This window comes from Megasphaera sp. SC8-1 (assembly GCF_024436295.1).
In the GTDB taxonomy this organism is placed as follows: Bacteria; Bacillota; Negativicutes; order Veillonellales; family Megasphaeraceae; genus Megasphaera; species Megasphaera elsdenii.
The window spans coordinates 1-57,671 of sequence record NZ_JANFQH010000032.1 but is presented as its reverse complement, the minus strand read 5'-3'; the positions used below and the strand labels follow the sequence as shown (position 1 = coordinate 57,671).

Genomic DNA, 57,671 nt, shown 5'->3' with positions numbered 1-57,671 from the left:
TTCTGGAGCTGTTCCTGTTCGCCGTTGAGGCTGCGGTGCGTAGCCTGGTATTCGCTGAGGTAGGTCTCGATGAGGCTGAAGTGGCGCCGCGGATATGGGGCCAGGCTGTGCAGTTCCAGCGGGAAAATGACTTCCTTGCCCTTGACCGTATAGACGTAGGCCCCGGACATGCCTTCCAGGCGCTTGCCAAAGGCTTCGACCGTGCGGCACCAGGCGAAACGGTCTGCCGGTGACAGTTCCCCAACGGGACGCGCCGCGTCGATGCCCGAATCATAAGACAGTTCGTTGAGGACAATCGTGCTCATGCCATTGAAGCGCTTGAGCATCCACGTCTTGAGCGGTTCGTCTGTCCCCGTTTCCATCATATCCGTCAGTTCCTGCGCTGAAAAAGCAAAGGGATCCATGCGCATGAAGTTCGGCGGGAAGGCATAAGGTTCCTTGGGCGCGATGGTCCGCAAGGCCTGTTTATTCTTGCCCGTCTTGATGAGGGCTTCGATGATGGTACCGTCTTCGGTGAAGATGACGTTGCTGTATTTCCCCATGAGTTCCACGTGGATTTTGCGCGTCACCAGGCGGCCCGACATGTCGAGGACGTCGACGGCGATTTCGATGAGCCGGTCCAGATGCAGCTGGGCAATGGAGGCGATGCGGCCATTTTCATAGTATTTGCGCAGGAACATGCAAAGCCCTGTCGGAATGTCCGGCGTCGGCGGCATCGTATCGGCAACATACAAGCGCGGCGAATCGTCCAGGGTGATGACCAGGTGGTGGATACCCGTATTGTTGAAGACGCGGAAGTAAAGAGACCGGGCATCGAGCTGATAAATCTTAGAAATCTGGCCGCCCTTGAGGATGTCAGCCAGTTCGTTGGTAATGCAATGTAATGTGATACCATCCAGATTCATGATGATACCTCCTTATCGTAATTCTCACTGAAACAAACAATCTTTTTAATGATACCATGTTTTGCCGCATCCTGTGAAGAGGGGCGTCTTTCAACTGCAAACTTAATACTCAAAAAGGGCTTGTCGTCATGCGACAAGCCCTTTTTCACTGCTTCAAATACCAGCTCAAGGGCTGGGCTTTGGCAGCGGGGTTATTGTTTTGCGAGTCCTTAGCGGCGGCGAAGATGAGAGAATCACGATACATCTTGGCTACGGTCTCTAAGGTTTCCAGGCGGTAAAAGGCCTGGGTCAGATTTTGGCCGACGGTGGCAGCGCCGTGACGTTCCATGAGGAAGACATCCGCCCCTTCTGCGGCTTCGGCACAGGCCAGGGCCAGGGCTTCCGATCCCGGCGACGCATAGGGTACGGTCGGCACCGGTCCCAGGACCAGGGTTCCTTCGGTGACGATGTCTGGCCGGAAGGGGATGCCGGCTACGGTCAGGGCCGTTGCCGTGATGGGATGGGCGTGGATGATGGCCTTTACGTCATCTCGCTTCCGATAAATTTCCAAATGGAGGGCCGATTCGGACGACGCCTTCCCCGTCCCTTCCAGGACATGGCCGTCGAGGTCGACGACGAGCAGGTGCTTGGGCTTCAGCTCTCCTTTCGGCACGCCTGACGGCGTAATGACGATGGCCCCGTCGCTGCGGCGGAAACTGATATTGCCATCGCAGGCCGTGACCAGGCCGGCTTCTTTCATCTGGGCGCCGATGCGGCACAGTGTTTTCTTGGTATCCACTCTCCCTGCCCCCTTTTAGCGCATGGACGGCATATTGCGGCCGTTATAGATTTCCAACATTTCCTGGTGTACTTGACGGCGTATCTGCTGCTGCTGGCGCGGCGTCAAGTCGTCCTTGGTGATGTTGAACAAATAATTATCCAAATCGAAATCGTGGAGGACCATCTTGGTATGGAAGATGTTTTCCTGGTAGACGTTGACATCGATCATATCGTAACGGTTGCGCGTCGCCGGGGCGATGTAATTCTGGATGGAATTGATGCGGTGATCGATGAACAGCTTCTTGCCGTTCATATCGCGCGTAAAGCCGCGGACGCGGTAATCGAGGGTGACGATGTCCGAATCGAAACTGTCCAGGAGGTAATTCAAAGCATTGAGCGGCGAAATGCGGCCGCACGTCGAGACGTCGATATCAGCCCGGAAAGTCATGATGCCCTTTTGGGGATGGCTTTCGGGATAGGTATGGACCGTCAAGTGGCTCTTGTCGAGATGACAGACGACGTCGGCATCGTTCACTTCTTCTTCGGAAATGAGGATGGTGACGCTGGCCCCTTGCGGGTCGTAATCCTGACTGGCCACATTGAGGATGTGCGCGCCGATGATATCCGACACGTTGCGCAGGATCTGGGTCAGCCGTTCGGCATTATACTGTTCATCGATGTATTCGATGTACTGGCGGCGTGACTCGTCACTGACAGCATAGCAAATGTCATACATGTTGAAGCTCAGGGTCTTGGTCAGGTTGTTGAACCCGTAGAGCTTGAGTTTATTATTTTTCATGAATTTCCCCCACCCATTCCTGCAAGAGTTACCGTTTGATTCGTTCGATCTCGCGAAAAGCGACATCTTTAATAGCCCCGTCTTCGATGGACACGATGGCATACGTCCCCTGCCGGTTGTCCCGGGGCAGGCCGATGCTGCCGGGATTGACGACCCATAAATCGCCTTCGGTCTTGATGAAGCGGCGGTGCGTATGGCCAAAAGCGACGAGATCCGCCTGATGCTGGCGGCCCAGCTCGACGAGCTTCTGCCAGCGCCGTTCGCCATACCACTGACAGCCGTGGATGGCGACGATGCGGATGCCGCCGACGGTAATGCAGCGACATTCGGGATCGTTCGTACGGGTCATATAGTCGTTATTGCCCAGGACGGCGTAGACCGGGACGCCCGTATAGATGGCCAGGTCTTCGCCGTCATCGCAGTAGTCGCCGCAATGGATCCAGGCAGCGACGTCCGGTGCCGTATCGGCCATGCGCGACAGACATTCAAAGCGGCCGTGGCTGTCACTGACCAGGCCGACGCGGACCGTACTCATGACAAGGCCTCGACGAGCTTTTTCAAGGCTTTGCCGCGATGGCTGATTTCATTCTTTTCGGCCATGGACAGCTCTGCCATGGTCTTGCCCTTGTCGGGTACGTAAAACAGCGGATCATAGCCGAAGCCGTTCTGGCCGGCATAGAAGTCGCGCAGGATGCCGTCACAGCTCCCTTCAGCCGTCACCGTCTGGCCGTCCGGCCAGATGAGGACGAGGGAACAGATGTAGTGGACCGTCCGCTGTTCCGGCGGAAAGGCGGCCAAGTCGGCGATGAGCTTCTGGTTATTGGCTTCATCGTCGCAGTCCGGGCCGGCATAGCGCGCCGAGTAGACACCGGGCCGGCCGCCGAGGGCGTCGGCGGCAATGCCCGAATCGTCCGCCAGGCAGGGCAGGCCGGTAGCCTTCATGTAATACGTCGCTTTGAGCAGGGCATTTTCGGCAAAGGTCGTCCCCGTCTCTTCCGGTTCGGTGATGTCGGCGATGACGTCGTGGACGGAGACGGCTTCGTAGCCCAAAGGTTCCAGGATGCTCTTGAACTCCCGGATTTTTCCGGCATTATGCGTTGCCAGTACGATTTTTTCTGCCACAGGCCTTTCTCCTTAGTCCTTATTCCGGTTCTTGACGAACTGGGCGTAATTCTTGATGACGACGATCGGCGTCTTCTGGGATGCATTGCCGAAGGGGTTGTCGATGAGGATCTTGGCGATTTCCTTCGGGTTCAGGCCTTTGCTGTGGCCGAGGACAGCCGAACGCTTGAGGTCGTTGACGTCAGCGACGACGGCGCCGTAGCAGCCCATGCGCTGTTTGATCTTTTCAGCCACTTTATCCGGTTCAGCCGGGCCGTAGACGATGCATTTATCAAAAGGCGGCATCGTGCCGGTGACATCATCTGTCAGCGAGGCCTGGCGGCATTTGGCATACCATACGCCATTCTTGCCGACGAGTTTGGCCAGGAAGCCGACGAAGAACCAGAACATCATCTTCCATTCGCCTTCCAGGTTCATGGCTGCCTGCATGCCATAGAGGCTGGCCATGCTGCCTTCGCCGGGGACGAAGCGGCGCATGAGGCGGGCCTGCCACGACGGCGTCAGTTCTTCCGGGCGGGTGTAGCGGCGCTGGGTAATGGCGACGACACTTTCGGCCGAGCAGACCAGATCATCCGGGCCGACGATGTCTTTCGCATATTCTTCAATGACATCGACAATATCATCTTTATCCGTAAGGATTCTCGTTTTTACAGGTACTAATTCTAATTCTGCCATCTCGTTAAAACCTCCTAGTTCTGTTCCAATGCGTGCTGTACTTCCGAAGCCTTCAAGGTGATGCGGGCTTTATGGATGTACCATTCGCTGCGGGAAACGACCTGATATACCAAATCGATGGGCATGTCAGGGAAGGTCTTCAAGTCTTCGCGGATATTGCCGTCTTTGCTGACCAGGGCGATGGTGACGCGGATCATGCCTTTGTCGCCAGGGTTGAAGATGACCGATTCCCAATAATTATCATCGCGTTCAGCGGCTTTATTGGCCAGCTGGGAATGGACGATGACTTTGTCATACTGTTCGCGGGGCAGCAGGGTCCGGGGATAGAAGTCCATGATGGTGCCGAGCTGACGGCCGGCATTGTGGATGGGCACTTCCGTTTCAAAGACAGCCGTATCCTGAGTCATCTGCTTCAGTTCGAACGGTTTACGGCGGCGGGCTTCAATGACGAAGCGGGCATCGCCCTGCCGCCAGGCAAAGAGGCGGAATAAAAGGTACAAGACAGCGACAATGCCGATGACGGCAATGACAACATTGAGTAAGACATAGAAAAACACGACGCAAGACTCCTTTTGTATAATATTTTAATAACCATTAAGTGAGGGAAATTTCTTCAGCCGTAAATTCATTGGCCGGGATGAGATGCTGGGCCAGGCGGGACCCGCGGCCACTCTCTGCCGTAAAGCACAGGCGGAGGTTCCCCGGTTCCGGCTGCTTATTGAGGAGGCCGTCCTTTTTCAGGACGTCCAGCGTTTCCAGGGCCATTTCGTGAGCGGGATCGACGAAGGCGATGGAATCACCGCAGAGCTCTTCGAACAAGGGCTGGACAAAGGGAAAATGGGTGCAGCCGAAGATGGCCGTATCGGCGCCGGAATGAAGGACCGGTTCCGTATAGCGCTTCAAGGGCTCGCGGATTTCCGGGCCGTCGAGGACGCCCCGTTCGATGAGATTGGCCAGGGCCGGGCAGGACTGTTCGACGATTTCGATGTCCGGATCCATGGCAGCCGCCACTTTGCGATGACTGTGATTGGCGATGGTGAGCGGCGTAGCAAAGACGGCTATCTTTTTGGTCGCACTGATTTCCCGGGCCGTCCGCAGTCCCCGGCTCATGCCGATGAGGGGATACGGCACTTCCCGGACGACCGTATCATAGGCGACGGCGGTCACGGTGTTGCAGCCGATGGCGACGAGCTTGACGCCCTGGGCCGTCATGAAACGGAGGATGTCCCGCGTATAGGCCAGGATTTCCTCCGGCGTCCGCGTCCCGTAAGGGTTGCGCTTGGTATCGCCGACATAGATGATATTTTCATGAGGCAGCAGCATCCGCAGCTTGGCGACGACCGTCAGGCCGCCGACGCCGGAATCAAAGACGCCAATAGGCTGTGCATTACGTTCCATGGACCCCTCCCCCGGCCTGGGCAGCCGCTTTGTCTTCGGCATACATGGCCTGTAACTTCTTATAATCGGCCTCATCGAGGCGGGCGACTTTGCCGCTGTCCTTGTGGGCAAAGACATTCTGCGTCGTCCCCGTCGCCAGCAGGCGGTGGTCATCGTGATGGACGATGCGGTACGAAAAGACCATCTGCGCCCGGCTCAGCTTGACCAGCCGCGTCTCGATATCGATGGTATCGGCATAGTTGATGGGGCTGATGTACTCGCAGGACACGCTCTTGATGGGATAGGAAATGCCCTGGTCCAGCAAGGCGAACAAATCGATGCCGGCAGCTGCCAGGTATTCACAGCGGCCGCACTCGAACCAGCGGATATGATTGGAATGATGGGCAATGCCCATCATGTCGGTCTCATAGAACCGCACTTTTTCAACAACAGTAATCATAAGTTCTTAACTCCTAACTTTATGCATCTTTCATTATGCACACGCATACTATTTTACGATGAGGAAGTATGTTTGTCAAAGGAAAAAGAGCTGTCCACGACAGCTCTTTTTTCCCAGCCTTCACACATGGACGCGGAAGAACGGGAACATATGACGTACTTTTTCACGGTGTTCCGGTTTGACATAAGTCCCGGCCAGGCGCAGGGCCGCGGCGACGACGGCCGCATCATCGAGCCAGCCGAGCCCGGCAAAGACATCGGGCACGAAATCAAAGGGCAGGATGACATACCCCAAGGCCCCCATCAGGGCCAGTTTGATGAACTTCGGCGTGTCTTCATCCTGCATGCAGTAAAAAATCGTCAGGAGCTTCGGCAAAAAGTGGACCTTTCTCCCTGTCTTGCGGATAAAAGTGACAAACTTGCCAGGCGTATAAAAACGTGCAAAAAAGCGCAGTATCTTCCACATGGGCCTTCACCTTACTTTTTATCTTCCAAAGGGATCTTGGCATCTTCTACGGCGGCTTTGACCTTGTCTTCGACGGACAGGCCTTCACTGTCGGCAGGAGCTGCCGTTTCAGCCTTGGCGTCCGTGCCGGCTGCCGTAGCTGCTTCTGCAGCTGCTGTTTCCGCTTTGCCGGCTTCTCCGTCTTTGGTTTCTTCTGCTTTTTCTTCGACGATTTCGTCGACCAGGTCATCGTGATGGCGGACGGTGTGATAGAGTTCTTCCCCTTTTTCCTTGACGTCCTGGAAGCGTTCTTTGGCGACGCCGCCCCATTTCTTCATGAAATCGATGGTTTCATCGCCGAGGGGGACGTTCTTCAAGGGATTTTCCTTGAGCTTATCGACCTGTTCCCGGGCTTTATCCTTCCATTCGCCCATCATGTCGATGTAGGGACCCATGTCGGTAGGCATGCCGTCTTTCAGCCAGCGCTGGGTAACGCGGCCCAGGCTGTACGTGATGCCGACGGCAACCGGGACCTGGATGGCGCTGAAAGGAATGATCGTCGTCAGCAGGCTGCCGGCGACACGGCTGCCGACGGCGCCAAGGAAGGCGATGAGGGCCCGTTCACTCAATTTGACGTCATAGACTCTGGCAATGCGGCTGACCAGATAGACTTCGTTGGCCATGAGGGCCACCGTCCCGACGAGGGGCGCGATGACGATGGCGCCGGCGCGGGCAGCAGCCCAGCGGCACAGCATTTCGACTTTCACGTCTTTGTCTTCCGTCGATTGTTCCATGGCCTTGACGACACTGGCAGCGGCTTCTTCCGTCGACTGGGACTGCGCCTTCACATCGGCCAGTTCCTGTTTCAGGGCTGCAATTTCAGCCTGCAGTTCTTCCACTGTCTTTGCTTCTTCTTTGTATACTTCTTCTGCCATAACAAACACCCCAATCTTTAACGTATTAAAATTTATACTTTATATTTTCCCATGTTTCTACCAGCTTGTCAAACCCCCATCGACAGGAAGTGCGGCCGCCGTAATGAATGACGCGTCCTCGCTGAGGAGGAAGGCAATGGCCTTGGCCACTTCGTCGGCCCGGGCCAGGCGGTACAAGGGGTACTGCTCTTTCATGGTATCTTTCGTCGTGTCGGGATGGTCCCGGAGCTGCTGTTCCAGCAGGGGCGTCTCGACATCGCCAGGACAGACGCAGTTGACCCGTATCTGGTGCGGTGCCGCTTCCAGGGCCAGGGATTTGGTAAAGGCCACGACGGCACCTTTCGTCGCCCCATAGAGGGAACAGGCCACGTTGCCCTGAAGGCCGGCATCACTGCTGACGGTGACGATGCTTCCGGGCTTGTGCCGCAAGTACGGCAGGGCATGGCGGCAGAGATACATCGTCCCGAAGACGTTGATGGAAAACAGGCGCTGCATATCGTCAGGCGTGACATTTTCCAAGAGATTCTCTTCATAGACGCCGGCCGACGTGACCAGGCCGTCGAGGCCGCCGAACTGGCGGACCGTCTCTTCGACCATCCGGCGGCAGTCGTCGTCGCTTACTACGTCGCCTTGAATATAAAAGGTCCGGCCGGGCCGAGCCAGGAAAGCCAGGGCAGCCTCCCCCTTTTCTTGATGACGGCCGCTGATGGCGACGTTCCAGCCCCGGTCCAATAACACAGCCGCCGTCGCCAGGCCGATGCCCGACGTGCCGCCGCTGATAAGTACCGTATCCATATCGTCCCTCCTACATGATCCCAAAATAAGATAAGCCCAATTTGCCGATGAGGACGATCGTCACGGCCAACATGACCAGGCGGACGAAACCCGTGCCACGGCGGATGGCCAGGCGGGAGCCGAAGAAAGCGCCCGTAAAGATGCATACGGCCATGGCGATGCCGTAGACGTAGAGAATCTGGCCCCACCAGATGAGGAGAACGAAAGAGGTCACATTGCTCATGAGGTTGAGGATCTTGGCATTGCCCGCAGCCGTGACGAAGTCGAAGCCCAAAGTGGCGAAGCCGACGATGAGGAAGGTCCCCGTCCCCGGCCCGATAAAGCCGTCATAGAAGCCAATAGCCAGGGCCATGACCAGGGCGGCCAGGACATTGCCCCGGGTGTTGCCGCTGTACGTACTGACGGCGCCGAGCTGGCGCTGGGTAAAGACGAAGGCCGCTGCGGCGATGAGGGCGACGATGATGATGGGCTGGAGCCATTCGCTGGGCAGATAGAGCATGACCAGGCAGCCCAGGACGGCGCCGACGAAGGTTCCCGGCAGGATCCGCTTCAACAGGCCCATATCGACCTTGCCAGCCCGCCAGAACTGCCAGGCGCTCATGACGGCGCCAAAGGTAGCGGAGAACTTATTGGTCCCGATGGCCAGATGCGGCGGCAGGCCAGCGGCTAAGAGGACCGGCAGGGAAATGAGACCGCCACCGCCGGCAATGGAATCGACGAAACCGGCCAAAAAGCCTCCGGCCATGATGAAGAGCAGCAGCGACGCCGATAAGGTCGTATGAAAAAGTTGAAATTCCATGAAAAAATACTCCTTTTTGGAAAAAAACTCCTCTTGCTTCGCAAAGCGAAACCGAGGAGACCCTTTTCTCAATGTTCATATATCAAATCCGTCGCCGCACCGGCTGTCTGCGGCCGCAGGAGGCGGACGATTTCTTTGCCGATGATCCGCGCACCGTCGCGATGACAGTCGAGACTGGCTTCCGCCATGGCTTCCAGTTCTTCCGGATGCGTCAGGAGGCCGGCTGCGACCGATACCAGGTCTTCCTGCTTCTTGACCCAGCGGGCACAACCCTTGGACTGCATATACGTCGCATTGGCTTCTTCCTGGCCCGGGATGGGACTGTACAGGACCATCGGCACCTGGACGGCTGCCGCTTCGGTACAGGTCAGGGCACCGGGCTTCGTGACCAGCAGCGACGCCCGGCACATGAGCTGGGGAATCTGGTTGGTATAGCCCAGGATATCGACGGGATGGCGCAATTCACTGCGCATCTTGCACAGTTCGTCGTACAAGTCGGCGTTGTAGCCGGTGACGACGGTGAAGCTGTCGACGGCATCGAGGCGGTCCAGCAGGGTCAGGGACTGCTTGATGGACCCCATGCCCAGGCCGCCGCCCATGATGAGGACGTTCTTGTCAGCTTCATGAGCCGCATCCCAATGCCAGCGTTCCTGTTCGAAGGCCTTGCGCACGGGGATGCCCGATACGACGACCTTATCGGCAGCGATGCCCTGTTCGACGAGCAGGTCCTTGAGCTGGGATGCAGCCACACAGTAGACGTCGATCTGGGGATAGACCCAGAGCTGGTGGATGGCGAAATCCGTAATGACCCCTACCAGGGGGATGTCGAGGCGGTGCTGGCGCTTCAAAAGGGCCGCCGCCCCTGCCGGGAAGGGATGCGTGAAGACGAGGACATCGGGCTTCTTTTCGGCCAATACCTTGAGCATCCGCCGCTTGAGCCCCCAGGCAAAGAGCGTCTTGACGACGAGTCCCTTCTTATATCCTTGTGACGAATAGTACATCAAATCGTACAGCATGGGAAAGACGTCGAGGATTTTGATATACGTTTCCTTGACGATGTTGTCGATAGACAGGACATCGTTGGACAGGAAATCCAGGTGTTCCACTTCACATTCTTCGGGAATGGTCTTGACGTATTCTTCTATCGCCCGTGCTGCCTGTGTATGCCCCGTGCCGATAGATGCGGACAGGATCAGGACTTTCTTCTTTGTCATGCATGATACCCTCTTTTATAAACAGCATTAGTCTAGTAGCTCATACTACTATGGTACGACAATTTGCAAGAAAAGAAAAGGGCCGTTTTTCATGCGGCCCTTCGAAATCGTACCTTATTTGTTGTTGACCAAATCTTTGAGCTGTTTGCCAGCTTTGAAAGCCGGGGTCTTGGAAGCTTCGATCTGAATCGGTTCGTTGTTGCGCGGGTTGCGGCCTTCGCGGGCTTTGCGCTGACGGACTTCAAAAGTACCAAAACCGATGATCTGGACTTTGTCGCCTTTCGTAAGGCTGTCGCTGATAACGCTGAATACGGCTTTTACGGCTTTTTCAGCATCTTTTTTGGTGATTTCTGCTTCATTGGCTACTGCAGCGATTAATTCTGTTTTGTTCATGTTACTAGGTCCTCCTTTAAATCGTTACATTGCGTAACGCTAACAGTCTGTATTTTCTTTCTGCCGTTCTATCTGTTTCGCTTCCTTCCAGAATGAGTCGAGCTCATCCAGGGAAAAAGCCTCCCACGGCCGGCCCGACTGGCGGACCCGGTCCTCTACGTGAGCAAAGCGGCGTCGGAATTTACTGTTAGCCCGATGTAACGCACATTCCGGCTCTATATGATAGTGTCGGCATAAATTTGCAAAGACGAACAGCACATCCCCAGCTTCTTCTTCGGAATGGACGGGATTCCCTTCGCCAAGGGCCTGGCGGAACTCTTCCCATTCTTCGTGGAACTTATCCCAGACGCCCTGGACATCGGGCCAGTCGAAACCGGTCTTGGCCGCTTTTTCCTGAAGCTTGTCCGCAGCCAGGAGCGACGGCAGGCCGTGAACGACACCATCCAGCAAGTGAGCATGCTGCTGGCGTTGTTCGCCTTGCTTTAATCTATCCCAGTTTAACATACTCGTACCTATGTTTTCAAGGCTTTTTTGGCTAAAAACGTGGGGATGGCGCCGAATCATCTTATCGGTGACGTCTTTTACGACATCTTGGGCCGAAAAAAGACCTTTTTCCTGGGCAATGCGGGCGTGGATGGCGACCTGGTAGAGGATATCCCCCAATTCCTCGCGGATACCGTCGATATCGTGGCTGTCGATGGCATCGAGCATTTCATAGACTTCCTCGATGAGGTAGCGGCGCAAGGACCGATGAGTCTGGGACCGGTCCCAGGGGCAGCCGTCTTCGCGGCGCAGGCGCGCCGTCACGTCGACGATGGGCGTCACGTCAAAGGGCATCGCCTCGTCCCCTTCACGGCGCCGGGCTTCTTCCAGGAGCTGGCACACGGCCCGGGCCATGGCCGGTCCGCCCGGGACGGTATGGACGACGGCGTGGAGGCGGCTTTCACGCAGCAGGAAGGCGATGACCGGCGCATAAGCTTCGGCAAAGGACTGGCCGTCCCGGCCATACGAATCCAGGGGCCGGTCGTCGCAGCCTAAAGGGATGATCTTGATTTCCATAGCAGTTCCTCATTTCTCGGCAAATATGCCTATGCCTGCCATTATAACACGGAGTCCGTCATTTGTCGCGTTTTTCCGGAAAAAGGACGTCCCATAAGACCTGACGGACATAGGGACCATAAGTTCCTTTTAAAGCAGCTCCAGGACCGTGCAGGGCCGCTGTAACGATGTCCGACAGGATACGGGCCCGGGCCGGCGAAAAAGCACTCTTCCTGCCGGCCAGGCCGTGCAGATCCCGGAGCTGGAAAGCCGCCCGGTCATAATCTTCCTTGACGATGAGCCAACGCACCTGGAACAGGGCCTGTACGTCGCGGTGGAAGCGGCGCAGGCCGCCGCAATGGTCCCACCAGGCATAAAACCGTTCTTCCTGCCGCCGGCGCAGGGACAGGCGCAGCAGGGCCAGCAGCGGGCGCAGGTACTGCTGTCGGCTATAAGAGCCAGGCGGCTGCCGCTGTAGGAGCTTCCGGGCCCGGTCATAGTACTGCTCGGCCTGGTCATAGGCCCGGCCGGGCTGATCCGTTAGGGCCAGCTGGCCCGCCCGTTCCAGGAGGACCCCTAAGAGGTAGGGATATTCCGGCTGGTCCGGCTGGCGCTGCCAGGCCGCCAGGAAGTCGCGGACCAGCCGGCGGCAGCGGCAGATCCGTCCAATCCGGTTCCCCGCCGCCAGGGGCCGGCCGTAGAGCAGGGAGATTTCTTCCAACAAAGACGATCGCAGGGACAGGTAATGAAAGTCCTGCCGGAGTTCATGAGGCAGATACATGAGCAAACCTTCTTTCTCTTCCATTTTCTCCAGTCTAACAGAGAAAAATGAAAAAAACCTGAAAAGCAAGGCTTTCCAGGTTAAGATTTGCTTAGAAAATCATGGCTGGCTCAGTTTCGTCAGCAGACGGATGAGTTCGGCTTGTTCGTCTTCGCTGAGGCGGTTCATGAGCGTCGAGATGCGCAGGTAATGACCGGGCAGGACCTGGTCCATGAACTGGCGTCCCCGGGCCGTGAGGCTGACCTTCTTGCCCCGCTTGTCTTCCTGGTCGATGACGACCGTCGCCAGGCCGTCACGGACCATACGCTTGACCATGGTCGTAATCGTCGCCCGGGTCACGCCGGTCTTGGCCGCCAGCTGCGACGGCGCAATCCCTTCCGGGTTCTGGTGCAGGACGATCATGACCCGCAGCTTCCCCTGGGACAGATGATACTGTTTCGTCAGGACGTCGTTGATGGACGACCGGATGATTTCTGCAGCCTGTGAAATGCGCAGCATCGCCAAGACCGCCGATGGTTCGATTTCCGGGACGAGCCGGGCGTGTTCTTCCAATTCTTCCCTCGTCGGGAACGCTTCAAATCTCATAGTCTTCCCCTCTTTTGTTAGCTTACTAACAAAAAGTATAAAATAAAACGAGGAAAAATACAAGCTTTTTCCTCGTTTTATGAAAGTTTCTTTATAATATATGCGTCAGGGTTACATATTCTTGCTGCGCAGGTCGGCTAAGATGGCCTGGACGCGGGCGACAGCCTGGTCGATGGGAACGACTTCCTGTTCGCCAGTCCGGCGGACCTTGATTTCGACAGTCCCTTCGGCAGCACTCTTCTTGCCGACGGTGATCCGGACAGGATAGCCGATGAGGTCGGCGTCGTTGAATTTGACGCCAGCCCGTTCGTTACGGTCGTCGAGGAGGACATCGGCTTTGGCAGCCTGCAGGGCCTGATAGAGGTCGCCGGCAATGCGGACCTGGTCCTGGTCCTTGCTGCTGACCGGGACGATGGCCACTTCAAAGGGCGCAATGGCGACAGGCCACATGATACCGTGTTCATCGTGGAACTGTTCGATAGCTGCCGCAATGGTACGGGTGACGCCGATGCCGTAGCAGCCCATGACGTACGGTTTCGCCTTGCCGTTCTGGTCGAGGAAGGTCGCATGGAGGGCTTCGGAGTACTTCGTGCCCAGTTCAAAGACCTGGCCGACTTCGATGCCGCGGACGATTTCGACAGGCGCGCCGCAGTGCGGGCATTTGTCGCCTTCGACCATGTTGCGGATCGTCGTGACCGTGACGTCCTTGAAATCGCGGGACGGATTGACGTTCTGGTAGTGATAGCCGGCCTTGTTGGCCCCGGTGACGCCATTGGGGACGTTCATAGCCGACGGGTCGACGAGGACGAAGAAGGTTTCATTATCCGGTTTGTCGGCACCCATGGGGCTCATGTAGCCCGGCTGGAGGCCGTGGGCCTTCAATTCATCTTCTGTGGCCGGTTCGATGACATTGCCGCCGACGAAGTTCTGGACAGCGACGTCATTGACTTCATGGTCGCCGCGGACCATGCAGAGGACCGTCTTTTCGCCATCAATAGTAAAGGCGACGGCTTTGATCGTCTTTTCTACGGGGATGTGCAGGAACTGGGCCAGGTCTTCAATGGTCGAGCAGTTCGGCGTTTCGATGAGTTCCACATCTTTTGCGTCTTCTGCCGGCATTTCCACGGCCTGGGGGACGGCCTTTTCGATATCGGCTGCATAGTCGCATTTCGAGCACGATACGATTTCGGCTTCGCCGGCCTGGGCCAGGGCCATAAATTCGTGTGTATGGTTGCCGCCGATCTGACCGCTGTCGGCTTCGACAGGCTTGAAGTTCAAGCCGCAGCGCGTGAAGATGCGCGTGTAAGCCTCGTATTCATCCTGATAGCTCTTGTGCAGGCCTTCTTCGTCGACGTCGAAGGAATAGGCGTCTTTCATGACAAATTCGCGGCTGCGCATGAGGCCGAAACGTGGACGGATTTCGTCGCGGTATTTATTCTGCATCTGCCACAGGGTGACAGGCATCTGCTTGTACGAACGCAGTTCATTGCGGACCAGGGTCGTAATCAGTTCTTCGTGAGTCGGACCGAGGCAGAAATGATTGCCATGGCGGTCTTCCAGTTTGAACATTTCCGGACCATAAGCATTCCAGCGGCCCGATTCATGCCAGATTTCAGCGGGCTGCATGATGGGCATCATGATTTCCTGGGCGCCGATGTTTTCCATTTCTTCGCGGACAATGGCTTCGATCTTGAGTTCGACCCGGCGGCCTAAGGGCAGGAAAGAATACAAGCCGCCGCCGTTCTTGCGGATCATCCCGGCTTTCAACATATACTGATGGCTGGCGATTTCGGCGTCTGCCGGGATTTCCCGCAGCGTCGGACTATACAATTTCGATGCTAACATGAGTTAAGACTCCTTTGCAATGGTTTTTTCGATTTCTTCCACCAGGCTGGACACGAGCTGGTCTTCCGGCACCGTGCGCAGGACCTGGCCGTGGGAAAAGACGATGCCCTTCCCCTGGCCGCCGGCAATGCCGAAGTCGGCTTCCCGCGCTTCGCCCGGGCCGTTGACGACACAGCCCATGACGGCGACCTTGATGGGGACGGTCAGATGAGAAATGGCCTGTTCGACTTCCTGGGCCAGGTCGATGAGGTGGACCTGGGTCCGGCCACAGGTCGGGCAGGAAATGAGGGTCGGCCCGAAATGGCGCAGGCCGAGGGAACTGAGGATGGTCTGGCCGGCCTTGATTTCTTCGACAGGGTCACCGGTCAGGGATACGCGGATCGTATCGCCGATGCCCTCGTGAAGCAGCGTGCCGATGCCGATGGCCGACTTGATGCTGCCTTCGCGGACCAGGCCGGCTTCGGTCACGCCCAGGTGCAGGGCATAGGGGACCTTGTCGGCCAATCTTTCATAAGCTTCGATCATCAAGGGGACGTCGGAAGCCTTGAGGGAAATGACCATGTTGCGGTAATCCATGCGTTCCAGGATGCGGATATGGCGCAATGCCCCTTCGACCATCCCTTCTGCTGTCGGATGGCCGCCGCTCTGGGCCAGGATATCCTCCGGCAGGGATCCCGTATTGATGCCGATGCGGATGGGGATGCCTTTGGGACGCACTTTTTCGACGACTTTGACGACGTTTTCGTCAGCGCCGATATTGCCCGGATTGATGCGCAGGGCCTGGACGCCGCTGTCGACGGCCGCCAGGGCCAGGCGGTAATCGAAGTGGATATCGGCTACGATGGGGATATCCACGGCCTGGACGACGGCTGCCAAGCCCTTGGCCGCTTCCATATCGGGAACGGCAAAGCGCAAGATTTCAGCCCCATACGAGGCCAGGCGGCGGGCATCGACGACGGCTTCGGCCATGTGGGCCGGGTTGACCGTCGACATGGTCTGGACCGATACGGGGGCATCGCCGCCGATGATCACCGAACCAGCCCGGACGGGAAGAGATTTTCTACGTTTCATGAAAAGCCTGCCTTTCTAAAAGCGGCTGAGATCCTGAAACATGGCGAACAGGAACAGGGAACCCAAGAGGACGGCCCCTGTGACCTGAATATAATACAACGCCCGTTTCGGCATCCGCCGGCGCGTAATTCCTTCGAGAATCAACAAGATAAAATAGCCTCCATCCAGCAAGGGGACGGGCAGGAGATTCAAGATGCCCAGGTTGATGCTGAGGAAAGCCGTGAACATGAGCAGATTGGAAAAACCCGAAGCGGCGACCTGGCCAGCCAGCTGGGCCACGCCGATTGGGCCGGCGACTTCCGCCTTTTCCCGGCCCGTCACCATATCATAGAGGCCGACGACCATGAGCTGGCAGAGCTTGCCCGTCCGCTGGACGGCCATGCCGGCCGATTCAAAGAAACCATGGGCTTCGCGGGTCGTCATGGGCATGACGCCGAGCATGGCCTTTTTCGAGGCACTGTCCACTTCGGGCACCAGTTCGACGCCCTGCACCTGGCCGTCCCGTTCGATTTCCACGGTGACGACGTCATGGCTGTACGGTGCAACGGCCTGGGAAATATCGGTCCACTTGGAAATATCCTGATTGCCGATACGGATGATGCGGTCGCCTGCCGTAAGGCCTGCCTGTTCCGCCGGCGAACCGGAAATGGTCGAGCCGACGACGGCTTCTGGCGATACCGTCACCGTACCGATGGCAAAGAACAGTCCCCACAGGAGGAAGATGGCCAGGATGAAGTTCATGATCCCGCCGGCAGCGATGACGATCATGCGCTTCCAGACGGGTTTGTTGAGGAAAGACTTTTCATTCAATACTTCATCTTCGGTCATGCCGGCAATGCGGTTGAACCCGCCGAGAGGGACGGCCCGCAGGGAATATTCTGTATCACCGCGGCGTACACTGTACACTTTGGGACCAAAACCGAGTGCGAACTCATCGACCTGCATCCCTGCCCACTTGGCCGTCGCGAAATGGCCCAGTTCATGGACGAAGATGATGACACTGAAGACGAAGATCGTCGCTAAAATAGTAAGACCCACGGGAAATCCCCTTTCTACAACAAGGAAGCAGCACAGCGGCGGGCCCAGGCGTCGGCCTGGCGGATAGACGCCAAGGTGACGTCGTGCGAGACCGTGTGCCGTTCCATGACAGTACGGACAATGTCAAAAATACGCGTAAAGGAAATTTCTTTACGCAAAAACGCATAGACAGCGACTTCATTGGCCCCGTTGAGGACACAGGGCATGGTCCCGCCGATGCGGCCCGCTTCATAGGCCAGGCCGATGGAAGGGAACTTCTCGTCATCAGGCGGGAAAAATTCCAGCGACCCCAGGGTCTTCCAGTCGATGGGCCGGGCGCCGCGGACGGTCATCCGGTCCGGATAAGTAAAGGCGTACTGGATGGGCAGGCGCATGTCGGGCAGGCCCAGCTGGGCCAGGATGGAGCCGTCGATGAACTCGATCATGGAGTGGATGATGCTCTGCGGCTGGATGACGACTTCGATCTTGTCGAAGGGCATGTGGAACAGCCAGTGCGCTTCGATGACTTCCAGGCCTTTATTGAACATCGTCGCCGAATCGATGGTAATCTTGCCGCCCATGTTCCACGTCGGATGCTTCAGGCACTGTTCGACCGTGATGGACGAAAATTCCGACACCGGCCGGCGGAAATGAGGGCCGCCGGAAGCCGTGATGAGCAGCTTGGCCACTTCCCTTTCCTGTCGTCCCTGGAGACACTGGAAAATAGCGCCGTGTTCACTGTCGACGGGCAGGATGCGGACACCGCGGGCAGCGGCCTCTTTCATGACCAGCTCGCCGGCAGCGACGAGGGTCTCTTTATTGGCCAAGGCAATGTCCATGCCCTTTTCGATGGCATGCAGTGTCGGTTCGATACCGGCGGCACCGACGAGGGACGTCAGGACGATGCGGGCGTCACATTCATCGATGAGCTTCAACAACCCTTCGCTGCCGGAAAAGACAGTACACGCCGGGCCGACGGCGCGGCGCAGTTCGTCAGCGGCCTTTTCGTCGACCATGCAGGCCCATTTCACCTGATGGTCCTGTACCTGCCGGGCCACGGCCTGCCAATGGGAATAGGCAGCGACGCCGGCCAGGCGGAAGGCATCCGGATGGGCTTCGATGACGTCGACAGCCTGGGTCCCGATGGAACCGGTGCTGCCTAAAATCAGAATATCCTTCATTCCCCTGCCCTCCTTAAATAACCAGAATCAAATAGGCATACAGTGCCGGCGCTGCAAAGAGGAGGCTGTCGAAGCGGTCCAGGACACCGCCGTGGCCGGGAATGATGTTTCCCGAATCCTTGACGCCGCAGACGCGCTTCAAGATGGATTCGACCAAGTCTCCCAAAGGCGCCATGATGCCGACGATGATGCCGATGGCCAAGGCATGGAGCACGGAGAATTTAAAGATCAGCGAGAAAATGATGGCTACCGCCAGGGTGCCGACGAAACCGCCGATAGCCCCTTCGCGGGTCTTGCCGGGGCTGATAGCCGGGCAGAGCTTGACTTTGCCCATCATCTTGCCGACGGCGAAGGCAAAGGTATCACTGGCCCAGGTCGAGAAGATGAGGAGAAAGACGAAGAACCGCGCCGGTTCCAGCATGACGGCGCTGAAACTGCTGCCCATGAAGGACGCGACGGAACCGCTGCGCAGGGCCAGCATAGCCAGAAAGCCGCAGCCGATGTAGAGCAGGCCGTATAACGTATAGGCGCTGTCTACGGGCTTGACCTTATCGTGAAAGAACACCGTCCGCAGCATGAGCCAGCAGAGCAGGCCCAGAGCCAGGACGAGCATGGCCTTGGTACTGCCGAACCAATAGGCTGCTAAGATGGCGACGAGCCAGACGGCACCGCATTTGTCTGCGGGCACGGCATGGAGCTTGCGGACCAGGTTGCCGTATTCGTACCAGGCGACGAGGGATAACAAGGCCATCATGAGGAAAAACAGCCAGTTCCCTTCGTAAATCACAAAAATCGTAAAGGCACCGCCGACGATGCCTGTCAGTATTCGTTTTGCCAACATATCATATACCTTCCCTGATTTATTTTAAGCCGCCGAAGCGCCGTTCCCGGCCCTGGAAGGATAGAATCGCTTCGACCAGGGTATCCTTGGTGAAATCGGGCCAGCAGAGCTGGGTGAACCAGAACTCGGCATAGGCCATCTGCCACAGGAGGAAATTGCTGACCCGCTTGTCCGCACCGGGACGGATGAGCAGGTCCACGTCGTTTTCCGGGTCCGTATACAGGTACTGGGCCAATGTCGCTTCGGTAATCTCTTCGGGCTGAATCGTCCCGGCCTGGACGGCTTCGGCCAGCCTGCGGGCGGCCTGGGTGATTTCCAGGCGGCCGCCGTAATTGACAGCCACGTTGAGGATGAGGCCTGTGTTGGCAGCCATGTCCGCTTCGGCCTGGGCAAAGGCTTCCTGCAAATCCGGGTGGAGCCGCTTCATATCACCGATGACATGGAGCCGCACGTTGTGTTCCTTGAGTTCCAAGAGATTCTTGCTCAAGTAACTCTTCATGAGCTTCATGATGTACGACACTTCTTCATCAGGGCGCTTCCAGTTCTCCGTCGAAAAGGCATAGACCGTCAGGACCTTGATGCCCAGGTCATCGGCGGCGATGACGATGCGCTTCAGCGTATCGGCGCCGGCGCGGTGGCCGTAACTGCGGGGCAAGCCTTTGCGCTTGGCCCAGCGGCCGTTGCCATCCATGATGATGGCCACGTGGCGGGGAATATTATGGGGATCCAGCATCCCCTCGGATACGGAGCCGGAAGTTTCTTTCTTTTTGCCAAAAAAGTTAATCATGCTGTACGTCTCCATTTCGCAGCACTGCGGCTACGGAGCTGCTCATTTCCAGGCTGTCATCGACTAACAGGCAGACCGTGCCGTCTTCCCTTTCCTGGGCACGGATGACATAGGTCTGCTGAGGGTCGCAGTGGAAGAAATGGCTCCGCGACACAGTCCGCTCTATGACATAAGGAATATTTTTTTCCTGTAATACAGATTTGGCATACCGTAACGGCATGCCAATAAAAATCCGTATATCCATCATACGGCCATGACTTCTTTTTCTTTTTTCGCTTTGATTTCGTCGATGGCCTTGATTTTTTTATCTGTCAGCTTCTGGATATTTTCCTGACCTTCCTTGCTGTCATCTTCCGTGACTTCCTTCTTCTTTTCCATCTTCTTGATGGTTTCGTTGGCGTCGCGGCGGATGTTGCGGATGACAACTTTCGAGTCTTCAGCGATCTTGCTGACTTTCTTGCTCAGTTCTTTACGGCGTTCTTCCGTCAGCTGGGGAATTTCCAGGCGGATGATTTTGCCGTCGTTGTTCGGGTTCAGGCCCAAGTCAGACTTGAGGATGGCCTTTTCGATTTCACCGAGCATCTTCGGTTCCCACGGAGCGATGGTGATCATGCGCGGTTCCGGGACCGATACGTTGGCGACCTGTTTGACCGGTGTCGGCGTACCGTAGTAGTCGACGGTAATCCGGTCCAGCAGGGATGTGCTGGCGCGGCCCGTGCGGATCGACGACAATTCCCGTTTCAGGGCTTCGATGGTCTTGTCCATCTTTTCTTCGTGCTGGGCAATGATTTCTTTTACTTCCATGTCAATCACTTCCTTATTTTATTTTTATAAGTATATCATACAGCGTTTAGTCTTCTTTGTCGACTACCGTCCCTAAATCTTCTCCGCTGGCAGCCTTGACGATGTTCCCGGGCTGGTCGATATTGAAGACGACGATAGGGATATTGTTGTTGCGGCAGAGCGTCGTCGCCGTAGCATCCATGACTTTCAGGTCTTTGTTGATGACGTCGAGATAGGTCAGGTGCTTGAACATCTTAGCGTCCGGATTGAGCTTGGGATCGCTGTCGTAGACGCCGTCGACGCCGTTCTTGGCCATGAGGATAGCATCGGCTTCGATTTCAGCAGCCCGCAGGGCAGCTGTCGTATCCGTCGAGAAATAAGGGTTGCCCGTACCGGCACCGAAGATGACGACGCGGCCTTTTTCCATGTGGCGGATAGCCCGGCGGCGGATATACGGTTCAGCGACCTGCTGCATGTTGATAGCCGTCTGGACGCGGGTAGCGACGCCGTTCTTTTCCATGGCATCCTGGAGGGCCAGGGAATTCATGACCGTAGCCAGCATGCCCATGTAGTCTGCCGAAACGCGGTCCATGCCTTTGGCCGAACCGGACAAGCCGCGCCAGATATTGCCGCCGCCGACGACGATAGCGACCTGGACGCCGAGCTGATTGACGGCAACGACCTGTTTGGCAATGGTTTCAACTGTTTCCGGGTCGATGCCATAGCCTTGTTTGCCAGCCAGTGCTTCACCACTCAATTTCAATACGATACGATGATACTTTTTCGATTCCATAAAAGAAGTGCCTCCTCTATCGGTATACAAGTCCAATTAGAAAATAAGAGAACACGGGTTGGGTGTTCTCTTATGCAATCTTATTTAGCTTGTGCCATTACTTCGGAAACAAAATCATCGTTCCGTTTTTCCAGGCCTTCACCCAATTCATAACGTGTATAACGGCGGATGTCGATTTTTTCACCGATTTTAGCAACCGCTTCGGTAACGACCTGCTGGACCGTCTTGTCAGAATCTTTGATGAATTCCTGATCGAGGAGGCAGTTTTCTTTGTAGAATTTTTCGATACGGCCGACGATCATCTTTTCGACGATCTTTTCCGGTTTGCCTTCGTTCAGGGCCTGCTGGCGGAGAACTTCTTTTTCATGTTCCAAAACTTCAGCCGGAACTTCTTCGCGTTTGAGGTATGCCGGTTTTGCAGCAGCGATCTGCATTGCAATATCTTTGCAGAGTGCTTTGAAGTTGTCTGTCTGAGCGACGAAGTCCGTTTCGCAGTTGACTTCGACGAGGACGCCGATACGGCCGTTGCCATGGATGTAAGAATAAACTAAACCTTCAGCAGCGATGCGGTCTGCTTTCTTAGCTGCTGCAGCCAAGCCGTGTTCACGAAGCAAGTCGACGGCTTTTTCCATATCGCCGTTGCTTTCGGTCAATGCTTTTTTGCAGTCCATCATGCCTGCACCGGTTTTCGTTCTTAATTCTTTTACCATTGCTGCTGTAATAGCCATGAGTATTCCTCCTAAAAGTAATGTGAATTATACAGTTTGAAGAAAGGTAAGAAGCAAAGGCTCCTTACCTTCCTATACTAACCATTCAGTTCTCAAAGAACAAACGATCTTATTCTGCTGCTTTTTCTTCAGCTGCTTCAGCACCTTCAGCGGCGCCTTCTTCCGTCTGTTCGCCCTGGTTGCCTTCGAGGACAGCGTCAGCGATTTTGCCGGTCAAGAGTTTGACAGCGCGGATAGCGTCGTCGTTAGCCGGGATCGGATAGTCGATGACATCGGGATCGCAGTTGGTGTCAACCGTAGCGATGATGGGGATGTGAAGTTTACGAGCTTCGGAAACAGCGATTTCTTCTTTTTTCGGGTCGATGATGAAGAGAGCGTCCGGCAGTTTCTTCATGTCTTTGATGCCGCCGAGGTATTTCTGAAGTTTTTCCATTTCGTGTTTGAGGAGCGTAACTTCTTTCTTCGGCAGGATTTCGAACGTGCCGTCTTCAGCCTGTTTTTCCAAAGTCTTCAAGCGTTTTACGCGCTTTTCGATGGTCTGGAAGTTGGTGAGCATACCGCCGAGCCAGCGTTCGTTGACGAAGTACTGGTTGCAACGTTCTGCTTCGTTTTTAATGGATTCCTGAGCCTGTTTTTTCGTGCCTACGAAGAGGACTTTGCCGCCTTCAGCAGCCAGGTCGCGGACAAAATTGTAAGCTTCGTCCATTTTCTTAACGGTTTTCTGCAAGTCGATGATGTAGATACCGTTACGTTCGGTGAAGATGAAACGAGCCATCTTCGGGTTCCAACGGCGGGTCTGATGACCGAAATGAACGCCGGCTTCCAATAATTGTTTCATAGATACTACTGCCATAATTGTGATTCCTCCTGTTTTTTCCTCCGCCCGGTCATCGCTCATCTTCACCCTTCCCCCCTGGGAGGGGCACAGTGCTGAGCTCGCCAAGCGTGTGTATTTTGTATCTTGGTATTCAAACCTTTGATATTATAGCATATATGACAAACAAGGGCAAGCATTTTTTCAAATGCCTGCCCTTGCGGACGTGTTTGAAGTTTGTAGCGGATGATTCAAACCTTAATTCAAGATATAGACCGGTACGGTGCGGCGGCCGAAGGTCATGCAGGCATCGTAGTCTTCCATGCAGAGGTCGATGCGGTTGCCGAGGATGGCTCCGCCGGTATCTTCGGCCCGGGCTACGCCATAGCCGGGGATGAAGACGGTCGAACCCAAGGGGATGACGTTGGGGTCGACGGCGACGACGCCATAACGGGCCCGCGTCCCCATGCGGGTGATGCACTGGCCGTCGCCATCAGTCGGCAGATAGGCCGTGGCTTCCATGGTGATGATCTTCTGGTAATGGGATACGTCGCCGGTACTGGTGTTGATTTCAACCGTTTCCTTGGTGCCGACCTTGCGGATCAGCGGCTGCATTTCCGAAATGAGCTCCGTCGAAAGCGTTTCCTTGTCGGCGACCTGGCCGTCGACGCTGACGATGTTCAGCTTGACCCGTTTGCGGCCGTTCTGCCCTTCCTGGACGATTTTCTCTTCGCCCTGGCCCAGGGTTTCATCAGGGATGCTTTCGATGGCGTACGGCACCACTTCATCTTCGGTGATCGTCTTGCGCGAGACGTGGCCGATGACGATATTTTCCCCGGCCTGGAGCGGCTTCTGTACGTCGCCATAAGGGCGGTACTTTTCCTTGTTATAGCCGTACTGTTCGGCTACTTCCTGGGAATTGTGCTTGGCCGTATAGACCTGCTGCTTCTGCCCCCGGTATTCCAGGGTCACCGGGATGGCCCGGCGCACCTTGACGTAACTGCCGTCGGCGAGCTTCTGCGTCGATACGTCGATTTCATCGTAATCGCCCATATCGATATTGTTTTCCCGCATCAAAGCCTGTTCATTGACGGCGTGAGTATATACCTGGCGGGTCGTGCCGTCGGCGACGAGGGTCACTGATTTCCCCCGGTCGATGAAGCCCGTCAAAGACACGATGACCAATAAGGCGATCATCGTGGCGTACATGCGTGTAATCGGTCGTTTATTCTTGAATCCAGTCATACTGAATCGTTTCCAGTCCATGCCATGCCTCCTAAAGCTTTTCTTTTCATTTTAGCAAAGACCGGCAGGCTTGTCAATTTACTTGTCTTCTTCAGCAGGACGTGGACGCAGGACGACCTTGCGGAACTGGCGTGCCGCCTTCTTCCGTTCCGATGCCAGCCGTTCAGCCTGGCGCTGGCATGTATCCTGGGCGTTGACAGGCTTGCCCTGGCGTTCGTCTGCCAGGTAGCGGTACGAACCGTCGCTGTTCATGGCATAGGCCTTGACATTGTCGTCGAAATATACTTTCAGGATACGCTTGATCCGTTCTTTATGCGGCGGAAATTCGACGGGCGTCATCAATTCAACGCGTTCATTGAGGTTGCGCGGCATCCAGTCAGCCGACGAAATGAAGACGTCTTCCTTGCCGCCGTTATAGAAGTAGAACAGGCGGCTGTGTTCCAGGAAGCGGCCGACGATGCTGTGGACTTCGATGTTTTCGCTGATGCCGGGCAGCCCCGGGCGGATGACGCAGATGCCGCGGACGATGAGGCGGATCTTGACGCCGGCTGCCGACGCTTCATAGAGCTTGGCAATGACGTATTTATCGAGGAGAGAATTCATCTTGGCCACGATGAGGGCTTTCTTGCCAGCCTTGGCCTGGGCGATTTCCTGGTCGATCTCCTGATAAATCGTTTCCCTCAGATTGAGCGGCGCGACGGCCAGTTTATTCCACTGAGGCGGATCGGAATAACCCGACAGGAGATTGAAGAAAGCCGACGCATCGACGCCGATGAGGGTATTGGCCGTCAAGATGCCGACATCCGTATAGATACGGGCCGTCTTGCCGTTGTAGTTGCCCGTCGCCAGGTGGACGTAACGGCGGATGCCATCTTCTTCACGGCGGACGACGAGGGTAATCTTGGAGTGGGTCTTGAGGCCCATGATGCCGTAAATGACATGGCAGCCGGCTTTTTCCAGCTTGCGGGCCATGTGGATATTATTTTCTTCATCGAAACGGGCCTTGACTTCCATGAGGACCGTGACCTGCTTGCCATTTTCTGCCGCCTGGGCCAGGGCCGCGATGATCGGCGACTTGCTGCTGACGCGGTACAAAGTCTGCTTGATGGCCAGGACATCCGGGTCTGTCGCCGCCAGCTGGATGAAGTGTTCCACCGTTTCAAAGGTTTCGTAAGGATGATGGACCATGACGTCCCGTTCGGCAATGGCCGACCAGAAATCGGGCGCGTCGATGGCAGCCAGTTCCGACGACGGCTGCGGCGTCACCGGCGGATAGCGCAGGTCATCATAGCCGTCGATGCCGACGAAGGAGAAAAAGACCTTGCAGTCCAGAGGACCGGGGATGGCATATACATCCCGTTCTTCGAGCTGCAATTCGTCACGCAGGAAGTCGCGGATCATGCGGCTCGCCGTCGACGCCAGTTCCAGGCGGACAGCCGCCCCTTTGCGGCGCTTCTTCAAGCTCTTTTCCACTTCCATCAAAAGGTCCTCGGCATCGTCGTCGATATCCAGGTCAGCGTCGCGGGTGATGCGGAACGGTGCGACTTCCAGGATGTCGCAGCCCAGGAAGAAGCGTTCCGCATAGGCGGCGATGACATCTTCCAGGAAGAGGAACTGCTGGCCGTCATGCTGTTTTCCGGCCGGGGAAACGCTGTCCGGGACCTTGATGATGCGGTCGATGACCGACGTCGGAACCGGCAGGATAGCCGTCTTGACGGAACGGTCCCCCTGCTTGCGGCGCAAGAGGACGGCCAGGTTCAGGTTCAGACTGGTCAGGAACGGAAAAGGATGGCTGGAATCGACAGCCATGGGCGTGACGACGGGATAGATTTCCCGTTCAAAAAAGCTTTCCAGCCACAGCCGCTGGTCATCATCGAGAGCGTCGACACGAATGAAATGCAGGCCGTGGGCTTGCAGTTTCTGCTGGATGTCGCCATAATAGCGGTACTGGTCGTCGACCAGTTTATGGACCATTTCCTGGATGGCATCGAACTGTTCCTGCGGCGTCATGCCGGCGATATCGATGTGCTTGACGCCGCTTTCGACGAGGTGCTTGACGCCGGCCACGCGGATCATGAAAAATTCGTCCAGGTTCGACGCGGCAATGGCGACGAAGTTCAGCTGTTCCAGCAGTGGATTGGACGGGACGATGGCTTCGCGCAGGACCCGTTCATTGAATTTGACCCATGTACATTCACGATTTAAAAAATATTGACTACTCGTAAAATCTGCCATGATTATCCTATCCTTTCACTAATTCCGTCGAAATACCAAAGACTTCGGCAAAGTCGACGGCCATTTTCAGATATGTCCAGCGTTCCAGGGAAATATCGGCTTCTGCCGTATAGGAGACGACGAGTCGGTCGTCCTTGAGCTCAGCCCGGATGGCGCTGATTTTCCCCAAATGGCTCTTATCCAGGGAATCGGCCAGGCGGAAAATAGCCGTCAGTTTGGCCGTAATGACCTTCTGACGCGGCGTCAGGGCATGGTAGACCGGTGATGCCTCCTGCAGGGTGCCGTCGAAGGCATAGTAGAGGACGGCCGCCAGGATTTCCTTTTCATCGTCAGCCAGGCCGAAGAGGTCCGTTTCCATGATGAGGTTGTATGTACAAAGATTATGCTTGCGGATATTGATGAATTTCCCCGTTTCGTGGAAGATAGCGGCCAGGCGGAGCAGATAATTATAACTGTAATCGAGGCCGATGAACTGGTACAGCGCCTGGAAGAGGACGTTGCCGTATTCTTCGATGCGGGCGGAATGGGCGGAGTCGGACAAATACTTCTTGGCCATGCGGCGCATCATGTCCAGGAGCAGGCCCTGGAGATGGGCCATATAATCATTATGGGTCTTATCGGCTACATAGTACATGGTATAGCCTTCGGTGAAGGTCGTCGGCATGACGACCAGCATGTCGATGTCGACGATGCGCAGCAGTTCATAATACAAGAGGATCGTCGGCATGATGACATTGGCCAGGTTCTGGGACAGGCCGAAGCGCTGCATGAGCTTGAACGGCGTGACGCCTTTAAAAGAATAGACGAACTGGCGCAGCTCATCGGGCGTAATCAGGAACAACCCGTTCTCACTGGTCTTGCCCATGAGGCGCGATACCAGATTGGCCCCGCGGCCGGACAAGACGATGTACTTGATATCATACCGCTGGACGCCCTTCCAGAGCGGATAGAGGGTCCCGTAAATATATTCGCGCACGGCCGTCGGGAACGTCAATTCATTGCGCTGCTTTTCCGTGAAATTTTCCAGGATCCGCAAGGAACCGATATGGATATTCTGCTGGAACAAGAGGCGGTCCGACTTCCAGCACGTCAAGCCGACGCCGCCGGACGTGATATCCAGGAGCATAACGGCCTTATCGGCAAAATTAAAGTTCCCTTTCAATACATTATAATAAAGGCCAAAGAACTTGTAGTAGATTTCCTTGGTCATATGGATGACTTCGACATCGAAGCCCGTGCGGATATGGATCTGGTCGAGGACATTGATCAAATTATCGGCCTCACAAATAGCCGTCGTCGACAAGACTCGGACATCCTTGACATCGTAATCGCGAAGGAGCTGGCGGAACCCCAGCAGGACCTGACAGATTTCATTCAAAGACTGAAAACTGACATGATGGCGCTGGAATACCGTTTCCCCATATTTCACTTCTCGGGATACATTTTCGATGATTTCCATGTCGTCCAAAGACGAATAAGCAATGACCTTCAAGGTCATGTTGACCGTCCCGATATGGATGATACCGAAAACATTCCGGGTTTGTTTTTCCATTATTCTCCCCACTTTTCTTGACGGTATAGTTGCTGTCTAGTTGATACTCTCCTTATTATACATGAAAGTCACCATATGTATGTATATTTTTTGTAAAAATTTTCAGTTTTTCCCCAGTGGGGATACAGAAAAAAGAGGCTGTCCGCTGAAGACAACCTCTTTTTGAGCAATTAATTTTCCTACCACGCCGCAGGCAGCCAGCCGCATAGGCTAAAGATGGCGTAGATGCCGGCACTGGCAAAGAGTACAACGACGAGGAACTGCATGATGGGGTGAGCGATCCAGCCGCATCTCCAGCACGGTGCGTGGTCGCCGTGTTTACGGGCGCTGCGCAGCATGAAGACGGGCAGGATGGACATGATGATGCCGCCGAAGGTGCCGGCGCTGAAGATGGCGTTGACGAAACCGATGAGGCCGCTGTAAGCCAAGAGGACTGGCGGGATGACGATGAAGGCCAGGCAGCCGGCTCGCGTACGGATGTCCGTTTCCGATTTAAAGCCCAGGCGGTCGATCATATTGGTCAAGAAGCTTTCGGCAATGGCCCAGAACGATGTGAGCATGGCACAGAAAGCGAAAGCGTTGACGATGACGAAGAAGACCGGAGATCCCAGGGCACGGCCCCAAGACAGGGATGCGACTTCCGAAATTTCATCGACTGGCAGCATGAGGAAGACCGCCAAGGGGACCAAAGCCAGGATGACGAAGGAAATGCCGGCCCCGGCCAGGATGGACGGGACGATTTTCCCCGGGTCATGCGTGAAGCCCCGGGAGATTTCCGGAACGATATACTGGACGGCATAGCAGAAGACGGCGATATTGAAGACCGGAACGGCATAGGTCCAATGGGCGTAGAGAATATCTGCGACAGGTACGCGGGCCGAAAACAGTGACGCGCCGACGAGAAGAATAAGCATGGCCGTCATACCTGAACTCAAATATTTCTCAGCGACCCCAGTGGCCTTAAGGCCCAGCCAGACGACGCTCGTCGCCCCGAGGGCAAAGAGGCAGCTGGCCATTTCCAGGGAAATACCGAAAAATTCGCTCAATATCCTGCCGCAGCCGCTGGTGTAAGCGATGAGGCTGCAAAAAGACGTGGCCCCGACGGAAAAGAAAATCAGCCAGGAACCGATTTTGCCGACGTACTTTTCTGCCAGGCCCGACAGCTGCAAGGGCTTCGTCGTCCGCAGCGTCGCTTCAGCGACATAGAGCATGGAGATGATAGAAAAAAAGCCTGCTACGACAAGCCACGTAAGCAGGACAGGCCAGCCGGCATTGCGACTGGCAAAAGCTAAACCTAAAACACCGGAACCTATGGTAGACCCGACGACCATCATCGTAGCCTCCATAAACGTAAGACGATGTACCTTGAGAGCCGCATCCTTTTGCGCAGCTCTGGCCGATATAGTGTCCAACTCGTTCACATATTCCATGAAGAAAAAACCTCTTTTCGTGTGAAAATATGTTACCTGATGTCAGCATGTCTGGACCATTATACCATATCCGCATAGGGATTCCAAGAAAAAAATCCTGCCACCTGAGAAAAAGCAGCAGGAATCGCCTCCTTCTATGTCGAAATGATATAGTGAAAATGATAAGGAGGGATTTTTATGGCAGACGTAATGGATAAGAAAAAACAACAAGGAACTCCCGAAAAAGACGCGGAAGCCGAAAAGGAACTGACGATCCTCCAGCCCGGCGCCGTTCCGGAAGAAGACGAAGATCCGGAAGCGCCCTACCTGGCCTCAGACATGTATCAGCGCATCGTCGCCCTGATCAACAACTTTGAGTCGGGCCTGCCCGACGACATGCAGGCCGGCGGCCGCCTGGTATCGGCTGGCGATATCACCTACAGCATCCAGGATATCGGCTACTGGGATCCGAACATGATCGTCTTTTACGGCGAATTGTCCGACGGATCGGCCGTCGAACTGGTCCAGCATATTTCCCAGCTCAACCTGCTCCTCGTCGCCGTCCCCCGCCACGACGACATCGAAAAGCCGCGCCGCATCATCGGCTTCAACCGCAAGAACGAACCGGATATCGCCACCGACCCGGAAGACTGAAGTCACGAAGATTTCGGCAAGGTGCTGATGGAAATAGCTGCCGGTTTGGCCGGACAGTGATACTCGCAGGAACCGCAGCCGATACAGCGCGCCCCATCGACGTGCGGGTAGCTGCGCCCGTCCTTGTTCTCGACCAGGGTAATGGCCTTGACGGGACAATGGCGGGCACAGTTACCGCAGACGATGCCGTCGCGGGCGATGAGACAGTGGAATTGGGCATAACGGGCGATGCCGATTTTTGTTTTTTCTTTCACGGCCAGCTCCAGCGGACGGATGGCACCGGCCGGGCAGGCTTGAGAACAAAAGTTGCAGTTATAGACACAGTAGCCTTTAGAAAAATCCATGTAGGGCTGGCCCATCTGCAAGGCGCCGTTCTCCAAAACGGCCGGCACCAGGACGCCGCTGGGACAGCGGCTGACACAGAGATGGCAGGCCGTACAGCGCTGGGCAAAAGCATCGGCTGAAACGGCCCCAGGCGGCAAGATTTTCTTCTTCCCCTTCCCCGTCCCCATCAAGGCTGGAACAACGGTCTGGCTGCGGGCCAGACCTGCGGCGATGGTCCCGGCGGCAACGGCCGTCGTCAGCAGCATCTCCCGTCGGCTGATACCTTCACCAGATAGCGTTTTTTCCGGAAGCTTGACCGGAAGGGTCCGGGAAAAGGTCAAGGCCCCTTTCGGACAGACGGCAACGCAGTCGAAGCAGTCGACGCAGCGGCTGGTATCGACGAAGCCATGGGCGACGTCGATGCAGGACGAACGGCACGTCTTTTCACAGGCCCCGCAGTGGATGCAGCGCGATCCGTCGATGACCGGCCGGAACAGGCTGAAGCGGCTGAGGGTTCCCAACAGCGTGCCGACAGGGCAAACAGTATGGCAGTACGCTCGGCCATAGCGCCAGGCCAGGACAGTCAGGACGACGAAATAAACCCCGGCCAGGGCCATGGCAGCCAGCGGCGGCCAGAGGATATCCGTCTTGCTCAGCACCGGAATCCAGCCGTGGCTTTCGTTGACCCCGACCAAAGCGTTCCAGCCATAGGCAACTGGCAGGCCCAGTCCATCGTGGACGATGCGGCCAAAGATACTGTACGGGTCGACCAGCCCCACAAAACCAGACAAGCCGGCCAGGAAAGCCAGACCGGTCAACATCAAGATACTATAGCGCACGATGCGCCGTTCCCGCCGGAAAGTAAATTTCCGGCGATTCTTTTTGCGCCGTTTGGCCAGCCAGAAGACGAAGTCCTGGCTGATGCCCAAGGGACAGAGGACGCTGCAATAGATCCGTCCCAGGAGCAGGGTCAGGACGATGATGACGGCGATGACCAGGAGATTCCCAGCCAAGAGAGCCGGCAGGACCTGCCATTGCGGCAGCACGGGTGCTACGATACCAGCAAAGGTCAGGACCATGGCCCCCATCAGGAGCCACGATAAAACGATGCGTCCCCGTTGCAGCATGTTCCGCATTTACACTACCCCCTTTCCTGTATCGCGCCCGAAATATTGGACAACATCATCAATGGCCCGCACGTGCTTAGGGATGTCGATATGCTGCGGACACTTGGGCAGACAGCGGCCGCAGGCTGTACAGTGGGAAGCGCGCTGCGGCCGTTCCAGGTTATTCTGATAATGGGCCAGGAAGGCTTTCTCCTGTGCTGCCGAAGCCCCTTGGGGATGGTCCACGTCGATTCCAGCCGGTTCGCCATAACGGTTGTAGATATGAAAGACTCCGGCGATGTCGACACCGTAGGGGCAGGGTTCACAGTAACGGCAATAGGTACAGGGAATGGCCCCGCTGCCGGCTTCCTTCCCCAGGGAGCGCTGGATAGCCCGCTCTTCGGCGGCCGATAAGGGCTGAAAATTGCTCAGGGTCCGGATATTGTCCAGGACCTGTTCCAAATTGCTCATGCCTGAATTCATGGTGATGACCCCTTCTTTAGAGCCGACCCAGCGCAGGGCCCACGACGCCATGCTGGCCTCTGGCCGCTGCTGCTTCAAGATGGCTTCTGCCGACGATGACAGATTGGCCAGGTTTCCGCCTTTGACCGGTTCCATGACGAAAATGGGGACATCCTTTTCTCGGCACTTGCGATATAGGTCCCCGGCCTGGCGGCTCCCTGACGGCGCTTCGCCCGGTTCGTTCCAGTCGGCATAGTTGAGCTGGATCATGCAGAAATCCCAATCATACTGGTCCAGGAGATAATGAAAGAAGGGCACGTCACCGTGAAAGGAAAAGCCCAGGCAGCGGATGCGGCCCCGGGCTTTTTCCTGGCGGAGGTAGTCCAGGATGCCGTCTTGGATGTAAAGTTCATCGAACTGGTCCTGACTGGTCAGGGAATGAAGCATGTAGTTGTCGAAATACGCAACTTGGCAGCGGTCGAGCTGGGTCTGGAAGATATCCTTTGCCTGATCGAGTCCCGTCAAGATGGGCGTCGGCATCTTGTCGGCCAGATAGACTGTGTCGCGGGGATATTTCTGCAAGGCCTGGCCGATGAAGGCTTCGGACTTCCCGTCGTGGTAGAACCAGGCCGTATCAAAATAATTGATGCCGTGGCGATAGGCAAAATCGACCATCTTCTCGCCTAATTCCTTATCTATTTCCCGGCCCGACGCTGTAAAGGTCGTCGGCAGGCGCATGCAGCCAAAGCCCAGGAGAGACAAGTCTTTCCCGAGGGGCTTATAGTAGCGCGTCGTGACTTTTCCCAAGTCCGTTCCGGCTGCCCCGGCAGCCTTATCGGCATCGAGAAAAGCCAGGATATCCTCGCGCTTCACCAAAGCCCCGCCAGCAGCTGCCCCAGCCAGTCCCCCGCCGAGGAGCTTCAAAAAAGTCCGCCGGCTGATATCGTGACTCATCCTACTTCCTCCTGTCTTATAACAATCCGGCCTTATCCAGCCAGGGATCGATGACGCTGTAATCCGTATCTTTATCCAGGGTCAGGCCTGTAAAGAGGCGGGCACCGGGAGCTGCTGCGGCCAAGGCCGGCAAGGTGACTTCAAAGGGGCTGCTGTAAGAGCACATGTAAGGCACGATGAGTTTCCCCTTCAAATCTTTCCCTTCCAGGAACGACGGGATAGTCATAGGCGCCGTGAACCACCAGCAGGGATAGCCGAGGACGATGACATCGTACTGCGACAGGTCGGGCTGTGTGCCGGCTAATTGGGGATGGACATTTTCATCAACTTCCTGCGCCGATTCCTTGAGGACCGTCGAATAATCGCGGGAATAATCGGGGTCGCGCTTGATTTCATAGAGGTCACCGCCAATTTTGTCCTGTATCATATGGGCCACTTCGCCAGACCGGCCGCCCCAGGTGAAATAAGCGATGAGGATGCGCTGGCCTTTATGGCTGCCCTTCGGTTCTTCCTGGATGGTCTTGATGGCAGCTGCTTCCTGTTTATGTTTGCTTTCCAATTCATCTTTGATGTCTTCCGACATAGGCTTGCCCGTCTGATTGGGCACATAGACGCCGGAAGCCGGTGCCGACGCTGTATTTTCCGACGTGCTCTGCACGGAAGTTCCCGTTTCGCCGCAGGCCGTCAGCAGGAACATAGCCGCCCCTAAGAAAACAACTCGCATGATTTTTACCAATTTCATAAGAATCCCTCCATTTTACTTACTGTGTGAACCCCATTTGATTCAGCCAATGCTGGGTCATTTCTTCAGCTTTATCCATGTCCTTATGATGCAGGGCAAATCCTTCGTGGACCGAAGCCCCCGGTTCAGTCTGCTGGATGTTCTGGATGGTGTCGGAGAACCCACTGCCACCGGATGTGACGATAGCGTAGACCTGTTTTCCTGACATATCCGTTTCCTTCAGGAACGACTGTACCGGCGCTGGCAAGGTGCTCCACCAGTTTGGATAAACTAAGATAATCGTATCGTAGCCGCTGAGGTCATCGACATGACTCTTCAAAGCAGGCAGTTCCTGATTCTGAATTTCCGCCTTGCCTTGGTCGACAGTTTCTTCATAACTTGTCGGATAGGGCTTTTCCGTCAGGATAGAGAATAAATCGCCGCCAGTCTGGTTGGCGATATAATCAGCAATAACCGTATTATTGCCAACAGCGACGCCGTCCTTGACTTTCAGGCTGGCTGAACTCATGACGTCGTACTTATCCGAATGGATGGCCTTGGCATCCGTATTTTCCGGATACGTAAAATAGGCAATGAGAATCTTATGCGGGTTTCCCTGGGGGTGATGGACTACCGACGCAGATACGGTCGGATTCGTGAGCTCTTTCTGACTCAGATTACCAGATGAACTTGACTTACCCGTAATATCACTGATACCGCAAGCCGTCAGGAACGCCGTCATCATCATGGCACAAGCAAGACCTAATACTTTCTTCCTCATAATAGACATCTCCTTTTTTTCTTACATTCACTATGGTCTATACTTAAAGCAATATCATATTTGTAGTATACCTTCCATTTTCTGTTATGTGAAATGCTTATCACATATTATTAGAAATGTCTTTAGAGTATGGCAGCATGACAAAAAGGAGGCTGTCGTATTAAGACAACCTCCTTTGGAGTAATAAGGAGAGCCACGAACCATGAACCTAGCTCGTTCTTTTTACTTTGAACCAGGCAGCGTACATCGTCGGCAGGACCAGCAGGGTCAGGACGGTGGCGACGAAGAGGCCACTGGCAATGGCGACGGCCAAGGGGCCCCAGAAGACGCTGCGCATAAGGGGAATCATGCCCAAAATGGCCGCAGCGGCCGTGAGCATGATGGGCCGGAAGCGCATGACTGCCGAGTCGATGACGGCGTGCCACGGGTCCTCACCGGCGGCCATGTGCTTCTGGATCTGGTCCAGGAGGATGATGGAGTTGCGGATGATCATGCCGCCCAGGGCCAGGATGCCCAAGTCGGCGACGAAGCCCAGGGATTTCCCGAAGAGGAGCATCCCCCAGGAGACGCCGATAAGTCCCATGGGCGCCGTAATCAGGGCCAGGAACATGAGCGACGGACTGCGCAGCTGGAACATGAGCAGTGTCATGATAATGATGACCATGACCGGTACCGGAACCAGGAGGTATTTCAGGGACTTCTGGCTGTTTTCCAGGGCCCCGTCGACTTCGACGGTGTAGCCAAAGGGCATGCTTTCCCGGATATCGGCAATGGAGTCATAGGCTTTCTGCGTCGCATCGTTAGCCGTACCGGACTTGATGCCGCCGTTTATGGTAATGGTCGGCTTCAAATCGCGGCGCCAGATGAGGCCATCTTCACCTTTATAGGAAATGGTGGCAATCTGTTCCAGCGGCACATAACCAGCCGGGCCTACGTAGACGGGCAGGCTCTTGATTTTGGCCAGGTCATTACGGTCGCTGTCCTGAAGGCGCAGCTGGATACCGATGGTCTTGTCAGCCGCATAGTATTGGGCCACTGTCGCCCCGGACAGTTCCGTATACAAAGTCTGGGCAATATCTTCACCGGAAATCCCCATGGCCCGCAATTTATTCTGGTCCAGGTCGACGTGCATGATCTTATTCTTCTGATCCCAGTTGAGGAAGACATTTTCCGTATTCGGGTCCTTGGCGATGCGGGCTGCAATCTGCTGGGCATAGGCTTTGACCTTATCCGTATCGTAGCCGGATACGCGCAGCATAATGGGATAATCCGACGGCGGCCCTAAGGGCACGTTCTTGACGTTGCAGCGGACGTTGGGGAACTTATCGGCCATTTCCTCTTTGATGGACTGCGTCAATTCTTCCCTGGTCTGGGTATCCTTGGCAACGACGACGAACTGAGCGTAGTTGTTGGCCGGCAGGACCGGTTCGATGGTCAGGACGAAACGCGGCGCCCCTTCACCGACGTAATAGGAATAATCCTTGAGTTTTTCCTGCTGGCTGTCGAGATACTGGGCAAAGCGGGCCGCTTCTTTCTGCGTCGCCTGCATGGACGAGCCTTCAGGCAGGGTCATTTCAACGATGAGTTCCGGTCTGAGAGAGGGTGGGAAAAATTCCTGGGGAATGAGTTTCATCAAGCCGACAGACAAGATGAACATGGCCGCTGTCCCGCCGATGACCAGGGCCCGATGAGTCAGGCACCAGGTCAGGACCTTGCGGAAGAAGACGTAGAACCGGCTCTGGTACAACGGTTCCGGCTCCGTCCCTTGGGCAACCTTGGGCTTGATCAGGTAATAGCCGAAGAGCGGCGCCACCATGACCGATACGATCCACGACAAGACCAGGGCCGCCGTAATGACAGGGAACAAATCTTTACAAAATTCCGACGCCGCCCCATCGGCAAAGGCGACGGGGATGAAGCCGGAGCAAGTGATGAGCGTCCCCGTCAGCATGGGCTTGGCTGTTGCCTTGAAGGCATAGCAGGCCGCATCGACGCGGTTCATGCCCTTCTCCAGCTGGACGGTCATCATTTCGACGGCAATGATGGCGTCGTCGACGAGGAGGCCCAGGGCGATGATCAGGGAGCCCAGGGAGACCTTATGCAAATCAATGCCGGCCACTTCCATGACGCAGAAGACGCCGGTCAGGACCAGAGGGATACAGAAAGCGACGACCAGGCCCGTCCGCAGGCCCAGGCTGAGGAAGCTGACGACGAGGACGATGATGATAGCTTCGCGCAGGGTATTGGTAAAATCGCTGATAGACTCTTTGACGACCTGCGGCTGGTCCGATACCTGGTGGATTTCCATGCCTGCCGGCAAATCGGATTTGACGCTTTCCTGCAATTTCTTCAGGTTTTCACCGAGCTTCAGGTTATTGCCGCCGCTCTTCATGGACAAGGCGATGCCGACGGCCGGTTTGCCGTTGTAGAACATCTTCGGGTCTGCCGGTTCCGTATAGCGCCGTTCGACCGTGGCGATGTCACCCAGGCGGAAGACGCGGCCATTGGCATTGATAGGCAGGTTGCGGATGGCTTCGACGTCTTCAAAGACACCGGACAGGCGCAGGTAGACGTTATCCGACTGAGTATCGACCATACCGGCCGGCGTCATCTGGTTCTGGCCTTTGACGGCATCGGCAATGGTCGTCGGCGCAATGCCCAGTTCGGCCAATTTGGAATTAGCCACTTCGATATAGACCTTTTCCGATTGTTCGCCGACTAGTTCGACTTTGCTCACATCGTCGACGGACATCATCATGCGGCGTATCTTTTCGGCCTTCTGGCGCAGTTCTTCATAAGAATAACCATCGCCGGTGACGGCATAGATAGAACCGTAGACGTCATCGAAGCGGTCGTTATAATACGGGCCGTAGACGCCTTCAGGCAGGTCCTTCTTCATGTCTTCCGTCAGATTGCGGACTTCATGCCACGTGCTGCGGATACTATCGCGCGGCGCCTTGTCGTCGAGATAGACGTAGATGACCGACTGGCCGGGCCGGGAATAACTTTTGATATAATCCAGGTTCGGCGTATCTTGCAGTTTCTTTTCGATCTTATCCGTCACCTGTTCCTGCATCTGTTCTGCCGTAGCTCCCGGCCAGGCGACGGAAACGACCATGGTCCGCACCGTATACGTCGGGTCTTCCATACGTCCCAGTTTCATGTAGGAAAAGATACCGGCAATGGCGATGAGGATGATGAAGTACCAGACGAGGACGCGGTTATGAATAGAGACTTCCGATAAATTTTTCATTCATCTTCCCCCTCTACGCGGACTTTTTGACCTTCACTGAGCATATGGACCCCGGCTGTGACGACGACATCGCCGCGGCTGAGACCCGTGACCTTGACGCTATTATCGCCAAAATCCTGGACAGTCACATCTTTCAGGGACAAAGTCTTGTCCTCCCCGACGACCCAGACCTGGGGCGTATCGCCAGTCTGATAGATAGCGGCCAGCGGCAGGACGAAAGTATCTTCAGCCACTGCCTGTTCACTGCCGTTAGCCACGGTAGCCGTCATGCCGAGCTGCATGCCGTCCGGCGGATTGGGCAGGGAAATATTGACCTGGTACGTCCGCGACGCTGCATCGGCCATGGGCGCCACTTCGCGGACGACGCCGGCAGCCTGCTGGTTCTGGAGGGCCCAGAAAGTGACGGTCACGTTCTTGCCCACCGGGAAATCGGCCAATTTATTTTCCGGCACGTTGACCTGGACTTCCAAGTCCCCTGAATGAACCAGGGTGACCACAGTCTGACCGGCCGCGACGACCTGCCCGACTTCGGCCGATACGGCTGAAATGACGCCGTCGGCATCGGCCGTGAGCTGTGTATAAGACAACTGATTTTCCTGAGCCTGTTGAGCGGCCAGGGCCTGGTTATACTGGGCCGAAGCCTGGTCGTAGGCCGTCTGGTACTGGTCCAGGACGGACGCACTGATGGCATCCATATCGTATAATTGCTGATAGCGGTTCAAATTGGATTGGGCCAGCTGGAGCTGGGCAGCAGCAGCGTCGACCTTGGCCTGCGTCTGGTTGACAGCCTGAGCAATATCCTTCGGATCGACCGTCATCAAGACGTCACCGGCATGGACCTGCGAGCCGAGCTGGACGTTGCGGGCCGTAATGCGGCCGCCGGCCTGGAAGGACAGATTACTCTGGTAACGGCCTTTGACGGTCCCCGAATAGGTTCCAGCCGTCGTACCCGCCCTTTCGCTGCCGACCTGGATGGCCTTGACCAGCTGGGGCTGTTCGGCCTGCTGCGTCTGCTGGCCGCAGCCGGTCAGCCCCAAAACCGACACGATGGCGATGACAAGGGCCGTGTATTTCCAATCGCGTTTCATAGCTTCATCTCCTTTTGGGGATTAAGGGCGGCAATATTTGCTTCAGCAGCATTGTCGGCCACTTGATGCATGAGCTGCAAAGCCGGCCCCAGCGTCGCCTCATCGATGCCTTGGACGAGGACGTCGACCCATTTTCTCAAAATCGTTTCCATCGTATCCTGCAGTTCCATGGCCTTCGGCGTCAAATACAGATACTTGTAGCGCCGGTCCGTCCCCTGCTGGCGGCGGCTGACGAATCCCTTTTCCTCGAGCGTCTTCAAGTTCCGGGCCACCAAGGCCTTATCAGCCTTCATAACCTGACAGAGCTCATGCTGCCGGCAGCCCTCGTGGCTGTACAGGCTCATGAGGGTCACGTGTTCCGAATAAGATAACTTCCACGGCCGACAGGCCTCAGTCACATAGGCTTGCGAACGCTGGTTGATGACGCTGAAATCATGGCTGACCTTTAAATAATCCATGCTCCGCATCCCCTTTTCTCTGTAATTAGTTGATTTACTCAACTATCTATCTGTAGTATAGCAAAAAGAAGGGGAAAAAGCAAGGCGCTGTCACAGGCCGCCCCGGACTCAAATGCCGCTGCGCGGCGACAGATGCAAACGGACGACATCGCCTCGAGTGACCCTCGGCTCGTAAAAAAAGGCCCCGATTGGGGCCATCGTAGGGGCCGTCCTGTAAAGGCGGCCCGCTACGCGCTGAGGGTATCCCGAGGCGCCGTTGTTAGTTCGAATTTATCGCGGTGGAACGCCGCATCGTATTCCGATTCCATACAGGGATGTCCTGGAATCAGACCAGCACCCACACGACAGCGATGATGAGTGCCGGCAGCAGGTTGGCAATGCGCACGTGAGGCAGGCCGAAGAGGTTCGTACCGACACAGAAAATCAGGATATTGCCGACGGCGCTGAGGCTCTTTAGAGCAGCAGGCGTCATGATAGGTTCGAGAAAGCCGGCCAGCAGGAAGATGATTCCCTGGAAGATGCCGACAGAAATTGCGGAAAAGATGCAGCCCTTGCCCAGCGCCGATGTCATGATCATGACGATGACGGCATCGATTACCGTCTTGGCGAACAGGACAGAGGGGTCACTGAGCAGGCGGTCGTTGATAGAACCGATGACGGCCATGGCACCGATGCAGACTGTCAGGGATGCCGTGACGAAGCCTTCGACGAATCGCGTGTCACCGCCACTGCCCGTCTTCTGCTGGAGCCAGTGCCCGAAACGCTCCATGCGGTCTTCGAGGTCGATGGCTTCACCGATGACTGCACCACCGATGAGACTCGCAAGCATACAGTTCGTCCCGACGAGCGTCACTCCCCCATCAGCGCCGATTTGCAGCATCTCTTTGACCGTTCCCGTCAAACCGAGGAATATGACCGCCACAGCGCAGGCCATCATGATGGCCTTTTGGAAACGCTCTGATATCAGCCGTCCGCACCCCAGCCCCAAGAGTCCACCACCGACAATGCCCAATACATTCGCTAAAACACCTATTCCTGGAAACAAAAAATTCCCGCCTTTCTAAAAAAAATAAAAACAGATGCCGGCGAACTTCAAGGTATCCGCCGGCTCACTTTTTTCCCGATGACGGGAATCTTTTCGATGTCTTCGACGGTCAGGGCCCGGAAGACGATGAGGCCTATGAGGTAGACCAGGGCGGCGGCCATCATGGCGATGAGGGTGGCTGCGGCGTTGCCGAAGAGGACGATCAGGGCGTGATGGACGAGCCAGGCCGTACCGGCCATGGCGGCACCGGCCAGGAAGAGTTTACCCACGTAGCGCCATTGGACGCGGTAGGCGATGTATTTATGGGCAAAGTACAAATTGAGCGCCGTCGCGACAGCCAGGTCGGCATTGGTCGCCCAGGCGGCGCCGACTTCACCCAGCCAGGGAATGGCCGTCAGATGCCAGCTGAGGACGATTTTGACAACGGCTGCAGCAGCCATATTGTACAGGGGGACCGCCGTATGGCCCATGCCCTGCAGGAGGCCGCTGGTAATCTGCTGGAGACCGACGAGGAAGACGGAAATGGACAGGACGCAGATAGCCGGTCCCGCTGCCGGCGTCGCGTAGAGGAGCCGGGAAATGGGCACGGCCAGGACGGCCAGGCCCAGGCAGGCCGGTACGGTGATGACGTTGGCAATGCGCATGGCCGTGTCGGTCCGGTCGAGGATGACGTCCCGATCATGACGGGAAAAAGCCGCCGATACGGCCGGGACGAGGCTCGTCGCCAAGGCGATGGTCAAGATGGCCGGCAGCTGGACCAGGCCGTTGGCCATACCCGTCAGGTAGCCATAGAGGGCCGTCGCTTCATGCGTACTGTAACCAGCCGCTTCCAGGCGCAAGGGCACGATGAACAAGTCGATGCTGGCCACGGCCGGCAGGAGCATATTGGCTGCCGCCACGGGCACGGCCAGGACAATGAGCCGGCGGATGATGCGCCGTGGCGACTGGACGCGGAAGACGCCGTCATCTTCGGGCATAGGCTGGCGGCTGTAGCGGTAATATAAGAAGGTGATGAGCAGCAGCCCGGCAGTCGCCCCGGGGACGGCACCAAAGGCCGCACCGGCTGCGGCCCACTCCAGCCCCTTCGGCAGCAGGAGCCAGGCCAGGACGAGCATCGTACAGACCCGGACGAATTGATCCGCCATCTGGGACAAGGCCGTCGGTGTCATGAGCTGCAGGCCCTGGAAATAGCCGCGGAAGCAGCAGGCCACGACCGACAAGCTCAAGGCCGGCGCCAGCACGGCCAGGGCCGGGAAGGCCCGGCTGTCGCGGACGATGCCCATCGTAACCAGGCCATGGGCGCCAAAAGGCAGGGCCAGGCCGCAGACGACGGCGACGACGGTCATAAAGGCCAGGGTCACGTGAAAGATGCGGCGGACACCGCTGTAATGGCCTTTGGCCGCTTCTTCAGCGATCATGATGGACACGGCAATGGGAATCCCGGCGCCGATGATGCTCAAAAGCAGGATATAGACGGGATAAGCCATCTGATAGAGGCCGATGCCCTCGCCGCCCAAGAGGCGCGACAATAAAATACGGTTCAGCCCGCCTAAGATCTTGACGACGATACCGGCCATGGTGAGGACCATGGCGCCCCGTAAAAAGGAGTTCTTACTCAAGGGAATTCCCCTTTCTCAATGATGAAAAAGCCGCCAGCAGGGTCTGGATGAAGGCCAGGACGTCGGAAATCCCTGCCAGGGAGACGCGGACCATGACGGGCAGATTGGGCACCAGGCGGAAACGGCGGCGCAGGGACGGTTCCAAGTTGGGAAGGTCCGGCATATCGGCGACGCGCTGCCATTTCAATTCCAGGACATCCTTCTTCTGGGCGATGAGTACCAGGCCCTGAGCCTTGGCATCGAGGCGCGTTTCCGTGACCTGCAGGAGTTTTTCTACGGGCTGGCTCGGCTTGCCATAGCGGTCGGCCAGTTCCTGGCGCAGGCCGGCCAGTTCCTCTTTCGACGATAAGACAGCCAGGCGCTGGTACATTTCGATTTTCTGACCGCCATTCTGGATATAGTCGTCGTCGATGAAGGCGTCGACATGGATTTCCATGACCGTTTCCGGCGGTGGCGGCGCCACGTCCTTGCCGGTCTGGGCCTTGGCGATGGCATCTTCCAGCATGTGACAGTACATGGCAAAACCGACGCTGGCGATATTGCCGTGCTGTTCCCGGCCCAGGAGGTTGCCGGCACCGCGGATTTCCAGGTCGCGCATGGCAATCTTGAAGCCCGACCCGAGTTCGGTAAATTCCTTGATGGCCTGCAATCGCTTTTCAGCGACTTCCGACAGGACCTTGTCGCGGCGGTAGAGGAAATAAGCATAGGCCATGCGGTGGCTCCGGCCGACGCGGCCGCGCATCTGATAGAGCTGGGACAGACCAAAATGGTCGGCGTCGTAAATGATGATCGTATTGGCATTGGCTACGTCCAGACCGTTTTCGACGAGGCTCGAACAGAGGAGGACGTCGTATTTACCTTCATAGAAATCGAACATGACCGATTCCAGCAGACTCCCGGCCATCTGGCCGTGGGCGATGCCAATGGTCACATCCGGCAAGAGGGCCTGGAGTTCGTCTTTCATCTTTTCGATGGTCGCGACGCGGTTGTAGACGAAGAAGACCTGACCGCCCCGCCGTTTTTCGCGCATAATGGCATCGCTGACGATGCGGGCGTCGTATTCGGTCACATAGGTCTGGACGGGGAAACGGTCGGTCGGCGGCGTTTCGATGACGCACATTTCCCGCAAGTTGACCAGGGACATGTGCAGCGTCCGCGGAATGGGCGTCGCGCTCAGGGACAGGACATCGATGTTGGCCGCCCAGGCCTTCCACTTTTCCTTCTGGGCTACGCCGAAGCGCTGTTCTTCATCGACGACCAAGAGGCCCAGGTCCTTGAACTTGACCTTTTTATTGAGTAGGCTGTGGGTCCCGATGAGGACGTCGATATCGCCTGTCAAGGTCCGGGCCAGGATATCTTTCTTTTCTTTATAGGAACGGAAGCGGTTGAGGACGTCGACGTGGACGCCAAAGGGGCCGAAGCGTTCCATGAAGGTCTGGAAATGCTGTTGCGACAAAACCGTCGTCGGCACCAGGACGGCCACCTGTTTGCCTGCTGTGACGGCTTTGAAGATGGCCCGCATGGCCACTTCCGTCTTGCCGAAACCGACGTCGCCGCAAACCAGACAGTCCATCGGCGTCGGCCGTTCCATACTGGCCTTGATGTCGCGGACGGCTTTCAGCTGATCTTCCGTTTCTTCATAGGGGAAAGCTTCTTCAAATTCCTTTTGGAACGGCGTGTCCGGCGGAAAGGCATAACCTTGGACGACTTCCCGCTTAGCATAGAGGGCGACGAGTTTCTCTGCCAGGTCGGTAATGGACTTCTGGGCCTTGGCCCGCGTCTTCTGCCAGTCGGAACCGCCCATTTTCTGTAATTTCGGCGTATCCCCTTCGTTGCCGATATAGCGCTGCAACAGGGACAACTGGTCTGTCGGCACGTAGAGGATATCCTTGCCGGCATAGTGGATTTCCAAATAATCCTTGTGGACGCCATCCATTTCAATGGTCTTAATGCCGATGTAGCGGCCAATGCCGTGGACTTCATGGACGACGTAATCGCCGGGCTTGAGGTCCGTAAAGACGTTGATTTCCTGGCCTTTGGCCGCATGATGGCGCAGGCGCCGCTTCTGCGTGCCGAAGACATCCCGTTCGGCGACGACGACGACCTTGGCATAGGGCAGTTCGAAACCGTCGTGGATTTCCCCTTCGACGACGTAGATCCCGCCGGCCGGGCTCTGGGCCTCGTCATAGTCACGGAACGGCAATTCGTGCTGCTTCATCCAGGCCTGGAGCGAAGCCCGCCGGTCGCGGCTGCTGATGACGAAGAGGAGGGTATTCCCTAACGACCGCCAGTGGTCCACTTCTTCTTCCAGGAGGTTGAACTGCTTCTGGAAACTGGCCATCATCTTGGCAGCAAAGCTGGCCGACGTGTCCACTACCATGTCCGGCACGGACTGGGCCATGAGCGACAAGATGAGCTGCGGGCCTGGGCGTTCAGCGCCTGCCAGGTTCTTCCAGGAGGCCAGGCGGCCTTTATAGTCATCCGATTCCTTGAGGATTTTCTTCAAGCCTTCGCGGACGCGGTTCGGTTCATCCCAGATGATAACGCCCTGTTCAGCATAATCCAGGAGGGTGTATTTTTCATCATCCTGGACCGTCAGGGAAATGGGCAGGATCCGGGCTTTCTCCCGCTGTTCCTGTGATTTCTGGCTGTCCACATCGAATGTGCGCAGGCTGTCCAGTTCATCACCAAAAAATTCCAGGCGCAGCGGCTGCGGTTCATTGACGGCGTAGATATCGACGATATCGCCGCGGACGGAAAAATGGCCGCGCCGTTCGACCAGGTCCACCCGTTCATAGCCGGCGTCGACGAGGTGCTGCAGCAGCTCATCGCGGTCGTACTCCTGATGGATGGCGACGTCGATAGCCGCGGCATCGATGCGCTGCGGCGCCATGACGTACTGGGCGGCTTCTTCCGGTGCCGCCAGGATCAGGAGGCGGTCCCCCTGACGCAGGCGTCCCAGGGCTTCCATCTGCCGGGCCGTCCGGTCAAGGCTCTTGGCCGTCGTCGTGAAGACGGCCTTGTCGACGACGGGAAAGTCCAGGACCGGCAGGTCCGGAGCCAAAAAGGCCAGGTCTGCCCGCCAGGACGCTGCCTGTTCCCGCGACGGGACGACAAGGACAGCCTGTCCCGGCCGTTCCGTCAAGGCCTTGGCGACGAGGGCGCTCTTGACCGAGCCGCTGAGACCATAGATGCTATGGCAGCCCGGCTGAGAAAACGCCGTCACAGCCTCTCGGATATTTTCATCTTGATTCATCCATTGAAAGAATTGCTTCATATCATTTTTACCTCATGACAAATTGGGGCTGTCACAGGGAGATGGTCCCTGTGCAGCCCTTATTGTAATTGAATTGGTTAACTATTTGATTATATCATACTTCACTGGCCTCTGCCAATGGGTATCACAGGACTGATGCGCCCTGCATGATGATAGCTTCCCGTTCTTTGCGGCTCATCTTGAGGAAATTCGTCTTTTTCAGCTTATCTTCATAGGACGAATCCATGCCGTTCAGCTTCCGGGCAACATCCTTGCGGATCTGCGGCAGCAGGCTGTAGAGGTTGCGTCCCGGGCAGTCCGTGCTGTTGACGTCGCGATGGCCTACGATGGTAGACGGTCCCGGCACGATGCTGTAGGTCTTGCAGATCCAGGCGACCAGCCCTTCCAACGAGTGGATCTGGGCCGGCGTGGGGATTTCTTTTTCAAAATTGCCCGTCACGTTGATGCCGACGGTATGGTAGTTCTGCCCTTCAGCGTGGGCACCGACCGTAGCCAGCGGGCGGCCCCGTTCAATGGTCCCGTCTTTGCGGATGACGTAATGATAACCGATGCCAGCCCAGCCGTTGGCCAAATGGGCGCGGTGGATAGCCGCTGCCGACGTATCGCCATCGGGGATGCCGACATGATGGATAACGATCATGTCCGTCTTCGGCCGCAGGAGCAGCGTTTCCCGGAACTGGAAATGTGTTTCCTTGACAGCCATCGGTTCGGCCGGTGCCGCATCGGTGACGGGATTATAATTGCGCATGACGCCGCGGGCTCCGGCTGGTTTGGCCGACCGCGGTACACTGGCCACCGCCGTCAGTCTGGCGGCGGTACTCGTCGTGCCAGGTGTTGCGGCTTCCGTTTTCCCAAACTGATCCTTTTTCATTTTCCCGTCTTTCTTGGAAGCCTTAGCGGCTTTCGCCCTGGCCTTGGCCGCGGCATCCATATGCTGATCGACACTGGCTACGCCCGTCGTATAGGCCGCGCCTTCTTCACTGACAGGACTCGCAAAAGAACCGGTCGTCATGCCCAGGGCCAGGCACACCGTCAAGGCCAGGGCGGATATCATTTTTTTCGTTTTCACGATACATACACTTCCCCATGTTGTTGTTTGATTTTTTGGCAGAGCCGGTCCCACAAGGCCTGCGGAGCCGGATGACCGTAGGTCCCGAGCTGGATGTGTGGCTTGGCCCGGCCGTGATAGTCGCTGCCCAAGGTCGCCATCAAACCGTACTCGTCGGCGATGCGGCGGTAAAAATCGCTCGTCCCCTCATCGTGGTAGCTGCAATACGCTTCGAGGCCGTCGAGACCTGTGGCAATGAGCTTCTCCGTCAAGGGACGATTCTGTTTCATATTGGCTCCAGGATGAGCCAGGACGGCGACGCCGCCATGGTCGTGGATGATAGCGACGGCACGGTCGAAGGCCATGAAGGTCATGGGCACGAAAGCCGGCCCTCCCTGACCGCAGATATCCCAGCCGAAATTGACATATGGCGCATCGCTTCTGGCACCTCCCGGCCGGTACGGTGCTAGGACGGGACAATCCGCGTTGCGCGGATCCGCCAGGGCGACGCGGGCGATGTGGACCGACGCAATGGCATCGCCGCTGCAGAGCGCCCAAATAGCCGGCCTGTCGAGGACGACGCCCAAGGCTTCGACAGCATCGAGGATTTTCTCCGAAATGGCCCGGCGCTGACTGTATACATCTTTTTCAATGGCCGCAAAAACAGTATCTTCTGCGTGGATGCCATAGCCGAGGAGATGGAAATTCTTCCCTTCATACTGACAGCTGATTTCGATACCCGGCACCAGGTTCAGCCCCAGCCGGGCCGCTTCATCCCGTGCTTCCGGGATGGCCCGGACCGAATCATGGTCGGTCACGGCGACCGTCGTCACACCGGCCTGGGCACACTGGCGCATCAAATCGGCTGGCTCGAACTGGCCGTCCATGCTGTATTTGGTATGCATATGCAAATCAAGCCATGTTTCCATATATGCACTTCCTTTCTTCAAACATCGCCCCTATTATACTACGCTTCCGCCCACCCTGCCAGTCGGGACGAAGTTTATGATTCGTTTTTCGAATTTTATTATTTTAAAATACTTATTACTAATTTTTTAAGTTTTTGTTTACATTTTCTGAAAAATTTTCTATAATAGCTCCAACGGATGCAAAAAAGTCATCGAGACGCATCCATCGACTACCTCACACAATAAAATATTCATTCAAAGGAGAATCCATTATGACAGAAATGCAGCAATATGTAGAAGACGTGCTGGCCATCATCCAGCGCCGTGACCCGGAACAGACGGAATTCCAGAACGCAGCCCGCGAAGTACTGACGTCCCTCGTGCCCATGCTGGAAAAGGAACCGAAATATAAACAGCACCACATCCTGGAACGCATCATCGAACCGGAACGCGTCATCATTTTCCGCGTCCCCTGGGAAGATGACAACGGCGTCTTCCACGTCAACCGCGGCTACCGCGTCCAGGCCAACAGCGCCATCGGCCCCTACAAAGGCGGCCTGCGCTTCCACAAGAGCGTCAACCTGAGCATCTTGAAATTCCTGGCTTTCGAACAGATCTTCAAGAACGCCTTGACGGGCCTTCCCATCGGTGGCGGCAAGGGCGGCTCGGACTTCGACCCGAAAGGCAAATCGGACCGGGAAGTCATGCATTTCTGCCAGAGCTTCATGACCGAATTGTGCCGTCACATCGGTCCCAACATCGACGTACCGGCTGGTGACATCGGCGTCGGCGCCCGTGAAATCGGCTTCCTCTATGGCCAGTACAAACGCATCCAGGATGCTTTCGATGCCGGCGTACTCACCGGCAAAGGCATTGATTACGGCGGAAGCTTTGCCCGTACCGAAGCTACCGGCTATGGTCTCCTCTATTTCGTCAAAGATATGCTGGACAACAAGAACATCGACATCAAAGGCAAGACGGTCATCGTTTCCGGTTCGGGCAACGTCGCCATCTACGCCATCGAAAAAGCCCAGGCCATGGGCGCCAATGTCGTAACCTGCTCCGACTCCAACGGCTATATCTATGACCCCAATGGCATCGACGTCGCAGCCGTCAAGGACATCAAAGAAGTCCGCCGCGGCCGCATCAAAGAATATATCGAAACCCACCCGAACGCAGAATACCATGAAAACAGCCGCGATATGTGGAAAATCCCGGCCTTCATCGCCCTTCCCTGCGCTACCCAGGGTGAAATCGATTTGGAATCGGCTAAAACCCTCGTCCAGAACGGCGTAAAAGCCATCGGCGAAGGCGCCAACATGCCGTCGACCCTCGACGCCATGGCATACTTCCAGGAACACGGCGTCCTCTTCGCACCGGCTAAAGCCGCAAATGCGGGTGGTGTCGCCGTATCGGCCCTGGAAATGGCCCAGAACTCGGAACGCCTGTCCTGGTCCTTCGAAAAGGTCGACGATACCCTCAAAGACATCATGCGCAATATCTTCGAAGAATCCCGTGACAACGCCGCAAAATACGGCGTCCCCGACAACTACGTAGCCGGTGCCAACATCACGGCCTTCATGAAAGTCGCCGACGTCATGATTGAACAGGGCTTAGTTTAATAATAATTTAATAATAAGTAGATATAAAAAGGGGCTGCCACATTCAGACAGCCCCTTTTTTTACGTTAACCGTAGGAATCGTAGATATAACTCTTCTGGTATATGTGGTATTCTTTATGCATCTCCCATCATGCATAGTGTGTACACTCTCTATCAGGCGGGCCGCCCGTTGGGACGGCCCCTACGCATACGGCCAATGGCCGTGTCTTCTTGCGTTCTGTGGAACCGCGCAGCCTGCCATCTGCAGACTGTTCCCATCGCCTGACTGCGATTCCGTAGGGGCTGTCCCAGAGGGCGGCCCGCTACGCGCTGAGGGCTTCCCAAAGCGTCGTTGTCGGCTTGAGTCTGTCGCGGCATAGCCGCATCTGAGTCCGAGAAAAAGCAATCGTTCATAGTCCATGGCTCGTAAAACCTGAAATTATGCCAAAGAACAGGATGTGGTTGAATTTCACGGCGGAGCATCCCGCTACGCTAGTCATTCTTTAGTGGTCATGCTATAATAAGTTATCATGAGTAAAGGAGTCGAATTTTTATGATGATAAAAAAACTTGTCACTTTTGAAGACCTCGGGTTCGTCCAGTGGGGCGTCCTGAATGAAGCGGAAGACGGGGTCTACGGGGCTATTGCCCTGGAAGAAGCTTTCTTTACGCCCCTTCCGGAAACGATGCTGGAATTCATCCGTCAAGGCAACGACGGCCTGCTGGCCCTGGCCGATGCGCTGGAACAGAACGAAAAGACGGGCGCCGTCAAGGCCAAACCGCTCGATACGATACGCATCATGGCCCCTATCCCCCATATGGAACGGAATATTTTCTGTATCGGCAAAAACTATACGGAACACATTGCCGAATTTGACAAGACAGCCATGCCTAAACCGCCAAAATATCCGGTCATCTTCACCAAGGCTACGTCGTCGGTCATCGGCCCGGATGACCTCATCGACCCCCATACGAACGTCACATCTCAAGTCGACTATGAAGGCGAACTGGCCGTCATCATCGGCAAGGAAGGTTCGGACATCACCGTCGGCGAAGCCATGGACCACGTCTACGGTTTCACTATCCTCAACGACGTCACGGCCCGGGACCTGCAGGCCAACCACGTCCAGTGGTTCCACGGCAAGAGCCTGGATACCTTCTGCCCCATCGGGCCGTATATCCTCTTGCGCGATGCCGCTCCGGATACGTTCGACATCGTTACCAAGGTCAATAACGAAGTCCGTCAGGATGGTTCGACCGGTGAATTTATCTTCACTATCCCTGAACTGATCCACACCATTTCCCAGGGCACGACCCTCTTCCCGGGCGACATCATCGCTACCGGTACGCCCAGCGGCGTCGGCGTCGGCTTCAATCCGCCCCGCTTCCTCCACTCCGGCGATACGGTAGAAATCACCATTCCCGCCATCGGGACGTTGAAGAATAAAGTGAAATAAAAAAAGCTGCCGCTTACGCGGCAGCTTTTTTTGTGGTTCGTGGTTCGTGATTCGTTTGGCGAAGGTTCGATGAACGACCCACGGCAAACGACCCACGGCGCAAAGCGCCTTACTTCCCCTCCTGCTGCAAGAGGCTGTGTTTGCGTCCGTAGACCATGTAGATGATGAGACCCAGGATGGTCCAGCCCGTGAACAGTATCAGCGTATGCGACGACAATTCAGAAAAGATGAAGGCACAGCAGATGAAGCCCAGCGGGGCGATGATGTGGACGGCAGGACAGCGGAATCCGCGCGGATGGTCGGGATAGAGCCGGCGCAGGACGAGGATGCCGACACAGGAACAGAGGAAAGCGAAAATCGTACCGGCGCTGCACGTTTCCGCGACGATGTGGATCGGCGTGAAACCGGTAATGCAGGCGACGATGATGCCGATGACAATCTGGATGATATACGGCGTATGGAACTTCGGATGAACCTTATAGAGGCTCATCGGCATGAGGCCGTCACGACTCATCGAATAGAGGGCCCGGCTCTGGGCGAAGAGCATGCCCAGGACGACTGTCGACAGGCCGCAGATGGCGCCAGTACCGACGATGGCCGAACCGAGATGGAGTCCGATGTATTCCAGGACGAAGGAGGCCGGAGCGGCCGTATCGAGCATGGGATACGGAACGACGCCAGTCATGACAGCGCAGACGGCGATGTACAGGACCGTACAGATGGCCAGGGCCGAGATGATGCCGATAGGCATGTCATGTTTCGGATTCTTCGTTTCTTCTGCCGCCGTCGACAAGGCGTCGAAGCCCAGGTAGGCGAAGAAGAGTACTGCCGTGCCGGCAAAGACGCCGTGGATGCCATAGGGCAGGAACGGCTGCCAGTTCATCGGTTCGATGTGCGGTGCCGCCAGGAAGAGGAAGAGGAAAATCGTACCGATCTTGACATACACCAGGATGCGATTGACGTGAGCGCTTTCGCGGACGCCGACGACGAGGAGCGCCGTAGCCAGGGCAACGATGAGGACAGCCGGCAGGTTGATGATACCACCGTCAGCCGGTACCGCCGTCAAGGCTTTCGGCAAGTCGATGCCGCAGGAATGAAGGATGCCGACGAAGTACGCCGACCAGCCGCCGGCTACGGCACTGGCTCCGACCGAGTATTCCAGGATGAGGCTCCAGCCGACCCACCAGCCAAAGATTTCGCCGAGGGACGCATAAGCGTAGGTATAGGAGCTGCCGGATACGGGCAGGAACGAAGCCAGTTCCGAATAAGCCAGGCAGACAAACGCACAAGTAATCGCGGCGAAGACGAAGGATAACATCAGGCCCGGACCGGCGTATTTAGCTGCACCGATGCCGGTGAGGACGAAGATTCCCGTACCGATGATAATGCCCAGGCCCATGAGGGTGATATCGAAGGCTCCAAGAGCCTTATTCAATTTCTTTTCCTGCGTATGGGCCAGCAGGTCATCAAAAGATTTACGACGTAATATATTCATGATATGTGTCTTCGCTCCCTATTGATTAACAGATTTGCTGGAAACAGCCGCTTTCCAGATCAGGCCGATGATGAAGCCGGCAATGGTGAAGCTGATCCACCCCATGCCCAGGGTGTGGAGCGGTACCATCGTATTGAAGATGCTGTCGATAGGCCCTAAGGAAATCTTAGCCGTCTGGAGGCCGGTGACCAAGGCCGGAATCAGGGTCAGGCCGATGGTCCAGGCGTAGACGCACTGCCGTCCATCATACATGTTGTTGAGGAAAGTCAGGATGATGATAGCGACGACGAGTGGATAAATGAACATCAGGACCGGAATAGCGGCGACGATGATGGTCTTCAAGCCGAACATGGCGACGAAGAAAGAAATGACCGTGAAGATGGTGACCCATTTCTTATAGCCGATGTTGCCGACGAGTTCATTGAAATACGTAGCGCACGACGTAATCAGGCCGATAGAGGTCGACAAGCAGGCCAGGAGTACGATGACAGCCAGGATGACCGCGCCGACATTGCCAAAGAGGATCATTGCGCTCTTGGAGAGGACCGGTGCGCCCGTTTCCTGGATACCGAAAGCAGCGACGCTGTCGGCACCGATTTTGGCGATGAAGATGTAGACGAAAGCCAGGCAGCCTACAGCAATCAGGCCGGCTTTAAAGACTTCTTTCGTAATGGCAGCCGGTTCCGTAGCGCCGTCTTCCATGACAAATTCAATGACCAGGATGGCGAAGACCAGCGATGCAATCGCATCCATTGTGTTGTAGCCATCGAGGACGCCCTGTACGGCAGCGATGCTGGCCGTCGCATAAGCAGCCGTCGGGTCTTGCGGCGATCCGAGGGGCGTAATGAAGGATTTGGCAATGAGCAGCAAAATCGTCAGCAGCAGGGCCGGCGTTAAAATCTTGCCGATGCGGTCGACCAGTTTCTGCGGCGATACAGACAGCCAGAAGGAAATGACGAAGAACAAAATCAAAAAGCCCGTCATGACCATGTCACTGCCACCGCTCTGCAAGAACGGACGGACGGCGATTTCATAAGATACACTGCCTGTACGAGGGATAGCGAAGAACGGTCCGATTGTCAGATAACAGATGACGGTAAAAAAGAGACCGTATGCCGGATGGACGCGGCCAGCCAGTTCCTGCAAGTTCTTACAGCCTGAATAGCCCATAGCCAGGACCCCGGCCAGCGGCAGGCCGACACCGGTGACGACGAAGCCCAGGACAGCCCACCAGACATTCGAGCCGGCAGCCTGACCCATGGCAGCCGGGAAAATCAGGTTCCCAGCACCAAAGAACAGTGCGAACAACATTAATCCGATAGCAATCGTTCTGTTTCCTTTATTTTCTCCCATATGACACTCCTCCTATCTTTGTAAAATTTTAGATTTTGTCAAGAAATCATAAGGACAGAAAATATAATAAATTAAATAGTTTAATTTGTGACTTCATTCTATCATAAAAAAGAAAAAAAATCATGACTTTTTTGCAAGTTTAATCTAATTCTAATGAGCCTTTAATCTTTCTTTAATATTTTCGTGAAATCTCGAACTTATCTAATATTTTCCGCTAAAAGAGCCACGAATCTTTCATTTTCTTCATGTGTCCGGACAGCAGTCCGGCCATAAGCTGCCGACAGGCCGGGATAGTTGGCGCAGTCGCGTATCAGCAAGCCCTGGGCTTTCAGCACTTCTGCCAGGTCAGCCGTCCGGGCGCCGTCGCCAGTCAGTTTCCAGAAGATGAAATTGACGCACGGCGGATAGACGCAGAGACCGGGAATTTTTTTCATCTGACCGTACAGCCATTCTTTTTCCTGCTGGACCAGTTGGCGCGAAGCCTGCTGATAGGCCCGGTCCCTCAGTCCGGCGACGCCGGCATATTGGGCCAGGACATTGACATTCCAGACGTCCTTATGGCCTTCCATGAGGCCGCGCCGCAAGGGCGACGTGACGCCGAAGCCTAGGCGCAGGCCGGGCAGGGCGTAAAATTTCGTCAGCGACCGGATGACAAAAAGGTTATCCCTGTCCCAGGCCTGGCGAAGGACCGAATAAGCCTCGTCGGATTCAAGGAAATCGAGGAACGATTCATCGACGAGGATGTCCGTCCCCTTGCGGGCGCCGACTTCAGCCAGGGCCATGATTTCATCGGCCGCAGCCAAGGTCCCGGTCGGGTTGTTGGGATTGCCGAGGACGATGCAGTCCGACTGGCCGCAGGCCTGACGAAGCTCCTTCCAGGGGAAGGCGAAGCCGTCGTCCTCCTTTAGATAACCATAATCGACGACGGCCCCGGCAGCCCGTGCAGCCCGTTCGTATTCACTGAAGGAAGGGACCGGCAGCAGGACCCGCTGAGGCCGGAAGGTATGCATATAAAGATAAAAAAGCTCGGCAGCGCCATTGCCGAGGACGATAGATCCGCCTGGTACGCCATAAGCCTGTTCCAAGGCCTGGCGCAAGACAGTCCCGGCCGGATCCGGATAGTGGACGACCTGGTCGAGATGGGCCGCCAGCGCCTGGCGCACAGCCGGCGACAGGCCCAGGGGATTGATATTGGCACTGAAATCCAGCCAGGCCTTTCCTTTCGGCGACGGCTGGTAAACATTGCCGCCATGTTCAAATCGCTGTATCATGAAGTCACCTGATTTCTGTAAAAATACCGCCCGGCTGCAACTGAACCGTTTCCCGATAGGACCACTGCGGGAACTGCCGGCACAGGGTGTCAATGACCGCTTCCCGGGATGCCGGAGAAGCTTCACAACCAAAGAAGACGCCGGCGACGGTGCCGCTGTGGGCCACATTGACGCCGACTACGGCAGGATGATCCAGGGCGGCCTGGAGAAAAGCCGTAAAATCCGGTTTCGGCAGCCACGGCTGATTGGCCAGGGCACTGAGAGAAGCCGCCAGCCCCAGGTGGCGGTCGGTCAAGGAAGCCGTCAGGAGCTGCAGACCCAGAAAAAGAGGCGCCTGGACCGGCCGGATCCGGTCCCGATGGCCCCGGTGGAAAGCGACGGTATCGACGGTCCCGCCGACATCGAAGACGGCAATAGCCAGGGACGGCACCTCGGGAAACACGTGCCAGATAGCCCCTGTTTCCGGCTGTATCATGGCCATGCCCTGACAAAAAACGCCGTCTGTCGGCTCAATGGAAGCTGCCAGACGGCCTATGTCCTGCTGGGAAAGTGACTTTTGGCAAACGGCGGCGACGGCGGCCAGGACCGCGCAGATATCGGCGGAACTTGAAGCCATGCCCTTGCCCGGAGGCAGATCCGACGTCAGGAAAAAATCATACGGAAGGTCTTGGCACCGGCAATATGTCCGGCCCAGGTCCAAAGCCCGACGGGCCTTTTCCCCGCCGCCCAGGAGCCGTCCCCTGCCGGGACGGACGACGACCGTACTGTACCGGTCGATGGGACACGTGATCAGGAAGGGCTCATCCTGCCAGATACCCTGCATCACTTCCCCACACGAACCGGGGACGCGGACAGTCAGCTCCATAAGCCGTAGAGCCCCAAGGAAAGAAGGGCTGTCAGGACACCGACAGTCAGGGATACGCCGTACATGAGATATATCGTCTTGCGGATGTACTGCGGCTCCAGTTCATGGTTGGCATCACCCATATATTCACGGAACGTATCCTTGCCAAAATAGCGGTTATGCCCGCCCAAACGGATGCCCAAGGCACCGGCCACGGTCGCTTCGGCATAGCCGCCATTGGGACTGGGATGCTTGGAAGCATCGCGGCGCATGATGCGCCAGGCTCCTTTGGCGTCATAACCCAGGCAGGCGGCGACGGCGATGAACAGCAGTCCCGTAAGGCGGGCCGGGATGTAGTTGAGGACGTCGTCGACGCGGGCTGCGACGCGGCCGAAATAAATGTATTTATCATTCTTATAGCCGATCATGGAATCGAGGGTATTTGCCGCACGATAGACGACGGCCAGGGGCAGGCCGCCGATGGCGAAGAAGAACAGCGGCGACACGATGCCGTCGACGGTATTTTCAGCAATCGTTTCCACCGTCGCCCGCGTCACTTCCGGACTGTCCAGATGATCCGTATCGCGGCCGACGATCTTGCCGACTTTGAGCTGGGCAATGCGCAGATGATGGCGGACGAGATACCGGTAGACTTCGCGGCCGGCCTTAGCCAGGCTGCGCGGGCAGATCATGAAGGACAGGAGGACGCCCTGGATGATATAACTCCAGTGTTCATTCGGCAAAAATTCCAGGGCCAGGACCAGGACCAGCGTGATATTATAGACAAACAGCAGGGTAATGACGACGGTCAAACCGCCTAAGATGAAATGTTCCCACTTCGTCGATTTTTCATTATAAAACAAGCGTTCGAGCAAGCTGATCCAGCGGCCGATGAGGGCGACGGGATGAAGTTTCGTATGGGGGTCGCCGATGATGAAATCTACGATAAAAGCGGTCAGTACAGTAATCATTGTATTCCTTCTTCCATAATCTGCCGCAGGCGCTTCATATCCAGGGACTGGCGGACAATCCGGGCCAGGCGGTCATATTTCGCTTCTTTTTCCTGCCGGTAATACCGTGTCACCGGCAGGGCATCCCAGCCCTTCTGCTTCCGCAGGCCATTGAGGAACTGACGGCGGAACTCGTCGTTGTCAAAGAGGCCGTGGATGTACGTGCCCCAGGCCAGGCCGTCTTTCCGGGCTGCGCCGGCCGGGTTTTGGCAGGGCTGGCCAGCGCGGCCGGTGACGATAAAGGGATAGACGTCGTCCCCGCCGCTTTCTGTCCGGCCCATGTGGATTTCGTAGCCGGATAAGTCGGGAATCGACAGCGTTTCTCCTAAAAAGGGCAGGTCCCGGCAGTCGGCTGTCACTTGGGACGTCAATTTCCGGGATACAAAGGTCGTCGTCACGCCCAGGAGATGCAGGCCTTCGACGCGGCCTATATCGGATTCAGTCCGTTCCGGGTCACAGACGGCTTCTCCCATCATCTGGTAGCCGCCGCAGATGCCGATGACCGGCTTTTTCTGCGCCATGAAATCGTACAGGGCCTGGGGCCAGCCGTTTTCGCGGAGGAAGAGCAAATCTTCCGTCGTGTTCTTGCTGCCCGGCAGGATGACCGCATCGGCACCGGCCAGGTCGCTGGGATGGCGGGCGTAGTACAAGGCGACGTCGTCTTCCCGGGCCAGGCTGTCAAAATCGGTGAAATTGGAAATCTTCGGGACCTGGACGACGGCGATGGATACCTTATCGGCTGCCGGCCGCTGTTCCTGATCGTCGAGGGACACGGAATCTTCTTCGTCGATGCCCAGGTCGTCGACATAAGGGACTACGCCCAAGACGGGCTTGCCTGTCTTTTTCTCTAAAAAGTCAATGGCCGGCGTAAATAGCGATACGTCGCCGCGGAATTTATTGATGACCAGGCCTTTGACCAGGTCCCGTTCGTCCGGTTCGAGCAGCTCCAGCGTGCCGACCAGGGCGGCCAGCGAACCGCCGCGGTCGATATCGGCCACTAAGAGCACCGGTGCGCCCAGGTATTTGGCGACGCGCATATTGACGATATCGTGATCTTTCAAATTGATCTCTGCCGGACTGCCGGCGCCTTCGATGACCAAGGTATCGTAAGCCTTATCCAGTTCAGCCAGGGCGCGCTTGACGGCATCGAAGGCCTTGAGCGAATAGCCTTTGTGGTAGTCCCGGGCCGACATATTGCCGACGGAGCGGCCGTCGATGATGACCTGCGAGCAGGCATTTCCTGTGGGCTTCAAGAGAACGGGATTCATGGCCACCATGGGCAGCAATCCCGCAGCCTCTGCCTGGGCGACCTGGGCCCGGCCCATTTCCCGGCCATCGGCAGTGACATACGAATTTAGGGCCATATTCTGAGCCTTGAAAGGCACGACTTTCTTCCCGTCTTGTAAGAAAATACGGCACAACGCCGTCGTAATGATGCTCTTGCCGACATGAGAACTCGTCCCTTGCAGCATGATGTACTGTGCCAACCAGCTTCCCCCTCACCTGTTTCATTTCTATTGCAATGGTTTTATTATATCTTGTCTGACGGAAAATGCAATAG

At 56.2% G+C, this 57,671-nt stretch carries 54 protein-coding genes (1 of these 54 running past the window's edge); 3 read left to right on the top strand and 51 right to left on the bottom strand.

What is annotated here, in order from left to right:
• The 33 genes from NOS26_RS10125 to NOS26_RS09965 form a co-directional block, all read right to left on the bottom strand.
• Positions 1 to 905, bottom strand: partial view of an NFACT family protein gene (locus NOS26_RS10125; protein ID WP_255917688.1) — the 5' portion only. It extends 799 nt beyond the left edge of the window; the window shows 905 of its 1,704 coding nt (coding positions 1–905); it begins with the start codon at positions 903 to 905; its stop codon lies beyond the left edge, outside the window.
• Between the two features lie 145 nt (positions 906 to 1,050).
• Complete coding sequence (locus NOS26_RS10120; RefSeq protein ID WP_255917687.1) at positions 1,051 to 1,683, bottom strand: class II aldolase/adducin family protein; 633 nt, start codon at positions 1,681 to 1,683, stop codon at positions 1,051 to 1,053.
• Positions 1,684 to 1,698: 15 nt separating this feature from the next.
• Complete coding sequence (speD, locus tag NOS26_RS10115) at positions 1,699 to 2,463, bottom strand: adenosylmethionine decarboxylase (protein ID WP_014016726.1); 765 nt, start codon at positions 2,461 to 2,463, stop codon at positions 1,699 to 1,701.
• Positions 2,464 to 2,491: 28 nt separating this feature from the next.
• Positions 2,492 to 2,998 (bottom strand): metallophosphoesterase, encoded by a 507-nt coding sequence (locus tag NOS26_RS10110; RefSeq protein WP_014016727.1) that lies wholly within the window; start codon positions 2,996 to 2,998, stop codon positions 2,492 to 2,494.
• Positions 2,995 to 3,585: an XTP/dITP diphosphatase gene (locus NOS26_RS10105; RefSeq protein ID WP_204904087.1), complete on the bottom strand. Its 591-nt coding sequence runs from the start codon at positions 3,583 to 3,585 to the stop codon at positions 2,995 to 2,997. Before NOS26_RS10105 ends, NOS26_RS10110 begins: the two co-directional genes overlap by 4 nt.
• Before the next feature lie 12 nt (positions 3,586 to 3,597).
• A complete protein-coding gene (locus NOS26_RS10100) occupies positions 3,598 to 4,260 on the bottom strand; it encodes a coenzyme F420-0:L-glutamate ligase (RefSeq protein ID WP_014016729.1) in 663 nt (220 codons plus the stop codon).
• A 14-nt stretch (positions 4,261 to 4,274) separates the two neighbouring features.
• Positions 4,275 to 4,817: a hypothetical protein gene (locus NOS26_RS10095; RefSeq protein WP_014016730.1), complete on the bottom strand. Its 543-nt coding sequence runs from the start codon at positions 4,815 to 4,817 to the stop codon at positions 4,275 to 4,277.
• A gap of 37 nt (positions 4,818 to 4,854) precedes the next feature.
• On the bottom strand, positions 4,855 to 5,658 hold the full coding sequence (gene murI, locus NOS26_RS10090; RefSeq protein ID WP_014016731.1) for a glutamate racemase: 804 nt from the start codon (positions 5,656 to 5,658) through the stop codon (positions 4,855 to 4,857).
• Entirely contained in the window at positions 5,648 to 6,097 is a 450-nt protein-coding gene (locus NOS26_RS10085) for a thioesterase family protein (RefSeq protein ID WP_014016732.1), read from the bottom strand. The genes murI and NOS26_RS10085 overlap by 11 nt, the downstream gene beginning before the upstream one ends.
• A gap of 120 nt (positions 6,098 to 6,217) precedes the next feature.
• Positions 6,218 to 6,562, bottom strand: coding sequence for a YkvA family protein (locus NOS26_RS10080; RefSeq protein WP_255917685.1), 345 nt, complete (start codon positions 6,560 to 6,562; stop codon positions 6,218 to 6,220).
• An 11-nt stretch (positions 6,563 to 6,573) separates the two neighbouring features.
• A complete protein-coding gene (locus tag NOS26_RS10075) occupies positions 6,574 to 7,476 on the bottom strand; it encodes a hypothetical protein (protein ID WP_014016734.1) in 903 nt (300 codons plus the stop codon).
• 57 nt (positions 7,477 to 7,533) lie between these two features.
• Positions 7,534 to 8,271 carry an SDR family NAD(P)-dependent oxidoreductase gene (locus NOS26_RS10070; RefSeq protein ID WP_014016735.1) on the bottom strand — a complete coding sequence of 246 codons (738 nt, stop codon included), beginning with the start codon at positions 8,269 to 8,271 and terminating at the stop codon, positions 7,534 to 7,536.
• Between the two features lie 10 nt (positions 8,272 to 8,281).
• A complete protein-coding gene (locus NOS26_RS10065) occupies positions 8,282 to 9,070 on the bottom strand; it encodes a TSUP family transporter (RefSeq protein ID WP_014016736.1) in 789 nt (262 codons plus the stop codon).
• A gap of 68 nt (positions 9,071 to 9,138) precedes the next feature.
• Positions 9,139 to 10,284, bottom strand: coding sequence for a glycosyltransferase (locus NOS26_RS10060; protein WP_255917684.1), 1,146 nt, complete (start codon positions 10,282 to 10,284; stop codon positions 9,139 to 9,141).
• 114 nt (positions 10,285 to 10,398) lie between these two features.
• Positions 10,399 to 10,677 carry an HU family DNA-binding protein gene (locus tag NOS26_RS10055; protein WP_014016738.1) on the bottom strand — a complete coding sequence of 93 codons (279 nt, stop codon included), beginning with the start codon at positions 10,675 to 10,677 and terminating at the stop codon, positions 10,399 to 10,401.
• 39 nt (positions 10,678 to 10,716) lie between these two features.
• On the bottom strand, positions 10,717 to 11,736 hold the full coding sequence (gene mazG / locus NOS26_RS10050; protein WP_255917683.1) for a nucleoside triphosphate pyrophosphohydrolase: 1,020 nt from the start codon (positions 11,734 to 11,736) through the stop codon (positions 10,717 to 10,719).
• A 58-nt stretch (positions 11,737 to 11,794) separates the two neighbouring features.
• The gene (locus NOS26_RS10045) at positions 11,795 to 12,520 is read right to left on the bottom strand and encodes a hypothetical protein (RefSeq protein ID WP_255917682.1); all 726 of its coding nucleotides are present in this window, start codon (positions 12,518 to 12,520) and stop codon (positions 11,795 to 11,797) included.
• 75 nt (positions 12,521 to 12,595) lie between these two features.
• A complete protein-coding gene (locus NOS26_RS10040; protein ID WP_014016741.1) occupies positions 12,596 to 13,081 on the bottom strand; it encodes a MarR family winged helix-turn-helix transcriptional regulator in 486 nt (161 codons plus the stop codon).
• 111 nt (positions 13,082 to 13,192) lie between these two features.
• A complete protein-coding gene (locus NOS26_RS10035; protein WP_022497772.1) occupies positions 13,193 to 14,926 on the bottom strand; it encodes a proline--tRNA ligase in 1,734 nt (577 codons plus the stop codon).
• Between the two features lie 3 nt (positions 14,927 to 14,929).
• Positions 14,930 to 15,997 carry a flavodoxin-dependent (E)-4-hydroxy-3-methylbut-2-enyl-diphosphate synthase gene (gene ispG, locus NOS26_RS10030; RefSeq protein ID WP_014016743.1) on the bottom strand — a complete coding sequence of 356 codons (1,068 nt, stop codon included), beginning with the start codon at positions 15,995 to 15,997 and terminating at the stop codon, positions 14,930 to 14,932.
• A gap of 15 nt (positions 15,998 to 16,012) precedes the next feature.
• The gene (gene rseP / locus NOS26_RS10025) at positions 16,013 to 17,035 is read right to left on the bottom strand and encodes an RIP metalloprotease RseP (protein ID WP_255917681.1); all 1,023 of its coding nucleotides are present in this window, start codon (positions 17,033 to 17,035) and stop codon (positions 16,013 to 16,015) included.
• Between the two features lie 14 nt (positions 17,036 to 17,049).
• The gene (locus NOS26_RS10020; protein ID WP_054336542.1) at positions 17,050 to 18,195 is read right to left on the bottom strand and encodes a 1-deoxy-D-xylulose-5-phosphate reductoisomerase; all 1,146 of its coding nucleotides are present in this window, start codon (positions 18,193 to 18,195) and stop codon (positions 17,050 to 17,052) included.
• A gap of 13 nt (positions 18,196 to 18,208) precedes the next feature.
• Entirely contained in the window at positions 18,209 to 19,036 is an 828-nt protein-coding gene (locus tag NOS26_RS10015; protein WP_014016746.1) for a phosphatidate cytidylyltransferase, read from the bottom strand.
• A gap of 19 nt (positions 19,037 to 19,055) precedes the next feature.
• A complete protein-coding gene (locus NOS26_RS10010) occupies positions 19,056 to 19,823 on the bottom strand; it encodes an isoprenyl transferase (protein ID WP_014016747.1) in 768 nt (255 codons plus the stop codon).
• Entirely contained in the window at positions 19,816 to 20,070 is a 255-nt protein-coding gene (locus NOS26_RS10005; protein WP_022497171.1) for a hypothetical protein, read from the bottom strand. Before NOS26_RS10005 ends, NOS26_RS10010 begins: the two co-directional genes overlap by 8 nt.
• Positions 20,067 to 20,627, bottom strand: a complete 561-nt coding sequence (gene frr / locus NOS26_RS10000; RefSeq protein ID WP_014016749.1) for a ribosome recycling factor — start codon at positions 20,625 to 20,627, stop codon at positions 20,067 to 20,069. The genes NOS26_RS10005 and frr overlap by 4 nt, the downstream gene beginning before the upstream one ends.
• Positions 20,628 to 20,673: 46 nt before the next feature.
• Entirely contained in the window at positions 20,674 to 21,399 is a 726-nt protein-coding gene (pyrH, locus tag NOS26_RS09995) for a UMP kinase (RefSeq protein WP_014016750.1), read from the bottom strand.
• An 80-nt stretch (positions 21,400 to 21,479) separates the two neighbouring features.
• Positions 21,480 to 22,127: a translation elongation factor Ts gene (gene tsf / locus NOS26_RS09990; protein WP_014016751.1), complete on the bottom strand. Its 648-nt coding sequence runs from the start codon at positions 22,125 to 22,127 to the stop codon at positions 21,480 to 21,482.
• Positions 22,128 to 22,236: 109 nt separating this feature from the next.
• Positions 22,237 to 22,980 carry a 30S ribosomal protein S2 gene (gene rpsB, locus NOS26_RS09985; protein ID WP_014016752.1) on the bottom strand — a complete coding sequence of 248 codons (744 nt, stop codon included), beginning with the start codon at positions 22,978 to 22,980 and terminating at the stop codon, positions 22,237 to 22,239.
• A gap of 219 nt (positions 22,981 to 23,199) precedes the next feature.
• A complete protein-coding gene (locus NOS26_RS09980) occupies positions 23,200 to 24,207 on the bottom strand; it encodes a 3D domain-containing protein (RefSeq protein WP_014016753.1) in 1,008 nt (335 codons plus the stop codon).
• A gap of 57 nt (positions 24,208 to 24,264) precedes the next feature.
• Positions 24,265 to 26,421, bottom strand: coding sequence for a polyphosphate kinase 1 (ppk1, locus tag NOS26_RS09975; protein ID WP_255917680.1), 2,157 nt, complete (start codon positions 26,419 to 26,421; stop codon positions 24,265 to 24,267).
• Positions 26,422 to 26,428: 7 nt separating this feature from the next.
• Positions 26,429 to 27,973 carry a Ppx/GppA phosphatase family protein gene (locus NOS26_RS09970; RefSeq protein WP_014016755.1) on the bottom strand — a complete coding sequence of 515 codons (1,545 nt, stop codon included), beginning with the start codon at positions 27,971 to 27,973 and terminating at the stop codon, positions 26,429 to 26,431.
• Positions 27,974 to 28,152: 179 nt separating this feature from the next.
• On the bottom strand, positions 28,153 to 29,319 hold the full coding sequence (locus NOS26_RS09965) for an aromatic amino acid transport family protein (RefSeq protein ID WP_255917679.1): 1,167 nt from the start codon (positions 29,317 to 29,319) through the stop codon (positions 28,153 to 28,155).
• A gap of 261 nt (positions 29,320 to 29,580) precedes the next feature.
• Between NOS26_RS09965 and NOS26_RS09960 the strand changes: the two genes are divergently transcribed.
• Complete coding sequence (locus NOS26_RS09960) at positions 29,581 to 30,036, top strand: DUF6173 family protein (protein WP_255917678.1); 456 nt, start codon at positions 29,581 to 29,583, stop codon at positions 30,034 to 30,036.
• A gap of 2 nt (positions 30,037 to 30,038) precedes the next feature.
• Here the strand turns inward: NOS26_RS09960 and NOS26_RS09955 are convergent, their stop codons facing one another.
• The 12 genes from NOS26_RS09955 to NOS26_RS09900 form a co-directional block, all read right to left on the bottom strand.
• Positions 30,039 to 31,496 carry a 4Fe-4S binding protein gene (locus NOS26_RS09955; protein WP_074786235.1) on the bottom strand — a complete coding sequence of 486 codons (1,458 nt, stop codon included), beginning with the start codon at positions 31,494 to 31,496 and terminating at the stop codon, positions 30,039 to 30,041.
• Positions 31,497 to 32,882, bottom strand: coding sequence for an aldo/keto reductase (locus tag NOS26_RS09950; RefSeq protein ID WP_074786233.1), 1,386 nt, complete (start codon positions 32,880 to 32,882; stop codon positions 31,497 to 31,499).
• Positions 32,883 to 32,898: 16 nt separating this feature from the next.
• The gene (locus NOS26_RS09945) at positions 32,899 to 33,624 is read right to left on the bottom strand and encodes a flavodoxin (protein WP_074786231.1); all 726 of its coding nucleotides are present in this window, start codon (positions 33,622 to 33,624) and stop codon (positions 32,899 to 32,901) included.
• A gap of 19 nt (positions 33,625 to 33,643) precedes the next feature.
• A complete protein-coding gene (locus NOS26_RS09940) occupies positions 33,644 to 34,384 on the bottom strand; it encodes a flavodoxin (RefSeq protein ID WP_177183640.1) in 741 nt (246 codons plus the stop codon).
• A gap of 208 nt (positions 34,385 to 34,592) precedes the next feature.
• Complete coding sequence (locus NOS26_RS09935) at positions 34,593 to 37,637, bottom strand: efflux RND transporter permease subunit (RefSeq protein WP_074786227.1); 3,045 nt, start codon at positions 37,635 to 37,637, stop codon at positions 34,593 to 34,595.
• Positions 37,634 to 38,725, bottom strand: a complete 1,092-nt coding sequence (locus NOS26_RS09930; RefSeq protein ID WP_074786225.1) for an efflux RND transporter periplasmic adaptor subunit — start codon at positions 38,723 to 38,725, stop codon at positions 37,634 to 37,636. Before NOS26_RS09930 ends, NOS26_RS09935 begins: the two co-directional genes overlap by 4 nt.
• A complete protein-coding gene (locus NOS26_RS09925; protein WP_074786223.1) occupies positions 38,722 to 39,183 on the bottom strand; it encodes a MarR family winged helix-turn-helix transcriptional regulator in 462 nt (153 codons plus the stop codon). Before NOS26_RS09925 ends, NOS26_RS09930 begins: the two co-directional genes overlap by 4 nt.
• A 325-nt stretch (positions 39,184 to 39,508) precedes the next feature.
• Complete coding sequence (locus NOS26_RS09920) at positions 39,509 to 40,228, bottom strand: DUF554 domain-containing protein (RefSeq protein ID WP_074786221.1); 720 nt, start codon at positions 40,226 to 40,228, stop codon at positions 39,509 to 39,511.
• 47 nt (positions 40,229 to 40,275) lie between these two features.
• Complete coding sequence (locus tag NOS26_RS09915) at positions 40,276 to 41,847, bottom strand: polysaccharide biosynthesis protein (protein ID WP_072981158.1); 1,572 nt, start codon at positions 41,845 to 41,847, stop codon at positions 40,276 to 40,278.
• Entirely contained in the window at positions 41,840 to 45,124 is a 3,285-nt protein-coding gene (mfd, locus tag NOS26_RS09910) for a transcription-repair coupling factor (RefSeq protein WP_072981156.1), read from the bottom strand. The genes NOS26_RS09915 and mfd overlap by 8 nt, the downstream gene beginning before the upstream one ends.
• A gap of 124 nt (positions 45,125 to 45,248) precedes the next feature.
• Positions 45,249 to 46,193, bottom strand: coding sequence for a peptidoglycan recognition family protein (locus tag NOS26_RS09905; protein ID WP_255917676.1), 945 nt, complete (start codon positions 46,191 to 46,193; stop codon positions 45,249 to 45,251).
• Entirely contained in the window at positions 46,190 to 47,101 is a 912-nt protein-coding gene (locus NOS26_RS09900; RefSeq protein WP_014016769.1) for a PHP domain-containing protein, read from the bottom strand. Before NOS26_RS09900 ends, NOS26_RS09905 begins: the two co-directional genes overlap by 4 nt.
• A gap of 251 nt (positions 47,102 to 47,352) precedes the next feature.
• On the opposite strand from NOS26_RS09900, the gene gdhA reads away from it, so the two are divergent.
• Entirely contained in the window at positions 47,353 to 48,702 is a 1,350-nt protein-coding gene (gene gdhA, locus NOS26_RS09895; protein ID WP_014016770.1) for an NADP-specific glutamate dehydrogenase, read from the top strand.
• 532 nt (positions 48,703 to 49,234) lie between these two features.
• Positions 49,235 to 50,137 (top strand): fumarylacetoacetate hydrolase family protein, encoded by a 903-nt coding sequence (locus NOS26_RS09890; protein ID WP_014016771.1) that lies wholly within the window; start codon positions 49,235 to 49,237, stop codon positions 50,135 to 50,137.
• A 109-nt stretch (positions 50,138 to 50,246) separates the two neighbouring features.
• Here NOS26_RS09890 and NOS26_RS09885 read toward each other — a convergent pair whose 3' ends face one another.
• The 6 genes from NOS26_RS09885 to NOS26_RS09860 all read right to left on the bottom strand — a co-directional run bounded on the left by NOS26_RS09885 (position 50,247) and on the right by NOS26_RS09860 (position 57,597).
• Positions 50,247 to 51,632, bottom strand: a complete 1,386-nt coding sequence (locus tag NOS26_RS09885) for an amino acid permease (RefSeq protein ID WP_255917675.1) — start codon at positions 51,630 to 51,632, stop codon at positions 50,247 to 50,249.
• An 18-nt stretch (positions 51,633 to 51,650) separates the two neighbouring features.
• Positions 51,651 to 52,985: a branched-chain amino acid transport system II carrier protein gene (brnQ, locus tag NOS26_RS09880; RefSeq protein WP_072981152.1), complete on the bottom strand. Its 1,335-nt coding sequence runs from the start codon at positions 52,983 to 52,985 to the stop codon at positions 51,651 to 51,653.
• A gap of 197 nt (positions 52,986 to 53,182) precedes the next feature.
• The gene (cobD, locus tag NOS26_RS09875) at positions 53,183 to 54,256 is read right to left on the bottom strand and encodes a threonine-phosphate decarboxylase CobD (protein WP_072981150.1); all 1,074 of its coding nucleotides are present in this window, start codon (positions 54,254 to 54,256) and stop codon (positions 53,183 to 53,185) included.
• 4 nt (positions 54,257 to 54,260) lie between these two features.
• Positions 54,261 to 55,121 carry a GHMP kinase gene (locus NOS26_RS09870; RefSeq protein WP_072981147.1) on the bottom strand — a complete coding sequence of 287 codons (861 nt, stop codon included), beginning with the start codon at positions 55,119 to 55,121 and terminating at the stop codon, positions 54,261 to 54,263.
• Positions 55,112 to 56,071 carry an adenosylcobinamide-phosphate synthase CbiB gene (gene cbiB / locus NOS26_RS09865; RefSeq protein ID WP_027895610.1) on the bottom strand — a complete coding sequence of 320 codons (960 nt, stop codon included), beginning with the start codon at positions 56,069 to 56,071 and terminating at the stop codon, positions 55,112 to 55,114. Before cbiB ends, NOS26_RS09870 begins: the two co-directional genes overlap by 10 nt.
• Positions 56,068 to 57,597 (bottom strand): cobyric acid synthase, encoded by a 1,530-nt coding sequence (locus NOS26_RS09860; protein WP_255917674.1) that lies wholly within the window; start codon positions 57,595 to 57,597, stop codon positions 56,068 to 56,070. Before NOS26_RS09860 ends, cbiB begins: the two co-directional genes overlap by 4 nt.
• Positions 57,598 to 57,671 lie beyond the last annotated feature (74 nt).

Excerpts from the sequence above, each read along its gene's own strand:
- NOS26_RS09890 (WP_014016771.1), top strand. The coding sequence starts at position 49,235 with ATGATGATAAAAAAACTTGTCACTTTTGAAGACCTCGGGTTCGTCCAG.
- NOS26_RS10075 (WP_014016734.1), bottom strand. The coding sequence starts at position 7,476 with ATGGCAGAAGAAGTATACAAAGAAGAAGCAAAGACAGTGGAAGAACTG.
- NOS26_RS10070 (WP_014016735.1), bottom strand. The coding sequence starts at position 8,271 with ATGGATACGGTACTTATCAGCGGCGGCACGTCGGGCATCGGCCTGGCG.
- NOS26_RS10060 (WP_255917684.1), bottom strand. The coding sequence starts at position 10,284 with ATGACAAAGAAGAAAGTCCTGATCCTGTCCGCATCTATCGGCACGGGG.
- NOS26_RS09950 (WP_074786233.1), bottom strand. The coding sequence starts at position 32,882 with ATGAGTCACGATATCAGCCGGCGGACTTTTTTGAAGCTCCTCGGCGGG.
- NOS26_RS09965 (WP_255917679.1), bottom strand. The coding sequence starts at position 29,319 with ATGGAGGCTACGATGATGGTCGTCGGGTCTACCATAGGTTCCGGTGTT.
- tsf (WP_014016751.1), bottom strand. The coding sequence starts at position 22,127 with ATGGCTATTACAGCAGCAATGGTAAAAGAATTAAGAACGAAAACCGGT.
- NOS26_RS09960 (WP_255917678.1), top strand. The coding sequence starts at position 29,581 with ATGGCAGACGTAATGGATAAGAAAAAACAACAAGGAACTCCCGAAAAA.
- NOS26_RS10005 (WP_022497171.1), bottom strand. The coding sequence starts at position 20,070 with ATGATGGATATACGGATTTTTATTGGCATGCCGTTACGGTATGCCAAA.
- NOS26_RS10110 (WP_014016727.1), bottom strand. The coding sequence starts at position 2,998 with ATGAGTACGGTCCGCGTCGGCCTGGTCAGTGACAGCCACGGCCGCTTT.
- NOS26_RS10015 (WP_014016746.1), bottom strand. The coding sequence starts at position 19,036 with ATGTTGGCAAAACGAATACTGACAGGCATCGTCGGCGGTGCCTTTACG.
- frr (WP_014016749.1), bottom strand. The coding sequence starts at position 20,627 with ATGGAAGTAAAAGAAATCATTGCCCAGCACGAAGAAAAGATGGACAAG.
- mazG (WP_255917683.1), bottom strand. The coding sequence starts at position 11,736 with ATGGAAATCAAGATCATCCCTTTAGGCTGCGACGACCGGCCCCTGGAT.
- ispG (WP_014016743.1), bottom strand. The coding sequence starts at position 15,997 with ATGAAACGTAGAAAATCTCTTCCCGTCCGGGCTGGTTCGGTGATCATC.
- NOS26_RS09930 (WP_074786225.1), bottom strand. The coding sequence starts at position 38,725 with ATGAAACGCGATTGGAAATACACGGCCCTTGTCATCGCCATCGTGTCG.
- NOS26_RS10040 (WP_014016741.1), bottom strand. The coding sequence starts at position 13,081 with ATGAGATTTGAAGCGTTCCCGACGAGGGAAGAATTGGAAGAACACGCC.
- rpsB (WP_014016752.1), bottom strand. The coding sequence starts at position 22,980 with ATGGCAGTAGTATCTATGAAACAATTATTGGAAGCCGGCGTTCATTTC.
- NOS26_RS09885 (WP_255917675.1), bottom strand. The coding sequence starts at position 51,632 with ATGAATATATTACGTCGTAAATCTTTTGATGACCTGCTGGCCCATACG.
- speD (WP_014016726.1), bottom strand. The coding sequence starts at position 2,463 with ATGAAAAATAATAAACTCAAGCTCTACGGGTTCAACAACCTGACCAAG.
- cobD (WP_072981150.1), bottom strand. The coding sequence starts at position 54,256 with ATGATACAGCGATTTGAACATGGCGGCAATGTTTACCAGCCGTCGCCG.
- NOS26_RS09955 (WP_074786235.1), bottom strand. The coding sequence starts at position 31,496 with ATGCGGAACATGCTGCAACGGGGACGCATCGTTTTATCGTGGCTCCTG.
- NOS26_RS09940 (WP_177183640.1), bottom strand. The coding sequence starts at position 34,384 with ATGAGGAAGAAAGTATTAGGTCTTGCTTGTGCCATGATGATGACGGCG.
- NOS26_RS10080 (WP_255917685.1), bottom strand. The coding sequence starts at position 6,562 with ATGTGGAAGATACTGCGCTTTTTTGCACGTTTTTATACGCCTGGCAAG.
- NOS26_RS10035 (WP_022497772.1), bottom strand. The coding sequence starts at position 14,926 with ATGTTAGCATCGAAATTGTATAGTCCGACGCTGCGGGAAATCCCGGCA.
- NOS26_RS10085 (WP_014016732.1), bottom strand. The coding sequence starts at position 6,097 with ATGATTACTGTTGTTGAAAAAGTGCGGTTCTATGAGACCGACATGATG.
- NOS26_RS09970 (WP_014016755.1), bottom strand. The coding sequence starts at position 27,973 with ATGGAAAAACAAACCCGGAATGTTTTCGGTATCATCCATATCGGGACG.
- cbiB (WP_027895610.1), bottom strand. The coding sequence starts at position 56,071 with ATGATTACTGTACTGACCGCTTTTATCGTAGATTTCATCATCGGCGAC.
- NOS26_RS10010 (WP_014016747.1), bottom strand. The coding sequence starts at position 19,823 with ATGATTAACTTTTTTGGCAAAAAGAAAGAAACTTCCGGCTCCGTATCC.
- NOS26_RS10055 (WP_014016738.1), bottom strand. The coding sequence starts at position 10,677 with ATGAACAAAACAGAATTAATCGCTGCAGTAGCCAATGAAGCAGAAATC.
- NOS26_RS09925 (WP_074786223.1), bottom strand. The coding sequence starts at position 39,183 with ATGGATTATTTAAAGGTCAGCCATGATTTCAGCGTCATCAACCAGCGT.
- brnQ (WP_072981152.1), bottom strand. The coding sequence starts at position 52,985 with ATGGGAGAAAATAAAGGAAACAGAACGATTGCTATCGGATTAATGTTG.
- mfd (WP_072981156.1), bottom strand. The coding sequence starts at position 45,124 with ATGAAGCAATTCTTTCAATGGATGAATCAAGATGAAAATATCCGAGAG.
- NOS26_RS09870 (WP_072981147.1), bottom strand. The coding sequence starts at position 55,121 with ATGGAGCTGACTGTCCGCGTCCCCGGTTCGTGTGGGGAAGTGATGCAG.
- NOS26_RS09935 (WP_074786227.1), bottom strand. The coding sequence starts at position 37,637 with ATGAAAAATTTATCGGAAGTCTCTATTCATAACCGCGTCCTCGTCTGG.
- NOS26_RS09980 (WP_014016753.1), bottom strand. The coding sequence starts at position 24,207 with ATGGACTGGAAACGATTCAGTATGACTGGATTCAAGAATAAACGACCG.
- NOS26_RS09945 (WP_074786231.1), bottom strand. The coding sequence starts at position 33,624 with ATGAAATTGGTAAAAATCATGCGAGTTGTTTTCTTAGGGGCGGCTATG.
- NOS26_RS10020 (WP_054336542.1), bottom strand. The coding sequence starts at position 18,195 with ATGAAGGATATTCTGATTTTAGGCAGCACCGGTTCCATCGGGACCCAG.
- NOS26_RS10100 (WP_014016729.1), bottom strand. The coding sequence starts at position 4,260 with ATGGCAGAATTAGAATTAGTACCTGTAAAAACGAGAATCCTTACGGAT.
- NOS26_RS10045 (WP_255917682.1), bottom strand. The coding sequence starts at position 12,520 with ATGGAAGAGAAAGAAGGTTTGCTCATGTATCTGCCTCATGAACTCCGG.
- ppk1 (WP_255917680.1), bottom strand. The coding sequence starts at position 26,421 with ATGGCAGATTTTACGAGTAGTCAATATTTTTTAAATCGTGAATGTACA.
- NOS26_RS09900 (WP_014016769.1), bottom strand. The coding sequence starts at position 47,101 with ATGGAAACATGGCTTGATTTGCATATGCATACCAAATACAGCATGGAC.
- murI (WP_014016731.1), bottom strand. The coding sequence starts at position 5,658 with ATGGAACGTAATGCACAGCCTATTGGCGTCTTTGATTCCGGCGTCGGC.
- NOS26_RS10065 (WP_014016736.1), bottom strand. The coding sequence starts at position 9,070 with ATGGAATTTCAACTTTTTCATACGACCTTATCGGCGTCGCTGCTGCTC.
- pyrH (WP_014016750.1), bottom strand. The coding sequence starts at position 21,399 with ATGGAATCGAAAAAGTATCATCGTATCGTATTGAAATTGAGTGGTGAA.
- gdhA (WP_014016770.1), top strand. The coding sequence starts at position 47,353 with ATGACAGAAATGCAGCAATATGTAGAAGACGTGCTGGCCATCATCCAG.